This is a genomic window from Koromonas soli (genome assembly GCF_059726265.1).
Map to the genome: position 1 here is coordinate 3,865,001 of NZ_AP040872.1, position 57,671 is coordinate 3,922,671.

General features: G+C 58.1%; 48 protein-coding genes and 2 rRNA genes (1 of these 50 cut by a window edge). 34 read left to right on the forward strand and 16 right to left on the reverse strand.

Annotated features, from left to right (window positions below; genetic code table 11):
• Nucleotides 1-166: 166 nt before the first annotated feature.
• The 3 genes from AC6IY8_RS16855 (at nucleotide 167) to AC6IY8_RS16865 (ending at nucleotide 4,144) form a co-directional block, all read left to right on the forward strand.
• Nucleotides 167-3,115, forward strand: a 23S ribosomal RNA gene (locus tag AC6IY8_RS16855).
• Nucleotides 3,116-3,208: 93 nt separating this feature from the next.
• A 5S ribosomal RNA gene (rrf, locus tag AC6IY8_RS16860) occupies nucleotides 3,209-3,325 on the forward strand.
• 204 nt (nucleotides 3,326-3,529) lie between these two features.
• Complete coding sequence (locus tag AC6IY8_RS16865) at nucleotides 3,530-4,144, forward strand: outer membrane protein (protein ID WP_497775799.1); 615 nt, start codon at nucleotides 3,530-3,532, stop codon at nucleotides 4,142-4,144.
• A 73-nt stretch (nucleotides 4,145-4,217) separates the two neighbouring features.
• On the opposite strand, the gene AC6IY8_RS16870 is transcribed toward AC6IY8_RS16865, so the two are convergent.
• Both AC6IY8_RS16870 and hemL read right to left on the reverse strand, forming a co-directional pair.
• Complete coding sequence (locus AC6IY8_RS16870; RefSeq protein WP_497775801.1) at nucleotides 4,218-4,757, reverse strand: PH domain-containing protein; 540 nt, start codon at nucleotides 4,755-4,757, stop codon at nucleotides 4,218-4,220.
• 97 nt (nucleotides 4,758-4,854) lie between these two features.
• Nucleotides 4,855-6,156, reverse strand: coding sequence for a glutamate-1-semialdehyde 2,1-aminomutase (gene hemL, locus AC6IY8_RS16875; RefSeq protein WP_497775803.1), 1,302 nt, complete (start codon nucleotides 6,154-6,156; stop codon nucleotides 4,855-4,857).
• Between the two features lie 280 nt (nucleotides 6,157-6,436).
• Between hemL and AC6IY8_RS16880 the strand changes: the two genes are divergently transcribed.
• The 4 genes from AC6IY8_RS16880 (at nucleotide 6,437) to AC6IY8_RS16895 (ending at nucleotide 11,571) form a co-directional block, all read left to right on the forward strand.
• A complete protein-coding gene (locus tag AC6IY8_RS16880) occupies nucleotides 6,437-7,906 on the forward strand; it encodes a hypothetical protein (protein ID WP_497775804.1) in 1,470 nt (489 codons plus the stop codon).
• Nucleotides 7,907-8,065: 159 nt separating this feature from the next.
• Nucleotides 8,066-9,454, forward strand: coding sequence for a carbohydrate porin (locus tag AC6IY8_RS16885; protein ID WP_497775806.1), 1,389 nt, complete (start codon nucleotides 8,066-8,068; stop codon nucleotides 9,452-9,454).
• Between the two features lie 16 nt (nucleotides 9,455-9,470).
• The gene (locus AC6IY8_RS16890) at nucleotides 9,471-10,202 is read left to right on the forward strand and encodes a methyltransferase family protein (RefSeq protein ID WP_497775807.1); all 732 of its coding nucleotides are present in this window, start codon (nucleotides 9,471-9,473) and stop codon (nucleotides 10,200-10,202) included.
• Nucleotides 10,203-10,452: 250 nt separating this feature from the next.
• Nucleotides 10,453-11,571, forward strand: coding sequence for a HEAT repeat domain-containing protein (locus tag AC6IY8_RS16895; protein ID WP_497775808.1), 1,119 nt, complete (start codon nucleotides 10,453-10,455; stop codon nucleotides 11,569-11,571).
• 108 nt (nucleotides 11,572-11,679) lie between these two features.
• Here AC6IY8_RS16895 and AC6IY8_RS16900 read toward each other — a convergent pair whose 3' ends face one another.
• Entirely contained in the window at nucleotides 11,680-12,012 is a 333-nt protein-coding gene (locus AC6IY8_RS16900) for a hypothetical protein (RefSeq protein ID WP_497775809.1), read from the reverse strand.
• Nucleotides 12,013-12,155: 143 nt separating this feature from the next.
• Between AC6IY8_RS16900 and mfd the strand changes: the two genes are divergently transcribed.
• The 5 genes from mfd (at nucleotide 12,156) to AC6IY8_RS16925 (ending at nucleotide 20,832) form a co-directional block, all read left to right on the forward strand.
• Nucleotides 12,156-15,683: a transcription-repair coupling factor gene (gene mfd, locus AC6IY8_RS16905; protein WP_497775810.1), complete on the forward strand. Its 3,528-nt coding sequence runs from the start codon at nucleotides 12,156-12,158 to the stop codon at nucleotides 15,681-15,683.
• A gap of 195 nt (nucleotides 15,684-15,878) precedes the next feature.
• Nucleotides 15,879-17,603 (forward strand): DUF885 domain-containing protein, encoded by a 1,725-nt coding sequence (locus AC6IY8_RS16910; protein WP_497775811.1) that lies wholly within the window; start codon nucleotides 15,879-15,881, stop codon nucleotides 17,601-17,603.
• 8 nt (nucleotides 17,604-17,611) lie between these two features.
• Nucleotides 17,612-19,402 (forward strand): DUF885 domain-containing protein, encoded by a 1,791-nt coding sequence (locus AC6IY8_RS16915; RefSeq protein WP_497775813.1) that lies wholly within the window; start codon nucleotides 17,612-17,614, stop codon nucleotides 19,400-19,402.
• Nucleotides 19,403-19,534: 132 nt separating this feature from the next.
• Nucleotides 19,535-20,488 (forward strand): UTP--glucose-1-phosphate uridylyltransferase GalU, encoded by a 954-nt coding sequence (galU, locus tag AC6IY8_RS16920; protein WP_497778643.1) that lies wholly within the window; start codon nucleotides 19,535-19,537, stop codon nucleotides 20,486-20,488.
• Nucleotides 20,485-20,832 carry a phage holin family protein gene (locus tag AC6IY8_RS16925; protein ID WP_497775814.1) on the forward strand — a complete coding sequence of 116 codons (348 nt, stop codon included), beginning with the start codon at nucleotides 20,485-20,487 and terminating at the stop codon, nucleotides 20,830-20,832. The genes galU and AC6IY8_RS16925 overlap by 4 nt, the downstream gene beginning before the upstream one ends.
• 139 nt (nucleotides 20,833-20,971) lie before the next feature.
• Here the strand turns inward: AC6IY8_RS16925 and AC6IY8_RS16930 are convergent, their stop codons facing one another.
• The 4 genes from AC6IY8_RS16930 to AC6IY8_RS16945 all read right to left on the reverse strand — a co-directional run bounded on the left by AC6IY8_RS16930 (nucleotide 20,972) and on the right by AC6IY8_RS16945 (nucleotide 24,756).
• Entirely contained in the window at nucleotides 20,972-21,193 is a 222-nt protein-coding gene (locus tag AC6IY8_RS16930) for a hypothetical protein (protein ID WP_497775815.1), read from the reverse strand.
• 184 nt (nucleotides 21,194-21,377) lie between these two features.
• Nucleotides 21,378-22,034, reverse strand: coding sequence for a thiamine phosphate synthase (locus AC6IY8_RS16935; protein WP_497775817.1), 657 nt, complete (start codon nucleotides 22,032-22,034; stop codon nucleotides 21,378-21,380).
• Between the two features lie 172 nt (nucleotides 22,035-22,206).
• Nucleotides 22,207-22,836 (reverse strand): hypothetical protein, encoded by a 630-nt coding sequence (locus AC6IY8_RS16940; protein ID WP_497775818.1) that lies wholly within the window; start codon nucleotides 22,834-22,836, stop codon nucleotides 22,207-22,209.
• Nucleotides 22,837-22,872: 36 nt separating this feature from the next.
• On the reverse strand, nucleotides 22,873-24,756 hold the full coding sequence (locus AC6IY8_RS16945; protein ID WP_497775819.1) for a M2 family metallopeptidase: 1,884 nt from the start codon (nucleotides 24,754-24,756) through the stop codon (nucleotides 22,873-22,875).
• A 159-nt stretch (nucleotides 24,757-24,915) separates the two neighbouring features.
• Here AC6IY8_RS16945 and AC6IY8_RS16950 point away from each other — a divergent pair, with 159 nt between their 5' ends.
• Together AC6IY8_RS16950 and AC6IY8_RS16955 are read left to right on the forward strand one after the other, a co-directional pair.
• Entirely contained in the window at nucleotides 24,916-25,341 is a 426-nt protein-coding gene (locus AC6IY8_RS16950) for a hypothetical protein (protein WP_497775822.1), read from the forward strand.
• Between the two features lie 34 nt (nucleotides 25,342-25,375).
• Nucleotides 25,376-25,852: a hypothetical protein gene (locus tag AC6IY8_RS16955; RefSeq protein WP_497775825.1), complete on the forward strand. Its 477-nt coding sequence runs from the start codon at nucleotides 25,376-25,378 to the stop codon at nucleotides 25,850-25,852.
• Nucleotides 25,853-26,283: 431 nt separating this feature from the next.
• On the opposite strand, the gene AC6IY8_RS16960 is transcribed toward AC6IY8_RS16955, so the two are convergent.
• From AC6IY8_RS16960 to AC6IY8_RS16970, 3 genes are read right to left on the reverse strand one after another with little or no spacing between them, the layout of a single operon-like run.
• The gene (locus tag AC6IY8_RS16960) at nucleotides 26,284-26,943 is read right to left on the reverse strand and encodes a DUF2238 domain-containing protein (RefSeq protein ID WP_497775826.1); all 660 of its coding nucleotides are present in this window, start codon (nucleotides 26,941-26,943) and stop codon (nucleotides 26,284-26,286) included.
• A 7-nt stretch (nucleotides 26,944-26,950) separates the two neighbouring features.
• On the reverse strand, nucleotides 26,951-27,697 hold the full coding sequence (gene fabG / locus AC6IY8_RS16965; protein WP_497775828.1) for a 3-oxoacyl-[acyl-carrier-protein] reductase: 747 nt from the start codon (nucleotides 27,695-27,697) through the stop codon (nucleotides 26,951-26,953).
• A gap of 50 nt (nucleotides 27,698-27,747) precedes the next feature.
• The gene (locus AC6IY8_RS16970) at nucleotides 27,748-28,971 is read right to left on the reverse strand and encodes a cation:proton antiporter (RefSeq protein ID WP_497775830.1); all 1,224 of its coding nucleotides are present in this window, start codon (nucleotides 28,969-28,971) and stop codon (nucleotides 27,748-27,750) included.
• A gap of 300 nt (nucleotides 28,972-29,271) precedes the next feature.
• Here AC6IY8_RS16970 and AC6IY8_RS16975 point away from each other — a divergent pair, with 300 nt between their 5' ends.
• The gene (locus AC6IY8_RS16975; RefSeq protein WP_497775832.1) at nucleotides 29,272-29,619 is read left to right on the forward strand and encodes a hypothetical protein; all 348 of its coding nucleotides are present in this window, start codon (nucleotides 29,272-29,274) and stop codon (nucleotides 29,617-29,619) included.
• A gap of 58 nt (nucleotides 29,620-29,677) precedes the next feature.
• On the opposite strand, the gene AC6IY8_RS16980 is transcribed toward AC6IY8_RS16975, so the two are convergent.
• Nucleotides 29,678-30,565 (reverse strand): YqjF family protein, encoded by an 888-nt coding sequence (locus AC6IY8_RS16980; RefSeq protein WP_497775833.1) that lies wholly within the window; start codon nucleotides 30,563-30,565, stop codon nucleotides 29,678-29,680.
• Nucleotides 30,566-30,915: 350 nt separating this feature from the next.
• Here AC6IY8_RS16980 and AC6IY8_RS16985 point away from each other — a divergent pair, with 350 nt between their 5' ends.
• Together AC6IY8_RS16985 and recA are read left to right on the forward strand one after the other, a co-directional pair.
• On the forward strand, nucleotides 30,916-32,490 hold the full coding sequence (locus AC6IY8_RS16985) for an FAD-dependent thymidylate synthase (RefSeq protein ID WP_497775834.1): 1,575 nt from the start codon (nucleotides 30,916-30,918) through the stop codon (nucleotides 32,488-32,490).
• Nucleotides 32,491-32,736: 246 nt separating this feature from the next.
• Nucleotides 32,737-33,813 (forward strand): recombinase RecA, encoded by a 1,077-nt coding sequence (gene recA / locus AC6IY8_RS16990; RefSeq protein WP_497775835.1) that lies wholly within the window; start codon nucleotides 32,737-32,739, stop codon nucleotides 33,811-33,813.
• A gap of 122 nt (nucleotides 33,814-33,935) precedes the next feature.
• Here recA and AC6IY8_RS16995 read toward each other — a convergent pair.
• Both AC6IY8_RS16995 and AC6IY8_RS17000 read right to left on the reverse strand, forming a co-directional pair.
• Nucleotides 33,936-35,176 (reverse strand): IS3 family transposase gene (locus AC6IY8_RS16995; protein ID WP_497775837.1). Its coding sequence is split into 2 segments (ribosomal slippage): nucleotides 33,936-34,918 and nucleotides 34,918-35,176, totalling 1,242 coding nucleotides; the frame shifts between segments, so codons are not numbered across the junction.
• A gap of 179 nt (nucleotides 35,177-35,355) precedes the next feature.
• The gene (locus tag AC6IY8_RS17000; RefSeq protein WP_497775838.1) at nucleotides 35,356-36,420 is read right to left on the reverse strand and encodes an AI-2E family transporter; all 1,065 of its coding nucleotides are present in this window, start codon (nucleotides 36,418-36,420) and stop codon (nucleotides 35,356-35,358) included.
• A gap of 460 nt (nucleotides 36,421-36,880) precedes the next feature.
• Between AC6IY8_RS17000 and coaD the strand changes: the two genes are divergently transcribed.
• The 6 genes from coaD to AC6IY8_RS17030 all read left to right on the forward strand — a co-directional run bounded on the left by coaD (nucleotide 36,881) and on the right by AC6IY8_RS17030 (nucleotide 43,254).
• On the forward strand, nucleotides 36,881-37,384 hold the full coding sequence (gene coaD, locus AC6IY8_RS17005; RefSeq protein ID WP_497775839.1) for a pantetheine-phosphate adenylyltransferase: 504 nt from the start codon (nucleotides 36,881-36,883) through the stop codon (nucleotides 37,382-37,384).
• Between the two features lie 66 nt (nucleotides 37,385-37,450).
• Nucleotides 37,451-38,638: a pyridoxal phosphate-dependent aminotransferase gene (locus AC6IY8_RS17010; RefSeq protein ID WP_497775840.1), complete on the forward strand. Its 1,188-nt coding sequence runs from the start codon at nucleotides 37,451-37,453 to the stop codon at nucleotides 38,636-38,638.
• A gap of 480 nt (nucleotides 38,639-39,118) precedes the next feature.
• Entirely contained in the window at nucleotides 39,119-40,138 is a 1,020-nt protein-coding gene (locus tag AC6IY8_RS17015) for a type I phosphomannose isomerase catalytic subunit (protein ID WP_497775842.1), read from the forward strand.
• A 14-nt stretch (nucleotides 40,139-40,152) separates the two neighbouring features.
• Nucleotides 40,153-41,259: a mannose-1-phosphate guanylyltransferase gene (locus AC6IY8_RS17020; protein WP_497775844.1), complete on the forward strand. Its 1,107-nt coding sequence runs from the start codon at nucleotides 40,153-40,155 to the stop codon at nucleotides 41,257-41,259.
• 104 nt (nucleotides 41,260-41,363) lie between these two features.
• The gene (locus tag AC6IY8_RS17025; protein ID WP_497775845.1) at nucleotides 41,364-41,744 is read left to right on the forward strand and encodes a hypothetical protein; all 381 of its coding nucleotides are present in this window, start codon (nucleotides 41,364-41,366) and stop codon (nucleotides 41,742-41,744) included.
• A gap of 46 nt (nucleotides 41,745-41,790) precedes the next feature.
• On the forward strand, nucleotides 41,791-43,254 hold the full coding sequence (locus AC6IY8_RS17030) for a phosphoglucomutase/phosphomannomutase family protein (protein WP_497775846.1): 1,464 nt from the start codon (nucleotides 41,791-41,793) through the stop codon (nucleotides 43,252-43,254).
• A 301-nt stretch (nucleotides 43,255-43,555) separates the two neighbouring features.
• Here the strand turns inward: AC6IY8_RS17030 and AC6IY8_RS17035 are convergent, their stop codons facing one another.
• Nucleotides 43,556-43,810: a hypothetical protein gene (locus AC6IY8_RS17035; RefSeq protein WP_497775848.1), complete on the reverse strand. Its 255-nt coding sequence runs from the start codon at nucleotides 43,808-43,810 to the stop codon at nucleotides 43,556-43,558.
• Nucleotides 43,811-43,835: 25 nt separating this feature from the next.
• Between AC6IY8_RS17035 and AC6IY8_RS17040 the strand changes: the two genes are divergently transcribed.
• Complete coding sequence (locus AC6IY8_RS17040) at nucleotides 43,836-44,945, forward strand: ABC transporter permease (RefSeq protein ID WP_497775850.1); 1,110 nt, start codon at nucleotides 43,836-43,838, stop codon at nucleotides 44,943-44,945.
• Between the two features lie 179 nt (nucleotides 44,946-45,124).
• Here the strand turns inward: AC6IY8_RS17040 and AC6IY8_RS17045 are convergent, their stop codons facing one another.
• Nucleotides 45,125-45,709 (reverse strand): TMEM175 family protein, encoded by a 585-nt coding sequence (locus AC6IY8_RS17045; RefSeq protein WP_497775852.1) that lies wholly within the window; start codon nucleotides 45,707-45,709, stop codon nucleotides 45,125-45,127.
• Nucleotides 45,710-46,109: 400 nt separating this feature from the next.
• Here AC6IY8_RS17045 and AC6IY8_RS17050 point away from each other — a divergent pair, with 400 nt between their 5' ends.
• From AC6IY8_RS17050 to frr, 7 genes are all read left to right on the forward strand, one after another.
• A complete protein-coding gene (locus AC6IY8_RS17050) occupies nucleotides 46,110-46,460 on the forward strand; it encodes an STAS domain-containing protein (protein WP_497775853.1) in 351 nt (116 codons plus the stop codon).
• A gap of 416 nt (nucleotides 46,461-46,876) precedes the next feature.
• Nucleotides 46,877-47,308, forward strand: coding sequence for a 50S ribosomal protein L13 (gene rplM, locus AC6IY8_RS17055; RefSeq protein WP_497775854.1), 432 nt, complete (start codon nucleotides 46,877-46,879; stop codon nucleotides 47,306-47,308).
• A gap of 35 nt (nucleotides 47,309-47,343) precedes the next feature.
• Entirely contained in the window at nucleotides 47,344-47,739 is a 396-nt protein-coding gene (gene rpsI, locus AC6IY8_RS17060) for a 30S ribosomal protein S9 (protein ID WP_497775857.1), read from the forward strand.
• A 243-nt stretch (nucleotides 47,740-47,982) separates the two neighbouring features.
• Entirely contained in the window at nucleotides 47,983-48,852 is an 870-nt protein-coding gene (gene rpsB / locus AC6IY8_RS17065) for a 30S ribosomal protein S2 (protein WP_497775858.1), read from the forward strand.
• Nucleotides 48,853-49,056: 204 nt separating this feature from the next.
• Nucleotides 49,057-49,710: a translation elongation factor Ts gene (gene tsf / locus AC6IY8_RS17070; RefSeq protein ID WP_497775859.1), complete on the forward strand. Its 654-nt coding sequence runs from the start codon at nucleotides 49,057-49,059 to the stop codon at nucleotides 49,708-49,710.
• Between the two features lie 132 nt (nucleotides 49,711-49,842).
• Nucleotides 49,843-50,559 carry a UMP kinase gene (pyrH, locus tag AC6IY8_RS17075; RefSeq protein WP_497775860.1) on the forward strand — a complete coding sequence of 239 codons (717 nt, stop codon included), beginning with the start codon at nucleotides 49,843-49,845 and terminating at the stop codon, nucleotides 50,557-50,559.
• Nucleotides 50,560-50,691: 132 nt separating this feature from the next.
• Entirely contained in the window at nucleotides 50,692-51,279 is a 588-nt protein-coding gene (gene frr, locus AC6IY8_RS17080) for a ribosome recycling factor (protein WP_497775862.1), read from the forward strand.
• Nucleotides 51,280-51,336: 57 nt separating this feature from the next.
• On the opposite strand, the gene AC6IY8_RS17085 is transcribed toward frr, so the two are convergent.
• Nucleotides 51,337-52,275 carry an alpha/beta fold hydrolase gene (locus AC6IY8_RS17085; RefSeq protein ID WP_497775865.1) on the reverse strand — a complete coding sequence of 313 codons (939 nt, stop codon included), beginning with the start codon at nucleotides 52,273-52,275 and terminating at the stop codon, nucleotides 51,337-51,339.
• A 275-nt stretch (nucleotides 52,276-52,550) separates the two neighbouring features.
• On the opposite strand from AC6IY8_RS17085, the gene AC6IY8_RS17090 reads away from it, so the two are divergent.
• The 3 genes from AC6IY8_RS17090 to bamA all read left to right on the forward strand — a co-directional run.
• Nucleotides 52,551-53,414, forward strand: coding sequence for an MBL fold metallo-hydrolase (locus AC6IY8_RS17090; protein ID WP_497775866.1), 864 nt, complete (start codon nucleotides 52,551-52,553; stop codon nucleotides 53,412-53,414).
• 55 nt (nucleotides 53,415-53,469) lie between these two features.
• Nucleotides 53,470-55,560, forward strand: coding sequence for a molybdopterin-containing oxidoreductase family protein (locus tag AC6IY8_RS17095; protein ID WP_497775868.1), 2,091 nt, complete (start codon nucleotides 53,470-53,472; stop codon nucleotides 55,558-55,560).
• 197 nt (nucleotides 55,561-55,757) lie between these two features.
• Nucleotides 55,758-57,671, forward strand: the 5' portion of a protein-coding gene (gene bamA / locus AC6IY8_RS17100) for an outer membrane protein assembly factor BamA (protein ID WP_497775870.1). 882 nt of this gene lie beyond the right edge of the window; only the first 1,914 of its 2,796 coding nucleotides appear in the window; its start codon is at nucleotides 55,758-55,760; the stop codon falls past the right edge of the window.

The following is a 57,671-nucleotide window of genomic DNA, read 5'->3' on the forward strand; positions in this document are numbered from 1 at the left end:
ATGTTTGACAACTGAATAGCATTGGGATAATTACAAGGCTAAGTTTAAATTTTATGAGTGCCTTAGAAATCAAATGCCTGGCGTCGTGAGACGCCGCAGGTGATTGGAGAGGCTAATAAGATTTACGGCATCAGCGACGTGAGTCGATGTGCGGAGTAAATTTTATGGTCAAGCTACTAAGGGCGCACGGTGGATGCCTTGGCAGTAAGAGGCGATGAAGGACGTGGCAAGCTACGATAAGCCTCGGGGAGCCGCAAGCAGGCTTTGATCCGGGGATTTCCGAATGGGGAAACCCTGTACGGTGAACCCGTACAACGGCCCGATGAATACATAGTCGGGTACGAGCGAACCCAGGGAAGTGAACCATCTCAGTACCTGGAGGAAAAGAAAGAAACCTCGATTGCGAAAGTAGTGGCGAGCGAAATCGCATGAGCCTAAACCAGTCCTACCTTTGGGTAGTGCTGGGGTTGTAGGGCCGACAATAGTAGAGTTACCAATTCATTTGTTAGTCGAAGCCCTCTGGAAAGAGGGGCCATAGAGTGTGACAGCCACGTAGGCGAAAGCAAATGAACTCGAAGTCGGTACCTGAGTACCGCGGGGCACGTGAAACCCTGCGGGAATCTGCGGAGACCATTCCGTAAGGCTAAATACTACTTACTGACCGATAGTGAACCAGTACCGTGAGGGAAAGGTGAAAAGAACCCCTGCGAGGGGAGTGAAATAGTACCTGAAACCGTGTGCCTACAAGCAGTGGGAGGGCTATGCCCGTAAGGGAATGCCTGACCGCGTGCCTATTGCATAATGAGCCGGCTAGTTATTCTTGTCAGCAAGGTTAAGCGGAAGCGAGCCGTAGCGAAAGCGAGTCCTAATAGGGCGTTAAGTTGGCAGGAATAGACGCGAAGCGGGATGATCTACCCTTGGCCAGGTTGAAAGTGGGGTAACACCCACTGGAGGACCGAACCGGTGTTTGTTGAAAAAAGCTCGGATGAGCTGAGGGTAGGGGTGAAAGGCTAATCAAATTCCGTGATAGCTCGTTCTCTCCGAAATAGCTTTAGGGCTAGCCTCGTGCGATTTGCAGTGGTGGTAGAGATCTGGATGGACTAAGGGGCTTTCCAGCTTACTGAATCCAACCAAACTTCGAATGCCATGGACAACCAGCACGGGAGTCAGACGGCGGGGGCTAAGCTTCGTCGTCGAGAGGAAAACAGTCCAGATCGCCTGCTAAGGTCCCCAAGTTCTAGCTAAGTGGGAAAGGATGTCGGAACGCCCAGACAGCCAGGAGGTTGGCTTAGAAGCAGCCATCCTTTAAAGAAAGCGTAATAGCTCACTGGTCAAGCGGTCCGGTGCCGACAATTCAACGGGGCTCAAGCTAGACACCGAAGCAGCGGATGCGTCGTAAGACGCGTGGTAGGAGAGCATTCCCAGCGGTTTGAAGCGAGATCGTAAGAACTCGTGGACTGCTGCGGAAGAGACCCTGCCGGCATAAGTAGCGATAACGGAGGTGAGAACCCTCCGCGCCGAAAGTCTAAGGTTTCCTGAGGAAGGTTAATCCGCTCAGGGTTAGTCGGTCCCTAAGGCGAGGCCGAAAGGCGTAGCTGATGGACATCCGGTTAATATTCCGGAACTCCCATGATTTCGTTATCACGATGGGGTAACGCAGAAGGATAATCCCGGCCACATATGGCTATGTGGTTCGATACGTGTAAGCCTGATTTGGTAGGCAAATCCGCCAGATCTTAAGGGTGAGACGTAAAGCAGTCCCGTACGGGGCAAAGGGGATGAGTTCACGCTGCCAAGAAAAACCTCTAAGGAGAGATCAAGGGAACCGTACCTCAAACCGACACAGGTAGACGAGGAGAATATCCAAAGGCGCTCAAGAGAACACTCGTTCAGGAACTCGGCAAATTAACCCCGTAACTTCGGGAGAAGGGGTGCCTCACTAGGGTTCATAGCCCGAAGAGGCCGCAGCGAATCGCGCACGGCGACTGTTTAACAAAAACACAGGTCTCTGCAAAGTCTAAAACGACGTATAGGGGCTGACGCCTGCCCGGTGCCGGAAGGTTAAAGGGAGAGGTTAACCGCAAGGTGAAGCTTCGAACTGAAGCCCCGGTGAACGGCGGCCGTAACTATAACGGTCCTAAGGTAGCGAAATTCCTTGTCGGGTAAGTTCCGACCTGCACGAATGGCGTAACGATCGTGCGACTGTCTTAACGAGTGACTTGGCGAACTTGTAGTACCGGTGAAGATGCCGGTTTCCCGCATCTAGACGGAAAGACCCCGTGCACCTTTACTATACCTTCACTATGAATTATGGACTTTGCTGCGCAGGATAGGTGGGAGGCTTTGAACTCAGGCTTTTGGGCTTGGGGGAGCCAACGGTGAGATACCACCCTGTGAATTCTGTGATTCTAACCTACTCCCGTAATCCGGGAGAGGGACATAGTGAGGCGGGTAGTTTGACTGGGGCGGTCGCCTCCTAAATTGTAACGGAGGCGCACGAAGCTACGCTCAGGCTGTTTGGAAATCAGCCGTCGAGTGCAATGGCATAAGCGTGGTTTACTGCGAGACCTACAAGTCGAGCAGTTGCGAAAGCAGGTCATAGTGATCCGGTGGTTCTGTATGGAAGGGCCATCGCTCAACGGATAAAAGGTACGCCGGGGATAACAGGCTGATCGGAGCCAAGAGTTCATATCGACGCTCCGGTTTGGCACCTCGATGTCGGTTCATCGCATCCTGGAGCTGTAGAAGGTTCCAAGGGTTAGGCTGTTCGCCTATTAAAGCGGTACGTGAACTGGGTTCAGAACGTCGCGAGACAGTTCGGTCCCTATCTGGTGTGGGCGTAGGAGATTTGAGAGGGCCTGTCCTTAGTACGAGAGGACCGGGATGGACGAACCTCTTGTGTTCCAGCTGTCGTGCCAACGGCATGGCTGGGTAGCGAAGTTCGGTTGTGATAACCGCTGAATGCATATAAGCGGGAAGCACTCCTCAAGATTAGATCTCCCAATCCAAAAGGATCAAGAAGGGCACAGGAAGACCACCTGTTTGATAGGCTGGATGTGCAGGCGCGGTGACGCGTATAGCTTACCAGTACTAATCGCCCGTTCGGCTTGACCATAAAATTTACTCTGCGCATGGAGCGAACCTGCTCCTGCCTTGTATCCTAATGCTATTTAGTCGTGAGACATCGTTCTCGAGATCTTTACAAGTTTCCGGTGATCATACCGCAAGGGAAACACCCGTTCCCATCCCGAACACGGAAGTTAAGCCTTGCTGGGCCGATTGTACTGCACGCGAAAGTGTGTGGGAGAGTAGGACGTTGCCGGATTAAATAAAGGCCCCACGTTTAAAGCGTGGGGCCTTTTCCGTTTATGCGGAATTCACGCACACCCACCTCCGAAACCATCAATACCTTTCCACTCCGGCCAGAGGTGTTAAGGTAGATGAAGAAGAGCAGACGTTTTGCCCGGAGTGGCTTCGATCTGCTCAACCGGGTCTGACCCGATGGATTCATCAACATCTAGGAGATGGCATGAGACGCAGTGCAGTCCTGCTCACCGTACTCTTCGTGATTCTTGCTGGCGCCAGCGCCTTCGCTCAACAGACTGACTTCGCCTTGAGTGGGGTTGGCGTATACACCGACAACGTTAGCGGCAAAGGCGTCGCAGAGGCTACGACAAAATCGGCAGGCCTGCTGATCTCGTTCCGCCACTTTGCTTATAAGTACAACGGAGTCGAAGTCAACTATTCCTACACAAAGAACTCGCATCGGTACACCGATCTTGCCACCGGCGGTCGTGTCGGAGACGTTCAGGCTGGGATCCACGAAGCGACCGGTGCATATGTGTTTCATATCACCCGTGGAATCTTCCAGCCGTTTGCTCTTGCGGGCGGTGGTTTCCTGGTGTTCAATCCCACTGACTATTCCAACAGAGTTGCCGATCCCAGCATTGATAAGCGAAATCGCCCGGTGTTTCTATACGGAGCAGGTGCCGATGTCCGGGTGGCCAAAAACATTGCAGTTCGCGCACAGTACCGCGCTCTTCTCTTCAAGGCACCGGATTTCTTCGGCAACGCCGTCGCACTCCATACCAATGCCGCCATGCAGATGAAAGAGCCGACCGTCGGCCTCGTCTATCGTTTTTAGCTCACAATGTGAGACTGCAAAGAAGAAGGGGAGCTCGCGGCTCCCCTGCTTCTCATTTTGCTAAACCCCGACCTTACTGTGCCTGCGAAGGATTCATATGTTCCTCGATCTGGTGCTGCACCTGGCGTCGGAACTCCAGCGGGTTGGACACGTGACTGAACGGCTCGTTTGTTCCTCCGGTGCCGCGAACCGTGATGCTGCCGAATCCGAGCATTCTTCCCACCAGCGTCTGCTCCACTTCGACGCTCTCCACCTTGGCGAGAAATAGCTCGATGGTGCGTTTTGTCATGAATCCGATTTTTATGATCACTCGCTTGTTGGTAACGGCCATTTCGGTCGCATTTCGCCGCACGACGGCAATTGCCAGGATGACGTTGCCCAGCAGGATCAGCGCGAATCCAACGATGCCAGCCACCTGCGCCTCTCCGCGCTCGGTGTGAGTTCCGGCGCCAGCCCACAGCAGCAGAGCAATACCTGCTCCAGAAAATAACAAGTCCACGAAAATGGAGCGTAGCAACACGAGCCAGTGCAAGTGCGTTGTGTACAGAATACGTTCGCCCGGGTTCAAATTCTGCTCGACATATCCCAATGCGGTGCCCTCCTGAAAGTTCAAGGCTCATTTCGATGGTAACGCCGATTCAGAGTCGTTGGAGCAAAGAAGAAGGGCCGCCCTTGCTGACGGCCCCTTTAGTAGATCAATTTCTCAGCTCTTATGCCTTCAACCTGGCGAACACGTCCTCGGCGGCGGCGATTGTTTTATGGATATCCTGCTCCGAGTGCGCCGCACTCAGGAAAGCTGCTTCGAACTGCGAGGGAGGCAGCCAAATGCCGGCATCGAGCATTCCGCGATGGAATTTTCCGAACAGTTCCGTGTTGCACGGCGCTGCCGTGTCCCAATCCTGAACCGCATGACCGACGAAGAACCAGGTGAACATGCTTCCAACCTGGTTTGCGCTGATCGCGATCCCTGAATCCTGCGCTGCCTTGCAGACGCCAGCCACGAGTTGCGATGCAAGCTGATTGAGACGCGGATAGATCGTCGTTCGTCCGGCGCCCAGCGTCCTCAGCATCGCCACTCCTGCGGCCATCGCCAGTGGATTGCCGCTCAACGTTCCGGCCTGGTACACCGGACCAAGAGGCGAAATTTGATCCATCAGCGACGCCGGTCCACCATACGCTCCCACGGGAAGTCCGCCGCCAATCACCTTTCCCAGCGTCGTCAGGTCCGGCTTGATGTTGTACAGTTCCTGCGCTCCGCCATAGCTCACGCGGAAACCCGTCATCACCTCGTCGAAGATCAGCAACGTGCCTTCGCGCTTCGTCAGCGAGCGCACAGCTTCCAGATACCCTGGGTTCGGAGGCACGCAACCCATGTTGCCCACCACCGGCTCGATAATTACGCAGGCAATCTGGTCCTTGAATTTCGCAAAAGCCTCCTCCAGCGCCGCAACGTCGTTGTACGGCAGTGCCAGGGTGAACTTCACAAACTCTTCCGGCACGCCAGCCGATCCCGGAATACCAAACGTGGCCACTCCCGATCCGGCCTTCACCAGCAGGGCATCGCTGTGTCCGTGGTAGCAGCCTTCGAACTTTACGATGTACTTGCGATTGGTTGCTGCGCGAGCGAGTCGAATTGCCGACATCGTTGCCTCAGTGCCGCTTGAGACAAAGCGCATCTTTTCGATTGATGGGAAAGCCTTCTTGACCTCTTCCGCAAGGTCGGCTTCCAAGGGTGTTGAAGCTCCAAAGCTGGTTCCCTTGTGAGTGGCCTCGATCACGGCCGCCACCACCTCGGGAGCGCAGTGCCCGAGCATCAGCGGGCCCCATGAGAGCACATAGTCGATGTACTGATTGCCGTCCACGTCCGTCATCCGGGCGCCCTGGCCCGAAGCGATGATTGGCGGCTCGCCTCCCACTGCGCGAAAAGCGCGTACCGGAGAATTAACCCCGCCGGGGAAGTATTTTTCTGCGCGTTGTTGCAAAGAATGAGACAAATCGAGTTTTCTGGACACAGAACCAACCGGCGCGGAGCGAATACAATAAGAGCAGCTCCGCTTATGAGATTTTTGCGACTCTTCACCATAGCAAAAACGCGGAAATCGCGGTTGTGAGAAACATCACAGGTCGCGACTGGGTTTCAGCTACAGTGCCCCATGAGGAGAGTGCGAGACAGAAGCTGGATATTGCGGTGCATCAGACTACATTGCTGCATGATCGGGACCGAAATCCGCTTCTTCCTGCGTGCTTTGTTCGTAGCTGTCCCAAGTCACATTGAGAGTAGACGTTTAAGGAATGATGAAGCTGATTCAATCGCTAGGCCGTTTTGTTTTTTTTGCAGTGCTGCTGGCCGCGTTTAGCACTGCCATGCACGCTGAAGTCGGCCTCATGCTGAATGAAGCATTGGAAGTCGGCGCCTCGAAGTGGACCGGTGCAGGACACTCCGCCGTGTATCTTTCCGGCGTCTGCATCGTAAGTCCCGTCGAGTTGCGCCTGTGCGCGCCCGGCGAGAACGGCATTGTCATCTCCAATTACCAGGCATTCGGCGAAGATCACTCCTACGAGTGGAACGCGATCCCGCTCAACGTCTTTCTTTACGGCGTTGAAGACGAATCTGCCCGTCCTATCTTTGCCAGCGGTACCGTGCGCTGGCTCCTGCAGGAGCGCTACCGTCAGCGTTATCTGGAGAACATCTGCACCGGTGCCTGCGCCACCAATCCCAATGCGCAATGGCGTCAAATGATTGCCTCGCTCTTCCTGCGCGATATCTACATGTTTTCCGTCAAGACGACGCGCGAGCAGGACCAGTTGTTGGTTGACAAATTCAACCACGCCGCCAACATCGGCCACTACAACGGATTCCGCTACAACTGCGCCGACTTCGCCCGCGATGTGGTGAACACTCTTTATCCCGGAGCTGCCAAGGCTGACCACGTCAATGATTTCGGCATGACCAGCCCCAAGGCCATTGCAAAATCCTTTGCCCATTACGGAGCCGCGCACCCCGAATTAGATTTTCATGTCGTGCGCTTTTCTCAAATTCCAGGCGAGTTCGTTTCGAGTCATGACAATCGCAAAGGCACCGAGCAGCTTTATCGCGCCAATAAGTGGCGTCTGCCGTTGGCGGCCCTGCGCCCTTACGAACTCGTCCTTTTCACCAGCAGCTACATGATCAGCGGCAGGTTCAATCCTGAGCTGGAATTGCAGCGGCGTCCCAGCAGCGAAATCATTGGCCTTCAGCAGCAGCTTGAAGGCGCGCGCGATCTGGGCGATGCCGAACAGCAAAATCAGCTCAAGCAGAAGATTCGCCACGCCCGCGCCAACTCGCTTGGCACCTCAGAGGAATGGGCAGGCTACGACGCCACTGTGCGACAGTACAAAGCGGAAGCAGTCGAGATGGGATGGGCCCACGACGAGGCCGCGCTCAAGAGCCTCACCCGCCAAACCGTCCACGATAGCTGGATCACCATGGACAACGATGGCGGTCTCTGGCTCACTGCCCGCAACGGCCAGTCGCACGCGCTCGTCGGACTAAGCGCAAACACGTTGATCGCCAGCCGCTCCGATGCGCGCCTCGGATATCTCATGACGCTCTCACGCCTCGATGCCGAGCTGCATAAGAAAAAGAAAAATCGCGAGCTGCTCACCATCTTCCGTAAAGATTGGGAATTGATGGAGCATCTTCGCACCCGCGCCGTTCCGTCCCCACCCCCCTATCTTGCCGGCGCAGGACGTACCCGTTCTGGCAGTGGTGCCGCGCAATAGCTGAACTTCGCTAGGGGCAGGGTATCGCGCCATCGGGGATGGATGGAGTTCACGGGATAACGGTTCGCGCCGCCTGTGGCCATCACGTGGGTGACATCTTTCCCGCCCCACCTGTCGGCTCCCGAGAAGGTACTATCGTATTGAGGCGTCTTCTCAACTATGCCGAAATCCTTTTTGTCCCTTGCTTGGTTGTTCTTTCTCTTCTGCTCTCTCGCGCCGTTCTCTCTTGCGCAAGCGGAGCAGGCCATCACGCCCGAACAGCCGCATCCGGATCCGGCCACTCTGTTTCCCCATTCTGAAAATTCACGCTGGTGGATCAGCGGACAAATCAACGTTGTTTTTCAGGCTCATCCTGATTTCCATGCTGCCTACAGCGGTCCCAACAGCCTGCATTCGAAGTCAGAGCATGCGACCTCCAACGTCGAAACCCTCTATCTCGGATACCAGCTTGCGCGGGGCTCCGAAGTCTTGCTCGATATCGAGTCCGCCGGAGGACGCGGCGTCAGCGATGCTCTCGGCCTCGCTGGATTCACAAATCTCGATGTAGTCCGCAATCCCGCGCTCGGCCAGACGCCTTACGTTGCCCGCGTGCAGTTTCATCAGACCGTTCGCCTTTCGTCCCAGGATGTCGAAGTTGACCGCGGCCCGCTTTCTCTCGCCACCCTAGCCCCCGCACGCCGCCTCGAGCTTCGCTTCGGACGCATGAGCACCGTGGACTTCTTCGACGTCAACGGCGTCGGCAGCGACAGCCATTTGCAATTTCTCAACTGGGCTGTCGACTCCAACGGTGCCTATGACTACGCGGCCGACACTCGCGGTTACACTTACGGCCTGCTCGCCGAATATCAGAGCCCGCGCTGGGCCTTCCGCTTTGGCGAAATGCTCATGCCCAAAGTCGCCAACGGCAACGTTCTCGATTGGAACCTCCGACGCGCCCGCGCTGAAAACTACGAACTCGAACTCCGCCCCACGTTCATCCAAAATCAGCGCAGCACCCTTCGCCTGCTCGCCTACGAAAACCACGCCAACATGGGCACCTATAGCGATGCGGTCACGCGCTTTCTCTCCGGCGTCGATCCCGTTCCCACCATCGAAAACACGCGCCGTCAGGGCACGGTCAAGTACGGCTTCGGCTTCAATGCCGAGCAGACCCTGCCGCGCGATCTGCGCGCCTTCCTGCGTCTCGGGTGGAACGAAGGCAAGCACGAGTCCTTCGCCTACACCGAGGTCAACTCCACCGCCGCATTCGGAGCCGACCTTGCGGGCCCTCGCTGGCATCGCAGACTCGACAAACTCGGCGTCGCTGTCATCACCAACGGCATCAGTGCCGACCATCAGCGCTATTTGCAGCTTGGCGGCCGCGGATTCCTCCTTGGCGATGGCACCCTGCGCTATGGGCGTGAGAACATCCTTGAGGGCTACTACACACTGCACGCCTGGCGCGGTGTATTTCTCAGTGTCGATGTGCAGCGCATCTGGAATCCCGGGTACAATCGCGACCGCGGTCCTGTCGTCGTCCCCGGCCTGCGCCTGCACGTAGAGCTGTAATCGGAGGGAGCACGATTTGAATCTAGCAGCCAGCGCGTGGGAGTTTCGTTATCGTTTCTGGATCTTCGGAGCCTTGTTCTGGCTGTCGTTTTCGCTCTATCGCTTTGATCGCCACATCTTCGGCCAGTCCGTCGCCGAGTTCCTCTCCGGCCTCATCCATCGCGAAGCCACGCTGACTGGCGTTCGCCTCGTCTTCCTCGCCGGAGTCCTTCTCGCCCTTCTCGCCGCCTTCCTGCGCACTTGGGCCACCGCGTATATTCGCCCCGAGATCATGGTGGATGGCGACCTGCACACTCACACCGTCATCGCCCAAGGGCCCTACCGTTACGTGCGCAATCCGCTTTATCTCGGCACCAATCTGGTCGCCCTCGGCTACTCATTCATGGCCAGCCGCATCGGAGCACTCGTCCTCATCCTCGGCGTACTCCTGTTCAACTATCGCCTCATCTTCCGCGAAGAGCGAGAACTCTCCCGCGCCCAGGGCGACTCCTACGTGCACTATCTCGGACAGGTGCCACGCCTGTTTCCGTCTCTGCGCCCGCGCCTCGCCGTCTCCTCCGAGCGCACTCCCAACTGGCGATCCGGCCTGCTCGGCGAAGCCTTCTTCTGGGGACTCGCGCTCGCCCTGCTCGTCTTCGCCATCACGCTCGATCTCCGCGCCTACTTCTTCGCCCTCGGACTCTCCTTCAGCGTCTATTTCATGTGCCTTGCCATCATCGGATTTCGCCAGCGCCGCAAACACTCCTAAATACCTTCGGTTTCCGAAGGTGGCCCAGAGTTGGCGTTTTCCAACTCTGGGTTCTCTGCGAGCCCAGCTCAACTGACCTTTCGTTGATTGAGGGCCTTTCTCATCTTCATCCCAATTCGGGATTGTGAGTCATAAGGCGATGTATCGCTCGCTATGGCAATCTCTGCGTGTTTTGCATCAAAATGTACGTATGTACGTCTGCGGTATGTTTGCTTGTTTGCTGACGCTGTCGACTGTGTGTGCAGGACAGTTGACTGCCCGCTTTTATCTCCAAAAGCAGGTCTATGCGCCGGGTGAACCTATATTCCTTTACTTCGAGGTCACCAACAGCGGCCAAGTCAGCCAGAACGTCTCCAACGCCGATCCTTATTCGTTTTGTGCGGGATACCAGGTCAGCCTATCAAGTGACCCCTCATCGGACTCTTTCTGTGCGCCGAAGGGATTTGCGGCAAGCTGTCTTTCGTCGGAGATTCTGTTGCCATCACATAAAACGCGAACGGAACGACTCCTGCTGAACTACGAGCACAAGGTGAGCTCACCAGGAGACTACGAAGTAGTGGCAGAGCGTGACCTCTCGTACGCCGATGTTGGCAACCAATCCTTCAGTTCATCGAATGAGAAACTCCACGTCCGGGACGTGCTTCATTTTAGAGTAGATGAGAGCTCAATACCGGCCCCAGCGAGTATCGGGGAGCTAGTCGCCCAGCTAAATTCTAAGGACAGGAGCACGCGGATAGAAGCGGCTCGCGCACTCGCAGCGGTGGGACCGCGCAGTGCTGAGACTGTTCTGCTTGGGTTCGCGGCGAATGACGAGTTTCGATGGTTCGCGCCGCTTGCTTTTCACAACCTGAATACGCCTCGAAGCATTGCAGCGATGGCAGAGTTATTGGTGAAGAGCGAACCGGGTACGCATGAACATCTGGAATGTGCCGGCTACCTTGCAGATCTCGGAGATTCCCGCTGGTTCCCGCTACTGAGAGAGATCGCCTTGAAGCACGCGGCTATCTCGAATTACGTCAGCGATGCAGCTCGCAGCGGCGGGGACCAGGCAATTCCCCTGCTGCTTCAACTATTGCAAAGCCCAGACAAGGAGTTCACCGAAGTTAACGCGGTTTCGGCACTGGGCGATACTGGGGCGCGCAGCTCTATACCTATTTTGATTGAACTCCTGAAATCACCGGACGACGCAATTGCGCAACGAGCATTGATGGGGATCCAGCAGCTTACACATTCCCAAGTTGGAGATGAGCGCTACGTGCAGCATCCGCAAGGACAGTACGCAAAATGGGCTCTCTGGTGGGCTGGCGCACATAGCACCGCACGAATCTTTAGATCTGGCGAGTGCGGAACCTTCTCGCAACTTCCTTGAGCTCCAAGAGTCAATTGTCTCCCACGGCATTGTTGGAGACGGGGCTTCTGTCTCACCAACTCAGAAAGTGAGGAAGCGATTACTTAATGAAAGGCGATTTTGCGACAGCTACCGCTTTGACCACTTACGTCGAGGCGTATTGGCTGCTAACAAGGCGGTCAAAGCGGCCGCGATAATCAGGTCAAATATCATGAATCTGAAACCACGATACTGGTCAAAGAAAGGCAGTGTGATGAATCCGTTCGCGATCAGCAGAAATCCGCCGAGCATCCAGAAGACAGCAACGATGCGCAGTAGTCTTGAAGACCATTCTCGTTCAGGCAGTTGAGAGAACCAGTCCCGTCTAATACGTTCAGGTTCGCCGAACGTCGAACGCGCAAACACAAGTACGTAGACGCCTAGAGCAACAGACCCGACGAGTTGGGTAGCTGCATTTCGCATTGTTCAGATTATCCACAATTCCTTGTGACGCACCAAAACTGTCGATAACGGGGCAAGTACCTCACTATCCCCTTCTGGGACGGAGCCCTCTGCCAAGCCGCTCGACGCGCTATTCCCCCCCACGCTGTTAGAATGTTTTTGCAATGATTCTGCCGTTCGTCCGTGAGCTGCTCGCGGACGCCGAGAAGTCTTCCAGCTATCAACGTGTATCTACCCACATAAAGGGAGGCGCGGGGCGCATTCGTGTCTCCGGGCTCACCCCCACTGCGCGTGCGCTTCATTACGCGCTGCTGCACCGCGCCACCTCGCGTCCTTTGCTGCTCGTCGTCAGCGACAACCGCACTGCCGAAGAGTTGCTGCCTATCCTGCAGAGCGTCTGCGAACTCACCGGCGCAGCCAGCCCGGATTCGGTCGCCTACCTCCCCGCGCGCGACGTACTGCCGTTCGAGAATCTGTCCCCTCACCCCGAGATCCAGGAAGTCCGCGCCCGTGCTCTCTGGCGCATGGCCTCCGGCACTGCATCTCTCGTGCTCGCGCCCTTTGCGGCCACCACCATCCGCCTGCACGACGCCGACTACTACCGCAACCTCGCCCGCACCGTTCGCAAAGGCGACTGGCTCGACGTCGAACAACTCGTACAGCACCTCAACATCGTCGGCTACCGCCAGACCGACGTAGTCGAGCAGCAGGGCGAATACGCCCAGCGCGGCGGCATTCTCGACGTCTATTCGCCTGAGATGGAGCGCCCCATTCGCATCGAGCTTTTCGGCGATGAGGTAGAGTCCCTCCGCCGCTTCGATCCCGTCACCCAGCGCTCCTCCACCGGCGTCGAAGAAGTAACCTTGCTTCCTCTCACCGAAACTCCGGTCACCGAGGAACTGCTCGCGACCATCAACGCCCGTCTCAGCGGCAAGCGCGTTTCCGGCTCGGAAGAAGCCATCGAAGACGCTGTCCGTTCCGGCGGCGTCACCGTCTTTCCTGGATGGGAATTCTTCGCCCCTGTCGCCGGAGCCGAGAACACCGTTTTCGATCTTCTCCCCAACGCCGCCGTCATTCTCGATGAGCCCGAGCGCCTTGCCGAAGATCACGATGCCTGGTGGCAGCGCCTTGCCGACGCACACGAGCGCAGCGGAATCGGCAATCTCGTTCGTCCCGAGGAGCTCTACATCACTCCCGACGACTGGCGCGCCCGTGTCTCCCAGACCTGCGGCCTCGACGTCGAGCAACTCGGCATGGCCTCCAGCGAAGGCCCCGAGCTCGTCGAATTCAGCTCCCGTCCCGCACCCCGCTTCCACGGTGCTGTCCCCAAGCTGCTCGACGAAGTCAAAAAGCTCACGGCCTCTGCCGAGCGCGTCCTTCTCGTCGCCGGATCCATGGGCGAACTCGAGCGTCTTGCCGACATCTTCAACGAGTACCAGGTCGCCTACCGTCTCGGCACGCGCGCCAAGCCCGCCGCCGTCAGCGAAGAGGCCACTTACTTCAACGACGAAAGTGCCGCGACCACTCTCGTTTACGGATACGTCCCCGACGGCGTCCTTCTGCCCGAATCGAAGCTCGTCGTCTTCGGCGCCAACGATATCTTCGACGAGTCCGAAGCCGGAGTGGCGCGTCAGCCGCGCCAGCGATCCAAGACCTCTGCCTTCCTCTCCGACTTCCGCGACCTCGCCGTCGGAGACTACGTCGTCCACGTCGAGCACGGCATCGGCCAGTACCAGGGCTTGCGCGAAATCCTCCAGGCCGACGGTTCCAAAGCCGAATTCATGGTGCTCGAGTACGCCGAGGGCGCACGTCTTTACGTTCCTCTCACCCGCCTCGATCTCGTGCAGAAGTACCGTTCCGCCGAAGGCGGACACGTTGTCCTCAACCGACTTGGCACCCAGCAGTGGGTCAAGACCAAGGCGCGTGTCAAGAAGGCCATGCAGGACATGGCCGACGAGCTTCTCAAGCTCTACGCTCAGCGCAAGACCGCGCAAGGCTTCCAGTATTCCGGCGACAGCCAGTTCATGCACGAGTTTGAGGACGCCTTCGAGTACAACCCCACCGACGATCAGGTTGCAGCCGTCGAAGACATCAAGCGCGACATGGAAAGCGTTCAGCCCATGGATCGCCTGCTCTGCGGCGACGTCGGCTATGGCAAAACCGAGGTCGCCATGCGTGCCGCCTACAAGGCCGTCAATGACAGCCGCCAGGTCGCCGTCCTCGCGCCCACAACGGTGCTAGCCTTCCAGCATTACGAGACCTTCAAGCGCCGCTTTGCCGCCTTCCCCGTCAATATCGAGATGATCTCCGGCTTCCGCACCGCCAAGCAGCAAAAGGAGATCGTCGAGAAAGTTGAGAACGGCAAAGTCGATATCCTCGTCGGCACCCATCGCGTGCTTTCCAAGGACATCAAGTTCCCCGACCTCGGCCTCGTCATCATCGATGAAGAGCAGCGTTTCGGCGTGCGCCACAAGGAGCGCCTCAAGCAGCTCCGCAAAGAGGTGGACGTCCTGACCATGTCGGCCACGCCCATTCCCCGCACCCTGCACATGTCCATGCTCGGCCTGCGCGATATGAGCGTTATTGAAACGCCTCCGCGCGACCGCCTCGCCATCCAGACCGTCGTTGCCACCTGGGACGAAAAGCTCATCCGCTCCGCCATCCAGCAGGAGCTCGAACGCGGCGGCCAGGTCTATTTCGTGCACAATCGCGTCGAGTCCATCTACGAAATCTCCGCCAAGCTCCGCGAACTCGTCCCGCAGGCACGCGTACTCGTTGGCCACGGACAGATGCGTGAAGGCGAGCTCGAAAAAATCATGCTGGCCTTCATGCGCCACGAAGCCGACATTCTCGTCGCCACCACCATCATCGAGAACGGACTCGACATTCCGCTCTGCAACACCATTCTCATCAACCGTGCCGACCGCCACGGCCTCAGCGAGCTCTACCAGCTCCGCGGACGCGTCGGACGCTCTAACCGCCGGTCCTACGCCTACCTGCTCGTTCCGCCCGACCGCGAATTGAACGATCTCGCGCGTCGCCGCCTTGCCGCCCTCAAGGGGTTCAGCGACCTCGGTGCCGGATTCAAAATCGCCGCTCTCGATCTCGAGCTGCGCGGTGCCGGCAATCTTCTCGGCGGCCAGCAAAGCGGACACATCGAGGCCGTTGGCTTCGAGATGTACACCACCATGCTTGAGCAGACTATCCGTCAGCTCAAGGGCGAGTCCGTGCAGGAAGCGCTCGACACCACGCTCAACCTCGGCCTCAACATCCGCATTCCCAACGACTACATCCAGGAAGAGAACCAGCGCCTGCGCATCTACAAGCGCGTCGCCGCGGTTGAAAACGAAAAGCAGTTAAGCGACGTCGCCAGCGAGTTGCGCGACCGTTACGGCGAGCCGCCCGCTGCTGTCCAACACCTCTTGCTCTACGCCCATCTCAGGCTCGAGTGTCAGCGTCTCGGCGTCGCCAGTATCGAGCGCAAGCGCGATCAGGTCAGCATCAAGTTCTCGCAGAATGCCGAAGCCGATCCGCAGAAAATCATGCAACTTGTTGCCCGCCATAAGGGTGTCGTCTTCACGCCGCAAGGCATGTTGAAGTTCTCGCTCAAAGCCGTTCGCCCCGACGAAGTCCTGAACGGCCTCCGCAAAATCCTCGAGGGCCTCGAAGCCGAACCCGCCCCCGTGCGATGACGTCGAATTCTCCTACACCGCCGTTTTTGTAGTTGTTGCTTTTGGGCTTGCTGTTGTTGTTGCTTTTGTCTTTGCTGTTGCTTTTGTCGTTGTTTCTACGGTGTCATCCTGAGCGTAGCGAAGGACCCCTACACCGCCACCACCATCGCCCGGAAGGCTTCCCAGCCCCGGGCCCCTATGCACAAGAGGGTAGGAATGATTCGACTTTCCGCCGTGGTTCTTCTTTTCAGCTCCATCGCCTTTGCCCAGTCCTTCGACGCCTTTGTTGACCACGTCTTCGACCGTCATCTCAAGGACAACCCCACCCAGGGCACACAGCTCGGCTTTCACCAATACGACTCCCAGCTTGAGGACTATTCTCAAAAGTCCGTCGCCGAGCAGACGAAATGGTGCCACGCCACCCTCACCCAGCTCGCCAAATACGACCGCGCCAAGCTCACCGCCGGTCAAGCTATCGACGCCCAGATGATCGAAAACTGGCTGCGTGCGCAGTTGCTCGAGTTCGAAGAGATCCGCATGTGGCAGCGCAATCCAGACGTGTATTCCAGCGGCGTCACCGGCTCTGCCTATGTCATCATGAGCCGCAACTACGCTTCGCAGGATGACCGTCTCCGCTCGCTCATCGCCCGCGAGCGCCAGATGTCTGCCGTCTTCGTCGCCGCCCGCGCCAATCTCCAGAACCCTCCGCGCATCTACACCGAAGTCGCCATCGAGCAGCTTCCCGGCATCCAGAGCTTCTTCGAGAGCGACGTTCCCGCCGCCTTCAAAGACGTAAAAGACCCCAAGCTCCTCGCTCAGTTCCGCGAATCCAACTCTCGCGTCATCGCCGAGCTTAAAAGCTACGCCGACTTCCTGAAGAAAGACGTTCTCCCCCGCTCCAACGGAGACTTCCGGATCGGAGCCGACAAGTACGCTCGCAAGCTCCAGTACGACGAGATGATCGACACTCCTCTCGACCGCCTTCTCGCCATCGGACGCGAAGACCTCGCGCGCAATCAGCAGGAATTCCTTCGCATCGCCAAGCTGATCGATCCCGCCCGCACCCCCGAGCAGATCCTCGAAGACGCCGAGAAAGACCATCCCTCCGCCGACCAGCTCTTGCAGTCCTTCCGCGACACTCTCGATGGCGAGCGCACCTTCATCACCTCGCACAAGCTGCTCACCATTCCTTCGCCCGTGCTTCCCATCGTCGAAGAAACGCCGCCCTTCATGCGCGCCCTCACCTCGGCCTCCATGGACACCCCTGGCCCCTGGGAACGCGTCGCCAAGGAAGCCTATTTCAACGTCACCTTGCCTGAAAAAGATTGGGCGCCCGAGCGCACCCGTAGCTGGCTCGAAGGCTTCAATCGCGGCACCATCGCCAGCACTTCCATTCACGAGGCCTACCCCGGCCACTACGTTCAGTTCCTCGTCCTGCAGGTCGCGCCTGTCACCAAGACCCGCAAGATCCTTGCCTGCGGCTCCAACGCCGAGGGCTGGGCTCACTACACCGAGCAGATGATGCTCGACCAAGGTTTCGGACGCACTCCCGGCGTCGATGAATCACACGACGCTGCGTTCCTCAAGCTCCGTCTCGGCCAGATACAGGACGCCCTCCTGCGCGATGCCCGCTTCATCGTCGGCGTCCAGATGCACACCGGCAAGATGACCTTTGATGAAGGCGTGAAGTTCTTCGAAACCGAAGGCCGCCAGACCCACGAAGTCGCCTATCGCGAAACCAAGCGCGGCACCAGCGATCCCACGTACCTCGTGTACACCGTCGGCAAGCTTGAGATTCTTAAGCTCCGCGAAGACTACCGCCGCAAAATGGGCGCCAACTTCACCATGCAGGACTTCCACGACCGCTTTCTTCAGCAGGGCGCGCCGCCCGTGAAGATCGTGCGCAAAGTGCTCTTGGGCGACGACTCACCCGCACTCTAGGAACCGCAATGACCAGACGAATCACCGAACTACTCATCGCCGCACTTACATTGCTCGGAGCCGCCATGGCACAGCCCAAATCCCCCGCCGCCTATCCCGCTGCGCTCGAAAAGCTCAATGACGAGTTCATGGCCAGCTTCTTCCAGTTCCAGCCCAGCGCCGGAACTCGCGCCGGCTTCCACCAGTACGACACGCAGCTTGAGAGCTTCGATCCCCAGCGCGTCTCTAAACAGATTGCGATCTACGAAACGTACATCCAGCGCCTCCAGTCCCTCGATACCAAGGGCTGGTCGCGTTGGGCGCTCGATGATCGCGAGATGCTCGTCTCCTTCGTCCACTCGCGCATTTTCGAGCTCCAGACGCAGCAGGTCTGGCGACAGAATCCCGACTACTACTCCTCCGTCCTCAGCGACTCTACCTTCCTCCTCATGGGACGCAACTTCGCCTCGCCTGCCGAGCGCCTCGCCTCGCTCATCGCCCGCGAACGCCAGATGCCAACGCTTCTCCGCCAGGCGCGCACCAATCTCCAGAACCCGCCACGCATCTTCACCGAAATCGCACTCGAGCAGCTCCCCGGCATCATTGACTTCTTCCATCGCGACGTCCCCTCTGCATTCGCCGCCGTCAAAGATCCCAAGCTCCAGTCCGACTTCGCTCAGTCCAACGCCGCCGTCATCGCCGCGCTCACCGAATACGAATCCTGGCTCAAGGCTGACCTTCTACCGCGCTCTCGCGGAGACTTCCGCCTCGGAGCCAAGAATCTCCAGCAGAAGCTTGCCTACGAAGAGATGGTCGATGTTCCTCTCGATCACCTTCTCGAGGTCGGCATGGCCAACCTGCGCCGCAATCAAAGCGAGTTCCAGCGAGTCGCCAAGCTCATCGATCCCTCGAAAACGCCCGCCCAACTTCTCGCCGCCGTCGAAACCGAGCATCCACCTGCCGACAAGCTCCTCGATGCCTTTCGCGGCAAGCTGACCGGCATTCGCGAATTCACCGACACGCATTTCATCATCACCACCCCTTCGCGCCAGCTTCCCATCCTCGAAGAAACGCCGCCCTTCATGCGCGCCACCACATTCGCCTCCATGGACGCCCCCGGCCCCTTCGAGACCCGTGCCACCGAAGCTTATTTCAATGTCACGCTTCCCGAGCCAGGCTGGACGCCCGCGCAGGTTGAGGAATACATGGCCGCCTACAACTGGGGAGTCGTCACCAGCACCGCCATCCACGAGGTCATCCCCGGCCACTACGAGCAATACCTCTGGAATGAGCACGTGCCCTCGCGCATCCGCCAGTTCCTCTCGCTCGACCTCAGCAACACCGGCAGCCACTTCTCCGGAACCAACGTCGAGGGCTGGGCTCACTACACCGAGCAGATGATGATCGACGAGGGTTACGGCCGCGACAATTCCGTCCCCGAAGACAAGGACATCCCTTATCTCAAGCTGCGCCTCGGCCAGCTACAGGATGCTCTCCTGCGCAACGCCCGCTACGTCGTCGCCATCCGCATGCACACCGGCACCATGAACATGGACGAGGCCGTTGCGTTCTTCGAAAAAGAGGGCTACCAGACCCACTCCAACGCCACTCGCGAAATGAAGCGCGGCACCGGCGACCCGACCTACCTTATGTACACCCTCGGCAAGCTTCAGATTATGAAACTGCGCACCGACTGGCAGCACCGCCAGAAAACCGTGCCTCCGCCCAGCGCTTTCCACGACCTGTTCATGCGCCAGGGAGTTGCCCCCGTCAAGGTCATCCGCCGCGCCCTGCTCGAGGACGACTCGCCCACCCTGTAATCGCCTTGTCCGGCCCGTGCACATACGGGCCGGACGGCATACAATACTTTGTTTGCAACATGATCGAAATTCCATTCCGAACCCACAGCACACGTCACGGTTTTGGAATCTAATCTCATCGAGTACATGACGATGGATATGAAAGTTCGCAAAGCCGTTTTTCCTGCCGCAGGCATGGGCACCCGCTTCCTTCCGGCCACCAAGGTCATGCCCAAAGAGATGTTGCCGGTCGTCGATAAACCCATCATCCAGTACGGTGTCGAGGAGGCCATCGCCTCCGGATGCGATGAAATCATCCTCGTCACCGGTCGCGGCAAGGTCCTCATGGAGGACCATTTCGACGTCAGCTTCGAGCTCGAACATTCGCTCGCCCTGCGGCACAAGTCCTCGCTTCTCGAGACCGCCAAGCAGATCGCGCGCATGGCCCACGTCAGCACCGTACGTCAGAAGGAGCCTCTCGGCCTCGGTCACGCCGTCCTCATGGCCAAGCGCCTCGTCGGCAACGAGCCCTTTGGCGTCATCCTCCCCGACGATCTCGTGGACTCCCCCGAGAACCCTTGTCTCAAGCAGCTCATCGACGTCTTTGAAGAGAAGCACGCCTCCGTCATTGCCACCCAGATCGTCGATGGCCAGGCCATCTCAGCCTATGGTGTGCTCGACGCCAAGCCCGTCGATGGTTTCGACGGACGCCTCTTTGAAATCTCCGACATGGTCGAGAAGCCCAGCTTCGACGATGCGCCCTCGAACCTCGCCATCATCGGACGCTACGTCCTCACTCCGCGCATCTTCGAGATGATCGAAACCATCACTCCCGGCGCCGGAGGCGAGCTCCAGCTCACCGACGCTATGAAGAAACTCCTGCGCCACGAAAAAATCTACGGCTTCGTCTTCGAAGGCAAGCGCCACGATGCCGGAGACAAACTCGGATTCCTCAAGGCCACCGTCGAGTACGCATTGCAACGCGAAGACCTCGGCCCCGCGTTCAAGCAGTACCTGCTCTCGCTCGACATCGAGCAGGCCTCGCACGGCCCCCTGCTTCCCGAAATCAAAACCACTGTTCGAGAGAAAGCCCCGAAGACCTTATGATCCAGTTGCTTGTTCGTTGGATTATTAGCGCCGTACTGCTGCTCGTCGTCTCCCGCCTCGTGCCCGGCTTTGAGGTCGATGGCCTCCGCTCGGCACTCATCGCCGCCGTCGTCATCGGCCTCGTCAACGCCACCCTCGGAGCCTTCCTCAAGATCGTCACCCTGCCTCTCAGCATCCTGAGCCTTGGCATCTTCCTGCTGGTCATCAACGCCCTCATGCTGATGTTCGCCTCCACCTTCGTCCGAGGCTTCGTCGTCCACGGCTTCGCCCCTGCCTTCTGGGGAGCCCTGCTTCTCTCCCTCCTCAGCATGCTGACCCGCTGGCTCACCCCCTCCGGCAACTAGCACTAAAAATCGAGCGAGGCCCAAACTGGAGAAGCATGCCCCTCCTGCTCTGGTGCGCTTGCCTTCGCTCTTACTTTTGCCTTCGCCCCTTGTCTTTGCTCTTGCCTTTGCCTTGCTCTTGCTCTTGCCTTTTGGGGTGTCATCCTGAGCGCAGCGAAGGACCTCGGGGTTGCAATTGCAATTGCAGTTGCAGTTGCAGTTGCTGTTGCTGTTGCAGTTGCAGTTGCTGTTGCAGTTGTCCTTGTTCTTGCCTTTGTTTTGGGGTGTCATCCTGAGCGCAGCGAAAATCTCGAGGTTGCAGTTGCAGTTGTTGTTGCTCTTGCAGTTGTCCTTGTTCTTGCGTTTGTTTTTGAGGCGTCATCCAGAGTGAAGCGAAGGATCCCAGCCTCCGCCGCGGTCTCCACCTCCGCCCCAGGTCACCAACCACCCCTCTTCAGGGTGCCCCATCCTAAAACTCGCGCCTTTTGCGAGTTTAGGGTGGGGTAGTTGACATTGCCTTTGCTCTTGCCCTGCTAATAAGCCCTGAGGCGAAGCCGAAGGACCACTTACAATCCCCTCAGCCTCATCACCGTTTCCCCCACATCCCCCTGCTGAAAAATCCTGATCCCCGCCACACCCTTCGCCCCTGCCTGCGCGCACAGAGCGGCCCTCTCCACATCCACTCCTCCCAGCGCAAACACCGCAAACTCCCGTGCACTATCTCCGGCCTCTACTCTCCGATCAACGGTGCGCCCCACACCCGCCGCCGTAATTAACTCCTCCAACCCAATGCCCACTTCCGTCACACCCACCTTCTCAAACACTGGCGCCAGCACGGCAAAATCCGCTCCCTGCGACTCCGCCATCCTCACCTCCTCCGCCGAATGACACGAGCACGCCACAATCATCGAACGCCCCGCTACCGCTCTCACTTCGGAAGCCGCCACATCGTTTCCCGTCAGATGCACTCCATCCGCTCCCACCGCCAGCGCCACATCCGTTCGATGATTCACCAGAAGCCGCGTCTCGCCCTCCCCACGCACAACCCGCAGCGCCTCCGCCGCCAGCCTTTCCAACTCGCGCCCCGAGAAATCCTTCTCGCGAAGCTGAATGTAGTCCACCCCCGCCGCGGCAGCCCGCGCAATCACCCTCAGCAATTCCGCCCGCTGCTCGCCGTCGCTTCCTGCCAACTGCTTCCGATCCGTAATGTAGTAAGTCAGCACAAGGGAACTCTAACGCTTGCCAGTTTGTGTAGGGAAGGAATTAAGAACAACTCGGGGGGGGCAGAGTTCTCGGTCATCGCTCGTGGCCCACTCAACGCTCTTTTTCGTTGAGTGGAGAAGTTCATCGTCGTTCCAAATTGAGGTAGTAAGTGCTAAAGCAATTTATCGCCAACTATTTCGGATTAGCACGAAAAACTGCCCACAAGTCGCAGTTCGCGTGAGGTTCTTCGGGATGAAGGGAGCGCAAATTCGCGTTTACGTCCTTGGCGCGCCTGAAATCCGTCAGCAAACCGTAAACGGAAAGCTCGGTATTGGCAAATGCATCGGGGAACCCGCCGCAATTAGTCAGTGCGCTAATGCCAGTTTGTGCTTCTACTAAGTCGTAGCCCACGAACTCGAACCCGTCCACGGGCGAGTGCTCTAAGTGGCAAGTGGGGTTCCGAACAACACAGAGCAGGTTCATTTTTTCGAATCCCGCGATTTGCTGCCGCAAGAACTCCAAATCCCGGAAGTAGAAAAGCATGTAGTCCTCATTGACGATATGCGGCCAGTAGTCGTCACGAATGCCTTTCAGAATTGGTGGACACAGCACCGAATCAAGGCTGACGATTTCAGTCAGTTGTGTGAGTCCCGACCATTCGATGTACTTGAGCCATCCCTCCCCTTCGGCGGGGCTGAACGGTACTGTTGCGATAAACCATGGAGTCATCGCTTGAAATTTACCATTGCGCCGGAGAGTTGGCCACAACAAGCCTTTCTCCTCGCTGCATCGGATTGACCTCCCATAAACAAAAAAGGCCACCTCCTCGGAGGCAGCCTTTCCACCACTCAGACAACTCTACTTCGCCGGAACTGTCCACCCTACCTTGGTTCCTGCCTTAGCATTCTGCTCATCGAGCCACTTTTTCAGCGGAGCAAAGTATTCCATCATCGCACCTGCATCCATGCGATCTTCGCCGGTCAGTGTCTTTAGAGCCTCAGGCCAAGGCTTGCTCATGCCGAGTTCCAGCATCGCGTTCAGCTTCGCGCCTGCTTCCTTGTTGCCATAGAACGAGCAGCGATGTAGCGGCCCTGTCTGTCCTGCCTCGTGGCACATCGCGCGATAGAACTGGAACTGCAATATCCGCGCCAGGAAATACCTCGTGTACGGCACATTAGCCGGTACGTGATACTTCGCGCCCGGATCGAAATCCGCTTCTGTCCTTGCCGCCGGAGGAACCACGCCCTGATACTTCGCCCTTAAATTCCACCACGCCGTGTTGTAGTCCGCCGGCTTAATCTCGCCATCGAACACCTTCCAGCGCCACTGGTCGATCAGCAATCCAAAAGGCAAAAACGCGACCTTGTCCATCGCCTGCCTCAGCAGTAGCGCCGTGTCATCGCTCTCCGGAACCTTCTCGATCAGCCCAACCTGCTTCAAATACTCCGGCGTAATCGAAAGCGCGATCGTGTCGCCAATCGCCTCGTGGAATCCGTCATTCGCGCCGCTCATAAACAGGAACGGCTGATGCTTATACGCCCGCTGGTAGAAGTTGTGCCCGAGCTCATGATGCACTGTCACAAAATCTTCATCGCGAATCTGGATGCACATCTTCAACCGCAGATCGTCCTGGTTATCGAGGTCCCACGCACTCGCATGGCACACTACGTCGCGATCCCTCGGCTTGATGAACTGCGAGCGCTCCCAGAAGGTTTCCGGCAGCGGCGCAAAGCCCAGCGACTTGAAGAAGTTTTCGCCGTAATGCACCATCCCGAGCTCATCGACTTTCTTCTGCTTCAGCAGCTCGGTCAGGTCATACCCTGCGCCCTTGCTGTTCGCCGGAGCCACAAGCGGATAAATATTCCCCCACTCCTGCGCCCACGGATTCCCCAGCAGATCGGCCCGAATCATCCCATTTGCGTCCGCTGCCTGCGGCCCATACTTCTTCACCAACTGGTTGCGAACATAAGTGTGCAGCGACTCATACAGCGGCTTCACCTGGTTCCACAGCCGCTCCGTCTCCGCCGAAAACTGCTCGGGCGTCATGTCGTAATTGCTGCGCCACTGCGCGCCCATGTCTTTGAATCCCAACTCGCGCGCGCCCTTGTTCTGCAACTCCACATAGCGCGCATATCGCTTGCGCATCGGAGCCCCAATCGCGTGCCATCCCGTCCACAGATCCTTCAACTCCTCCGGATCGCGCGATGTCGCGAGAATCTTCTCGATTTCGCCAATCGCCAGACACTTTCCCGCATTCGGTCCCGCCTTCGCACAATACTTGCCCTTGCCGTAATCGCCTTCCAGACCGCTTGCAAGCTGCGTGTATTCCTCGCGCTCCTTGGCATCCGAAAGGGAGAACAACTGCAACTTCAGCAACAGAAATTTCCTTGCCAGCACCGGAGGCAGATCCAGTCCGTCGAATCGCTTCACGTCCGTCCCCAGCCGCGTCATCTCGGCAATCAGCCGCTCGTTGTAGTCGGCTGCAATCGACTCTGTATCATCGGTAATGAACGTGGCCTGCACCCACTGCGCCCGCGCGAGCTTCACGTTCAACTCGTTGAGCTTCGCCTCGGTTTCGGCCATAAATTTCTCAGCATCAGCCACCGTGGGCTTTGCCGCCGTTTGCTGCATCTTTGACTCCTGCGGAGTGGCCGCCTTTTGTGCGGATTGCGCCGCGACCAGTGTGCTCGCGCCTGCCGTCAGCGCTGCAATAGCGATAAGTGATTTGATGGCACCAACCATGGTTCCTCCCCAAAGGTGCCCATTGTAAACGTTCTCCGTCCTGAATTCAGTCCTCTTCCTTCTAGGACTGGATGTACGCCCCATTTCCTCGTAAACTTTGGTCGTCCCCTCGCGTCCCTCTAGCGGCTCGCATGTGGGATTCACGACAGAGGCGTGCTTATGAACGACATTACCTTTAACCCTTCGGTAGTTCGCCTCCTCGTCATCGTGGGCCTCCTCATGCTTTCGCAGTTCCTGAACTTCAAGCGCAAGCCCACGCCGCCCGGCCCCGTTAGCCAACCCACTCCGCCCAAGGACTCACCTCTCGAGCTCATGCGTCAGGCCATGCTCGAAGCACGCCAGCAGGCCCAATCCCGCCAGCGCCGCCCTGGCTCTCGCCCCACCTTCGGCGGCGAAAACCCGAGCCAGACCAGCACCCCTGTCCTCCAGGAATTCCCCATGCAGGTGCCGCCACCCTTCTCCTCGGGAGAGCAACTCCAGATGCCGCCTGCCATCCAACCCGAGTCGTCCTTCTTTCCGACTCTGCTGCTGATCGCCCTCGCCGTATGCCTCGTCGCCATGGCCTACATGCGTTGGGCAAGCTAAGGACATCGCACCCGCCGACCGCATCCAAATCTAGGTGAGCCTTGGAACTCAGGTCGTCTATCTATTGCTGATCGCCTTACCCATTGCGTGTGTCTCCTGGACGGTGACTCATGAGGAAGTCTTCCGCGAGCTGCGTGAATACGCCACCCGCCGCAGCAACGAGGATCCCACTCTCCTCGGACGCAAGTTCTTCTACCTGCTCACCTGCGAATACTGCTTCAGCCACTACGTAACGATCTTTTTTCTCATCATCACGCGCTTCCACCTAATCTTCTCCGACTGGCGCGGATACCTGATCGCCTTCTTCTCCTTGCCCTACGTCGCCAATCTCTACATGGGCCTCTTCGCGCAAACCAAGCTCGAAGCCAAGAAAGATCGCGTCTCCGCCAAAGTCATTCAGGAAGAATTGGAGATCAAACAGATCGAGAAAGAATGCAAGAAACTCGACCACGTCCAGCGCGAAGCCGACCTCCGCGAACCCGAGCAGCCCCGCATCACCCCCGCCGCCTAACAGGCAGACACCTCGGCCGGTGTCATCCCGAGCGCCGCGAGTTTGCACGGGTGCCCGATCTTAACTCGCGCCTCCCGGATCTCGGGCGGGTGTAGTTGAGTTTAGGGTGGCGTAGTTGCTTTTGCCTTTGCTCTTGTTTTGCATTTGAACTCGGACTTGGATTTTTCAGTGTCATCCTGAGCGCAGCGAAGGACCTCGGAGTTGCTCTTGCCTTTGCCGTTGCTCTTGTTCTTGCCTTTGCCGTTGCTCTTGTTCTTGCCTTTGCTGTTGCTCTTGTTTCTGAGGTGTCATCCTGAGCGCAGCGAAGGACCTCGGGGTTGCTCTTGCCCTTGCCTTTGTTCTTGCTGTTGCCTTTGCTTCGTTCTTGCTCTTGCCTTTGCTCTGTTTTTGACGTTGATTTACGTTGTCATCCTGAGCGCAGCGAAGGACCCCTACCGCCTAGCACCTTGCTCTTCCAACACACCATCCGAGCGCACTTCCATCCCTGCCATCGCCCGATCCTGCCACCCTCGCATCACAAGCATCGCCACCGAACTCCCCACCAGACACATCAGCATGTCATTCTGCGTGTCCCACGGATCTCCCTGCCCACCCAGGAACGCATCCGCCGCCGTGCCTGTCGCGACTGCCGTCACATACTCAAACAGTTCATAGCACGCGCTGATGCACATACACACGGCGATGGCCAGAACCGCCGCCCACCCTCGCTTCACGATTCCACGCCTGATAAACACCTCGCGCGCAATCATCGCCGGCACAAACCCTTGCGCAAAGTGTCCCAGCCTGTCGTAGTGATTTCGTCCCAGATGAAACGCCTGGCTCACCCACTCACCCAAAGGCACGCGTGCATACGTGTAATGTCCACCCACCATCAGAATGATCGAGTGAATCAGGATCAGCGTGTAAACCAGCGGAGTAAACCGAAAACGAAAACGGGTGGCCGCGAGCACGGCCACTCCGATCAAAGCAGGCAGAACTTCCAGAAACCACGTGAACGGATCATACGTATGAATTGCCGACGCAATCAGCGCCACCGCAAACACAACGCACAGCCCCAACTCATACCGCCAACCGTTTCCGTTCTCGCTCATGATGCCCTCAGCGCATCAGCATACCGCCATTCACATCCAGCACGTGACCTGTAATGTAGCCCGCTTCTTCGCTTGCCAGGAACGCCACTGCGTTCGCCACATCCATATCCGTGCCCTGGCGTCCCAGCGGAATCTGCGCCGCAATGCCAGCCTTCTGCTCATCGGTTAGAGCCTCCGTCATCGCCGTCGCAATATATCCCGGAGCCACCGCATTCACCGTGATGTTTCGCGAAGCCACTTCGCGCGCCACCGACATCGTCAGTCCGATCAGCCCTGCCTTCGATGAAGCGTAGTTTGCCTGTCCCGGCGCGCCCATCTCGCCCACAATCGAGGTGATGTTGATAATGCGTCCCCAGTGCTGTTTCAGCATTCCGCCGATCACAGCCTGTATCAGCAGAAACGGCGCACTCAGATTCGTGGCCAGCACGTCGTCCCAGTCCGGGCGCTTCATCCGCATCAGCAGCCCATCGCGCGTGATTCCAGCGTTGTTTACCAGGATGTCGATTTTCCCAAGCTGTCCGGTGATCTCTTTCACCGCCGCCTTGATCGCGTCGCCCGAAGCCACGTCCAGTTTGAATGCCGCAGCCTTCCCGCCCGCGCCTTCAATCTGCGCTTGTACTTCCTTCAGCTTGTCTTCATTGCGAGCTGCCAGTGCGACAGTTGCTCCGGCTTTGGCGAGTGTCACGGCGCAGGCGCGCCCAATTCCCTGCGACGCTCCGGTGACGAGCGCCACGTGTCCCTGCAAGGACTCCATAGATCACCTCAGATATGCAATTGGAACTTAGCGGATTATAGCTGACCAGCCTACCCGAGTTGACCGGAGATCTGCACTTCTGCTGCTTCTTCGCCGCTCGCCACGCCGCCGCCGCGCCCTTTGTTGTCCGGTGCAAAGAGTGTTCGCAGGAAGGGAACTGGCAGTACGGTTGTCACTGCCGTCATCACGATCACGATTGCATAGGCACGCTGCGAAATCATGTTCATCTGCAGACCGATGAGTGCCACGATCAGCGCAACTTCTCCGCGCGGCGTCATGCCCACTCCCACCTGCAACATGCTTCGCCATCCTTCGCGATACATCGGCAGCCCGCAGCCAACGATTTTCGAGACCACTGCCAGCCCCGATATCGCAAAGGCCAACACCACCACTGAACGCGAAAACACCGACAGGTCCAGCCGTGATCCCATCGTGAAGAAGAAGAAAGGAGAGAGGAATTGATTGATCGCCTGCGACCGTGGCTCCAGGTTCCATCGCGGAGAGTAATCAGCGAACGCTAGGCCCGCAAAGAACGCGCCGATAATCGCCGCCATACCGATCCGCGTTGCTGCCACCGAGAGACCAAGACACAGCGCCAGTGCCAGCACCAGCGGAGCATCCTGCGTCTGCATCTGCTGAATGCCCGGCCGCAGCCGGTCCACCACCTGCGGAGCCACATAGATCATGAACAGCGCAAAGCCCACGGCCTCCACCGTCACCAACCCAAGATGCAAATACTGAATTCCGCCCGTGCTCACCGTGCTTACCAGCACGCCCAGCAACAGCATTCCCAGGATGTCATCGAAGACCGCGGCTCCCAGAATCACTTGTGCTCCGCGCGACTTATGCACGTTCATGTCGCGCAGCACGCGAGCCGTGATTCCCACGCTCGTCGCCACCATCGCCGCCGCTACAAACACTGCTTCGTGCGTTGGTTCGTGATTCATCTTCAGGAAGAAGAATCCCATCGCAAATGGCAGCACAATTCCCGCCACTGCCACTCTCAGGCTTAGCCTTCCCACGCGGATCAGGTCTCGAGGCGAGGTCTCCAGCCCAACCGTGAACAGCAGGAACACTGCTCCCACTTCGGCGATCGAATTGATTGTGTCTCCCGGAATTACGAAGCGCGTCGCGTAGGGCCCAAGAACTACTCCCGCCAGAATCTCACCCAGCACTGCGGGCAGGTGAAGTCGTTCAAACAGCTCACCAAAAACCTTCGCCCAAACGAAGATCGTGAAAAGCTGCAGCAGAAGTGAGTCGGTCCCATGAGGCATCTGTCAGTCCAGGGTGCGGCGCATGCGCTTCCGGCGCGGAAGGCTTACGTTATTTATTGTGCGGTAATTGAAGGCTATCCAGCGAGCAAAATCGAAGGCTGCAGTACGTTTATGGGCCAAAGCTGTGCTGCTCTATCGGTGTGAATTGCCGCTTCAGGGATGATCTACTCTGGAATCCCGAGTGGCGCATTCTGGCATATTCTTTCGTGTGCTTCTACTCTCGAATTCCTTAACACTCTGCTCTGGATTCATGCAATGTTAGCGACGTCCGATAAATCATCCTCCCCCTTGCATACGACCATGAAGACAAGATTCTTGTACACTTTGCAATCCACCTTAGGCATAGCTGTCAGCGCCGTCTGCGCCATCGCTCTCGCCTTAGTCTTCTCTCGCACTCCATGGAAAATGATTGTTCCGTTCGTGTTCACCGCCGTTCTGGTGCTACTCGCCAGCCGTTTCGGTGCCATGGTGAGTGTAGTCGGCTCCTTGCTCGCTGCCATCATCTTTTCGCAGCTTCTGTTCTCCCCGCTACACTCCGTGCGTGTCGATAACGATGCCGAACGAGGCACCCTCGCTTGGATGATCCTGCTCTCCGTCTCGGCCTCTTACCTTCTGTTTCCCTCGCGCACCGACGGACGCCACTTGTAGTTGTTGTTCTTGTGAATGTGCCGGACTCATGCGGGACGATTATGTCTGCGTGATCTTTTTAGCGTCCCAGTTGAATTCTCTCCGGCGCCCAAACCAGCGTCTTCAACGAACGCGAAAAGTGGCATAACTCCGGTGTCGTTTCAACATTCAGTCCCGCTGCGACCGCGATCGTATTAGCACCCACCGCAATGCTGGCTTGCTGCATCATCCACGGTTGATGGTGCACCTCGATGCGATACATCTTTCGCCTGTTCCACGAATACACGCAGTAACGCTCGGTAAGAAATTCATCCAGACTTCCTCGCGCCGCCCGCTTCGCTTCACCTTCGGGACAATATCGCACGTCGAGTTCAGCCCGGCCTTCCTGCGGCTGTGGACCATGCAGACGCCGCGAGTGGAATCGAATTTCACCGCCCGCCGCTTTTCTCGCCTCCACCGTTGCTCCGCTCACATTCATCGATGCATGCCAATATGGCAGCCTGAAGAACATTCGCGCCATCCACACCGCCGACAGGTTTGCTGCATCCACGCTGAAGTAGTACAGGCCCGGCTTCCCCTGCAATGTCACATACGTGCGCAGCGTCACCTGCGGAAAAAACGATAACCCCGGCAGCGGAGGAATCCCGCTCGGCCGCACATGGCTCGTCGAGAACGCCGCCAGCGAAACCCACGCCACCCCGTCATACAGATCGAGCGTCAACTCATGCGGCACCATCTCCCGCACCATCGCAGGATCGGCAGGGAAGTGCGCCAGCAACAGATCGTTCCAGTTCTGCGACAGCAGCCACGGCGCATCCGGAGGCATCCACGGCCGATGCTCAATCTCATACAGCAAACTTCCCGCCGTAATAAATCGTGTCTCTACTTCCGGTTCCACCATCACTCCCCATTGCCCAGGGATAGCTCCCCGCGAGAGTTCATCATATCCGCACTTTAGGGCACACATCCTAAAACTCGTGCTTTTGCGTTCTCGATCAAAATGGAAAACATCTACCGATCACAGGTGAACAGGCGTCCTCTCCTTACGGGTGCACGGTGCCCCACCTCTGCCTTCCTTTGGCAGAGGTGGGTGTTTTGCTTTTGCTCTTGCCTTTGCCTTCGCTCTTGCCTTTGCCTTTGCTCTTGCTTTTGCCTTTGCTCTTGCCTTTGCCTTTGCTCTTGCTGTTGTTCTTAAGGTGTCATCCTGAGGCGAAGCCGAAGGACCCCAGCCGCCCTCCCAATCTCCACTGCCGCTCCAGGTCACCTACCACCAACCCGCTCTTGTCCTTGCCCTCCCTTTGCTGCACAATCGAACCCATGACCGAACCGGCCTCCGCTACTCCTTCCGCTGCCCAGCCCTCTTCTGCCGAAACGCAGGTGTACTGCATTCACGGCGCTGCCCCGGAAGTCCAGGCCTACGCCATGGCCAAGTACTCGCGCTCCTCGCTTTCCATCAAGCAGTCCCTCACCGAGCTCAACGACGAGAAAGCGGAGAAGTTCCTCGGAACCTTCTATTTCCAGTACGGTCATCGCTCCATTGCCGACCTTGCTCACATCGCCATGGCCATCGAGCGCCTCTCCATCCTCGCCGCGACGCTTGTCGTCGATGAAACCCGCTGGGACGGACAGGAGCGCTCCACCCGCTATCAGGATTTCAAGAAGAGCGGCCACTACACCCCGCGCTTCGCCGACCCCGCCGACACTCGCCTCTACGAAGACACCATCGAGTTCCTCTTCTCCGAATACCGCAAGTTCAGCGAACTCAACTTCGAGTACCTCAAGTCAAAAACCCCCAAGCCCGCCGACCTGCCGCAGGAATCCTACGATCGCACCCTGCGTGCCCGAGCCTTCGACATTTCGCGCTACCTGCTTCCGCTCGCTACGAATACCTCACTCGGACAAATCGTCAACGCCCGCACACTCGAAACCCAGGTCTCGCGCCTTCTCGGCAGCGAGTACGAAGAGGTCCGCACCCTCGCCGATCGCATGAAGCAGGCCGCCCGCGGCTCCGCCTGGGACGTCAATACCGAAAAGCGCCGCGCCCTCGTCGATCAGGTCGCTGCCAAAGATCCGGCCCTCGCCGAGCAGCTTCGTGTCGAACTCCTGCGCGAAACAAGGGTCTGCCCCACGCTCGTCAAGTACGCCCAACCCTGCGGCTACGAACTCTCCACCCGCACCGAGCTCGCCCACGCCGCCGCCGAGCTGATGCACGGAGCGCCCATCTCTCCCGCTCCCGAGGTCGATCTGCTCGACGACGATCCGCTCGAAATCGAGCTGGCCACCACGCTTCTCTACGAACACTCCGACTACTCATACCGCCAGCTTCGCGAAGCCGTTTCCGCCCTCTCCGCCGCCCGCCGCGATGAAATCATCGACCTGGGCCTGCGCCATCGCGGGGCTCACGACGAAATCCTCCGCCCCTACAGCGCCGGGCAGAAATTCCGCTTCGACATCCTCATGGATATCGGCGCCTACCGCGACCTCCATCGCCATCGCCGCTGCGTGCAGATTCACCAGCCTTACGGCTTTGCCCACGGCTTCGAGACCCCTCGCGAGATTCAGGATGCCGGCCACTCCGCGCTCTACTCCTCGGCCATGCAGCGCGTCGCCTCCGCCGGAGCCCAACTCGCAGCCTCGCTTTTCGCTCGCGGCGAAGCCACCCAGCCCACGCACTACCTCGTCCCGCTCGCCTACCGCAAGCGCACTCTGTTCAAAATGGATTTTGCCGAGGTCGTCTACATCAGCGAGCTCCGCACCGGCCCGGGCGGCCACTGGAGCTACCGCAAAGTTGCCTATGAGATGTACGAAAAGGTCGCCGAGCGCCACCCTTCGCTCGCCCGCTACTTCCGCGTGACCGACATCCACCAGCCCATCGATCTGCTGCAAAGATAAGGCTCGCAATATGCCCGGAAATAGCAGCAATATTTCCGGGCATATTTTGCCCAACCTTTCACCTTTCATTCCCCTTGGCCTTCGCCCGTGCTATTCTCACCCTCAGCCGCCATTTCTGCCGTGATGATTGCAAATGCAATGCGCAATCCGCATCGTGATTCGAGCAAAGGTGGCTCCGGGCGGTAGCTTCCGCACCCACAATTTTTCAGCCACGCGCCCGCCAGGCGCTTTGGCAAGGAGTGCTTCATGGCCGACGATCGGTCCCGCGCAATTGATCTTGCGCTCTCTCAGATTGAAAAGCAGTTTGGCAAGGGCTCCATCATGCGCCTGGGAAACAAGGGCCCCATCACTCCCATGTCGGTGATCTCCACCGGTTCCATCTCCTTCGACTCCGCTCTCGGCGTCGGCGGAGTTCCCCGTGGCCGCGTCGTTGAGGTCTTTGGCCCTGAGTCTTCGGGCAAAACCACCATCACCCTCCAGATCATCGCCGAAGCCCAGAAAGCTGGCGGCATGGCGGCCTTTGTCGATGCCGAACACGCTCTCGACCCCGCTTATGCCAAGAAACTCGGCGTCGATGTCGATAATCTCCTCGTCTCGCAGCCCGACTACGGCGAGCAGGCCCTCGAAATCACCGAGGCCCTTGTCCGTTCCGGCGCCATCGATGTTCTGGTCGTTGACTCCGTCGCTGCCCTTGTCCCCAAGGCCGAACTCGACGGCGAAATGGGCGACAGCCACGTCGGCCTGCAGGCGCGCCTCATGTCTCAGGCTCTCCGCAAACTCACCGGCACGGTTTCGAAGTCGCGCACCTGCCTCATCTTCATCAACCAGATCCGCGAAAAGATCGGTGTCATGTTCGGTAATCCCGAAACCACCACCGGCGGACGCGCCCTCAAGTTCTATTCCTCGGTTCGCATCGACATCCGCCGCATCGCCGCCATCAAGGACGGAGACCAGGTCGTCGGCTCACGCACCAAGGTCAAGATCGTCAAGAACAAGACCGCCGCGCCCTTCCGCGAAGCCGAGTTCGACATCATGTACGGCGAAGGCATCAGCCGTGAAGGCGACATGCTCGACCTCGCGGTCGATCGCAACATCGTCGAGAAATCCGGAGCCTGGTACAGCTTCGATGGCGAACGCATCGGCCAGGGCCGCGAGAACGCCAAGAACTTCCTCAAAGAGAACAAGGACGTCGCCGCCAAGATCGAGCAAGCCGTGCGCAAAGCTCTCGGCCTCGACCGCGCCGCCTCCGAAGCTCCGGCCGACCCCCAACCCGCCGCCCCCAAGGAAGTCGCTGCCGCCAAGGCCGCCATGCCCAAAAAGTAACCATATCCTCAACCAAAAAGGGACGGATCAAATCCGTCCCTTTCTTTCGCTCTTGCCTAGCCTTCGCCTCTTGCCTTTGCTCTTGTTTTGCCTTTGCTTTTGCCTCTGTTCTGACCTTGCCCTCAGAATGCGTACCCCGTAGTCGTCGTGGCTGTGGGAAAGTTGGAAAGCGTTTTTTGCTTTCCTGCTTTTCCATAGCCTGCTTTGGTTCGTGTTTGTTCGAACTGAATCGGGCTGAGGTAGTTCAGAGCTGAGTGCAACCGGGTTTGGTTATACCACCGTAGCCAGTTCAGGATTTCATCTTTCGCTTGGCGATGGGTGGCGAAGCGTTTGCCGTGCAGCCGCTCTACTTTGAGCGAGGCAAACAGGGTTTCGCTCACGGCGTTGTCCCAGCAGTTGCCCTTGCGACTCATGGACGCTTGGATTCCATGCTCTTTCAGTCGCTGACTGAACTCATCGCTGGCATACTGGCAGCCCCGATCGCTATGAAAGATCAGCCCGCTGTGTTTGCCCGGACAGCGCTCGAACCAAGCCATTTCGAGAGCGTCGATCACCAGTTCGCTCCGCATATGATCGCGCAGAGACCAACCCACAACACGGCGGCTGAACAGGTCGATCACCACCGCCAGGTACAGCCATCCTTCGTCGGTTGGAATGTAGGTGATGTCTCCAACCCAGACTTTGTTCGGAGCGGCGGCCGCGAAGTTACGATCCAGAAGGTTCGGCGCAATCGGCAGGTTGTGCCGGCTGTTCGTAGTCATCACTCGGAAGCGCCGTTTGCCGCGGGCTCGAATGCCGTGCTGCTGCATCAGTCGTTGGATCCGCTGTTTGCCGACGCGCACGCCCTGCTCGCGCAGTTGCCGCCAGATGCGCGGCCACCCGTAGGCTCCGCGATGCTCGGCATACACCGCGCGGATGTGCACCAGCAGTGCTTCGTCGCTCAGGTGGCGGAGAGCGTTGCGTCGACGGGCAAAGTGTTCATGGTAGCCGGCCACGCTCACCCGCAGTACCCGGCACTGCACACGGATCGGCCAGACACGCCGGTGGCGTTGGATGAAGGCGTATTTCATTTCTGGCCTTTCGCGAAGTACGCCGTCGCTTTTTCCAGGATGTCGCGCTCCATCTTGACCCGCGCCAGTTCGGCCCGCAGACGGCTAATCTCCATCTGCTCGGCGCTGACCGCCTTGCCATGGTCGGCGCCCTTGAGTTTGCCCTCCCGGTGCGCTTTTACCCAGTTGGACAGTGTTTGCTCAATCAGACCCAGACTTCGCGCCGCCGAAGCGATACTCTGGCCAGACTCAACCAGTCGCACCGCCTCCTGCTTGTACTCCAGCGTGTACCGCGCCCGTCTCCCCTTCCCCATCTCCGCTCTCCCTACTGCGATTGGATGATCGCTCAGCATGGGGTACGTTTGGCAGGGGCAAGATCATTCTTGCTTCTGCTTTTGGTTTTCTTTGTTTTTAAGGGTGTCATCCTGAGCGCAACGAAGGACCCCAGCCGACGTTGGCATCTGCTCCTCCGCCCCAGGTCACCTACCACCACCTACACCACCTCGTGCTCCGTCTCTACCACCACCCCTGCCCGATGCCTCCGGTAGCTCTGCCACAAAATCCTCGCCGCTGCCATGATCGGCACCGCAAAGTAGACTCCTGCCACCCCTGCAATCTCGCCTCCTGCCAGCACGCCAAAAATCGCCGCCAACGGATGCACTTCGACCCTTCCTCCCAGCACCCTTGGTGAGATCAGGTAGTCCTGCAATCCGCGCCACACCAGCAGAAAAGCCAGCACCGCCAGCAAATGCCCATAGTTCAGCCCAAAGCTCACCGCCAGAATCAGCGCCCCTGCCACCAGCGGCCCCACGAATGGAATGAACTCCAGCAACCCGCCCAACGCACCCAGCGCCCACGAATACGGCACCCTCATGATCGTCAGCACCGTCATATAGACCACGCCCGAAATCGCGGCGAGGTACAACTGCGCCCTCACAAAATGCGAAAGCATGTCATCCAGGCTGCTCAGAATGTCGCGCAGTATCTCCCTACTTCGCGGATCTTCCACCAGCCCCTCGATATTCCTTCCAAACTCGCTTTTGTCCTTCAGAAAGAAGATCGCCAGAATCGGAATCAGTACGATCCACAGCGCATTCCCCGCCACTTCCGTCACTTTCTTGCTTTGCGCGCTGATTGCCGAAAGCACATCTTCGCGATGCCCCACAATCAGCTCTTGAGCCCGTGCCTGTGTCTCCTGGCTCCAGCCCCGCGCCCTTCCCACCTGGAAAGCGATACTGCCGTTGGCGACTTTAGTGTAGAGATCCGGTGCCGCTGCCGTCAGGTGCCGTCCTTCCTCCATTACCCGTGGACCAACGACCACGCCCACAATCGTCAGTGCCGCAAAAATCGCGACATAGGTTATCGCGATTGCCACGCCTCGCCCGCGCCGTGTCCAGCGCTGCACCAGCGCGATCAGCGGCTCCAGCAGATAGGCAAACAGCATGGCAAATAGGAAGGCCAGCACCGGCTTGCGCGCCATCCACGTCAACCCCAGCAGCGCAACCATTGCCAGCACCGTGAACAGAATCCGTAGAGTATGTTTGTCGAAAAAGCTCATAAATTGTTTGGCCCTGTAAGTCGCCCAATTGTAGAGCCATGGGCCAAACTCTGCATTGCACGCGCCGCCGCGACGACCTGTCTCCGTTCTGATGCGCTTTTCCTCATTCCCAGCGGCTACGCCTCGCTCCCCACCTTTTCTAATCTCAACCTCTGGTGCCCAAACTTTTCAAATCTCCACCTTCGATACCCGAATTTCAAATCTCCACCTTTGGTGCCCTACCTCTGCCTTCTTTTGGCAGAGGTGGGTGTCTTGCTCTTGCCTTTGCTCTTGCTCTTGCATTTGCTCTTGCCTTTGACCTTCGCTCTTTCGCTGTCATCCTGAGCGCAGCGAAGGACCGCTACCGCACCACCCCTCTCCCGGGATCCCCCGGAGCAAACGAAAGCGAGGCCCCCAGTTGCCTCCTCTCTCTCCTGCGGCATAAAATCAGAGCATATTTTTGGCGCTGCCCCGAGGCACATTGAAGCGAGTCATTGCCATCTACCCTGGATCGTTCGACCCACCGACCAACGGCCACCTCGACCTGATCCAGCGTGGAGCAAAGATTTTCGACGAACTCGTAGTAGCCCTTTTGCGGAACTCCGAAAAGTCTCCACTCTTCACCATTGATGAGCGCCTGGAAATGTTGCGCGAGTGCACCGGGAGTCTCTCAAATGTCCGCATCGAATCGTTCGAAGGTCTGCTCGTCGATTACGCACGTCAGCGCGATGCCCAGGCGGTTCTCCGTGGCATTCGCGCCGTCAGCGACTACGAGTACGAACTCCAGATGGCTTGGATGAATCGCAAACTCGATCCCACTCTGGAGACAGTGTTCATGATGCCCGCCGAGGCTTACTCCTACCTGAGCTCGCGGCTGGTACGCGAAATTGCCTCGCTGGGCGGCACGCTCGCAGGCCTTGTTCCTCCCTCCGTGGAGGCGCGCTTGCGCGAGCGCTACAAGCCTCCCGTGCAGGCGTCCAAGTAACTTTCCGCTGCTCCGGAGAACACGCCCGAAGCGCAATCCAAATCCGTAACGCGAAAGGAATTCTTAGTGTCCACTACCGCAGCTACCGCATTTACGGCACGCATTGGCCGCATCGAAATCTCGGCCACCATGGCCATCAACAACGACGCGACCACTCTACGCGCGCAGGGTGTGGATCTTGTTGACTTCGGTGCCGGCGAACCTCACTTCGCCACCCCTGAGCACATCAAGCTCGCGGCCATCGAGGCCATCCAGAACAACTTCACCAAGTACACCGCGGTCGCCGGCATCAAGGATCTTCGCGCAGCCATCGCCTCACGCCATCAGCAGGACTTCGGCTCCGCCTACGCGTGGGACGAAACCATCGTCACCACCGGCGGCAAGAATGCGCTGTTCAACACCTTCCAGGTCCTCGTCGATCACGGCGATGAAGTCATCATCCCCGTGCCGTACTGGGTTTCCTTCAAGGACATGGTCGAGTACTGCGGAGGCAAGTGCGTTTTCGTTCCGACCGTCGCTTCCGAAGACTTCCGGCTCACCGCCGCCATGGTCGAGAAGGCCATCACGCCGCGCACCCGCATCATCCTGCTCAACTCGCCCAACAATCCTTCCGGCGCCGTCGTTTCGCCCGAGGATCTGGCCGCCATCGTCAAGCTCGCAGCCTCGCGCGGCATTTATGTCATGAGCGACGAGTGCTACGTCTATCTCGACTACACCGGCCACCCGTTCTCTCTCGGCTCGCTCAAGGAATACAAGGACTCGCTCCTGCTCATGGGCTCGTTGTCCAAGACCTACTCCATGACCGGATGGCGTCTCGGCTACGCCCTGGCTCCCAAGCCCGTCATCAACCAGCTTCAGAAACTCCAGAGCCAGTCCACGTCCAACCCGACCTCCATCGTGCAGAAGGCCGGACTCGCCGCCCTGACCGCCTCTCAGCAGTGCGTGGCCGACATGCGCGCCGAATATATCCAGCTTCGCGAGCGCATCGTCACCGGACTCCGCGCCATCCCCGGCGTCAAGTGCAATATGCCTGAGGGCGCGTTCTACGCCTTCCCGGATGTTTCTGAAATCGCCACGCGCGCTGGCATCACCACCACCGAACTCACTTCGCGCCTGCTGCGCGAAGGACACGTCGTTGGCGTCCCCGGTGAGGCATTCGGCTTGCCAGGACACATCCGTTTCTCCTACGCCACTTCCGCCAAGGAGATTGACCGTGGCCTCGAACGCGTAAAGACCTTCTTCGCCTCGCTCTAATCGGTTGTCGGTGGCCCAGAGTTGGCCTCCAAATCGGTGCGAGAGTAATCGGTGGCCCAGAGTTGGCGTTTTTCCAACTCTGGGCCTGCTTCCTCCAACAGAAACGCATTGTCGCTTGCAGTCATCAATAGTCAAGGTGCCCCATTCATCGTTGAGTGGGGCCTTTGCTTTTGCCGTTGCTCTTGCTGTTGCTTACGGGTGCCCCATTCAACGCTCTTTTCGTTGAGTGGGGCTGTTGCTGTTGTTCTTGCTGTTGTTCTACTCTTTCCCCGCCCTCTTGCTTTTCCGTTGCTCTTGTCCCCTCCGAAGTGTCATCCTGAGCACAGCGAAGGACCTCGGGGTTGCTTGCCGCAATTCTTAATTCCCCTTTGTTGAATCCCGTCTTTCGGGATGCGGCAAACGGCATCTTCACCCCCGCCAAAGCTCATCCAACCGAATGTGCGCGATTGTTTTTCGCGCCCGGTCTAAGCAAACACGATCATGCCGTCACTGTATCCGCTTCTTATTCTTCCGGAGTTTCACGAACGAGTCTGGGGAACCCGCGATTTGCGCCCCTATTTCACCCGTCCAGTCGAAGGCGAGCCCATCGGCGAAGTCTGGCTCACGGGTGAAGATTGCAAGGTAGCCAACGGCCCGCTCGCAGGACAATCCTTGCGCGATCTGTCTTCCCAGTTCGCAGCCGAATTCACTGGCAACGCCTCACCCGAACCCGCTCGATTCCCGCTCCTCGTCAAGTTCTTGTTTCCGCGTCAAAAGCTCAGTGTCCAGGTTCATCCCGATGACGCTCGCGCCCAGCAGAGCGGCCATCCTTGCGGCAAGACCGAGTGCTGGTATGTCGCCCGTTCCATCGAAGGCGCAAAAGTCGGACTCGGCCTCCGCCCCGGCATCAATCGCGATATGTTCCGCCGCGCCATCGAGGAGCGCCAGGCCGAACACATGCTCAACTGGCTCGACGTTCACGCCGGAGACATGGTTTACGTCGATGCCGGAACCGTGCACGCCATCGGCCCCAACGCCATTTTCCTCGAAACCCAGCAGAACTGCGACCTCACCTATCGCCTCTACGATTACGGACGTCCCCGCGAACTCCATCTCGAGCAGGGCCTCTCCGCCATTGAAGAGAAGACCCACGCCGGACTCGTTCCTCCGCAGCCCATCCCCGGATTCAGCGGCCGCGACGGACACGACCTCCTTGTGGCCTCACCCTGCTTCGTCGTCGAGAAACACAAAATCGACCGCCCCCTCACGCTCCACTCCGATCCCGGCCAGACCTCCGTCGAGGTCCTCGTCTCCGTCGAGGGCGGAGCCGTCGTCGAGTGTGCCGATGCGCAGACCGTCCCCTTCATGCGTGGCGAAACCGTCGTCATCCCCGCGTCCATTCGCGAATACACCATCCGTCCGCAGTGGTCGGCTGAGATTCTCCGCATGCGCCTGCCATCGGAAAAGCTGGCACAGCCCCTCACAAATCTGCATACTGGAAGTGCAATCACGCATATTTAGTCAGAGGGATTATCTTGGCGAAGACTCGCAAGCCTGAGTTTTACCCCATCATTCTGGCCGGAGGACGCGGCACGCGCTTCTGGCCTCTCAGCCGCAAGGCTTTTGCAAAGCAGCTTCTGCCGCTCAACTCCGAGCAGTCCATGATTCAGGAAACCGTGGCTCGCCTGCTTCCCATGGCGCCTGCCGAAAACTTCTGGATCATCACCAACGGCGACCTTCGCGACAACATTGCGCGCCAGCTCCGCTCGCTGTCCAAGAAGCAAATCGTTGCCGAGCCCACCGGACGCAACACCGCCCCCGCCATCGGACTAGCCGCCTTCATTCTTCATCGCCGCAATCCCGACGCCGTCCTTGGCCTGTTTCCGTCCGATCAGGTCATCGCCAAGGAAAAGCAGTTCCGCCGCGATCTCCAGACCGGCATCGCCCTTGCCGCGGCTTCTGAAAACATCATCGTCATGGGCGTCAAGCCCACGCGTCCCGAAACCGGCTACGGCTACATCGAGGCCGGAGCGGCCTACAAAGGCGCCGTCACCCACGTCACCCGCTTCCGCGAAAAGCCCGACCGCGCCACCGCCGAACAGTTCCTCGCCGCCGGAAACTTCTATTGGAACAGCGGCATGTTCCTCTGGTCCGCGCGCACCCTGGTCAACGCGCTTCGCCAGTACCTGCCCGCCACCGCCGCCATACTTGAGAAAATCGCTGCCACCTGGGGCACCCGCAAGTTCGACGAAACTCTGCGCAAGCTCTACCCCAAGTGCGAAGACAAAAGCGTCGACTACGGAATCCTCGAGCCCCGTTCCGCCGAGCGCGAGTCCAACATCTTCTGCATCCCTGCCGACTGGGGTTGGAACGATCTTGGCTCCTGGGCCGCGCATTTCGAGCACCGCATCGCGCAAGGCAAGCACAAGGACAACGTCATCGCCGCCGCCGAGCACTTCACTCTCGACGCCCACGACAACTACCTCCACGCCCCTGGCAAATTCATCGCCGCCGTCGGTGTCGAGGGCTTAGTGGTTGTCGATTCCGGAGACGCCCTCTTGATCACGACCATCAAGCGCTCGCAGGATGTCGGCAAGATCGTAAAATATCTCGACCAGCAGAAGCGGTCGAAGCTCGTATAGCTTTCTGCTATTTGAAAAGTTTGTTCGAGGGTGGCCCAGAGTTGGCGCATTTCCAACTCTGGGACCGCTTCCTCACACAGTGTGGCTGCGACATTAAAAGCAGAGTGGCCCACTCAACGCTCATTTCGTTGAGTGGGGCTGTTGTTCTTGCTCTTGTTCTTGCTTTTCCTCTTGTTCTTGCTTTTGTTCTTGCTCTTGCTCTTGCTCTTGCTCTTGCTCTTGTTTTTGTTTTTGTTTTTGTTTTTGTTTTTGTTTTTGTTTTTGTTTTAGGTGTCATCCTGAGCGCAGCGAAGGACCTCGGGGTTGCCCTTGTTCCTGCCCTTGCTCTTGCTTTTGCTCTTATTCTTAGCTGTCATCCTGAGCGCAGCGAAGGATCCCAGCGCAGTCCAAATATTCACCGCTGCCCGAAAGGCTTTTCGGCCACGAATTTTCACCGCGCACTCTCCGCAACCAGTCGGTTGCCCCAGACTCGCGCCCATCTTTAGGCACTAACCTGGGTTTAAGCAACAACGCATCAAAGGACTCATTCCCATGACTCAGCAAATCAAGTTCGGCACCGACGGTTGGCGCGGAGTAATCGCCGACGACTTCACCTTCGAAAACGTCCGTCGTGCCGCCCACGCCATCGCCAACTACGTCCATAAATACGAAGACCCGTCCAAGGGCATCCTCGTCGCCTATGACACCCGCTTTGGTTCGCGCCGCTTCGCCGAAATCACCGCCGAAGCCATCGCCTCCAGCGGCATCCAGGTCAAGCTCGCCCGCGAAATCACGCCCACGCCTGCCCTCAGCTACATGGTCAAAAAGCTCGGCTCCGCCGGCGGCGTCATGATCACCTCCAGCCACAATCCGTGGAATTGGAACGGCGTAAAGTTTAAGGCCAGTTACGGCGGCTCGGCTTCTCCCGACATCATCAAGAAAATCGAGTCTTTCCTCGACGCACCGCATGTCGAGGGCCCCGGTGGCTCCGTCACCGAAGCCGATTTCAAGACCGACTACATCGCCGCCGTCAAAGCCTTCGTTGATCTCAAGCTCATCGCGCAGGCCAAGCAGAAGTTCGCCGTCGATGTCATGTACGGCGCCGGACGCGGCATCATCTCCGACATCTTCACCGAACTCGGCGTCCCTCACATCCAGATCCACGGCGACATCAATCCGCTATTCCCCGGCATGAACCCCGAGCCCATCCTGCCGCACCTGCGCGGCCTTCAGGAAGCGGTCGTAGCCAATCACTGCGACGCCGGACTCGCCACCGACGGTGATGCCGACCGCATCGGAGCCGTTTCCGAAGACGGTGCCCTCGTCGATGCGCACAAGTGCTACGCCGTCCTCCTCGAGTGGCTTCTCAAGCGCAAGCAGTGGCCCGGAGCCATCACCCGCGCCTTCAACACCACCAAGATGCTCGACCGCATCGCCCACGCCTACAATCGCGAACTCATCGAGCATGGCATCGGCTTCAAATACGTTGCCGACATCGTCCTCAAGGGCAAGCAGGTCCTCATCGGCGGCGAAGAATCCGGAGGCATCGGCATCCCCAGCTTCCTGCCCGAGCGCGACGGCACCCTCAACGCTCTCCTTCTCGCCAACGTCATGGCCGAAGAAGGCAAGTCCCTCGGCCAGCTCGTCGAAGATCTCCAGCAGAAATACGGACGCCACTACTACGGACGCCGCGACCTGCACCTCACCGAAGAGATCAAGCAGTCCGCCCTTCGCCGTGCCGCCGCCCGCCCCGCCACCATTGGAAAGTTCCGTGTCGAACACATGGAAGACCTCGACGGCTTCAAATTCTTCTTTGACATTCCTGCGGCCGCCCTCAGCGCTTCATCCGTGAAACAGGCCCCCGGAGTTGAACCTGCCGAAGCCTGGGTCCTCGTTCGCGGCTCCGGCACCGAACCTCTGCTGCGCGTTTACAGCGAAGCTCCCACTCCCGAGCTGGTTGACGAAATCCTCGCTGCCACCCTCGAGTTCGTGCACGAGCGCGCCACCAACGCCTAATGCGAACCAAGCACCGCGGGCGAGCACTCCGTGTACGCTAGCGAAGCACCAAGCACCGCGGGTGCCCCACATACGCTTGCCTCTTTTGGCAAGCGTATGTGGGATCTAACAAAGACGCGCGAAGCGCCTTCATAGATTGTTTTTGCCTTTGCAGTTGTTCTTGTCTTTGTCGTTGATCTTGGTTTGTCGTTGATCGTGGTTTTGTTTTTGCGCTTGCCTCTGCCTTTAAGGGTGTCATCCTGAGCGCAGCGAAGGACCTCGGGGTTGCCCTTGCCCTCATCCTTCGCGCAGCGAAGGCTCCTCACTTCTCCCTCACCACCAACCTCCCCACCACCAACTCCTCGATCTCCAACCTCTTCACCTTCGCTCTACCCACGGCAAGCTTTCCCACCGCCACCGCTCCCACCGCGAGAGCTCCGACAGCGAACGCCCCTACTGCGGTCGCTCCCAGTGCCACCGCTCCCGCCGCAACCCTGCTCATCTTCTTCCCACGGCGCATACTCTCCTCCTCGCGAAACCTCGCGAAACCTCGCCCACCTCGCGAAACCTCTTCCATTTGTTATCCTCAAAGAGTGAATAAGATGGTTTTCTCCAACCTGGTGCACCGTCCTCTGCGCACCCTGATCAGTGTCTTTGCCATTGCGATCGAGGTCACGCTGATCCTGCTCATCGTGGGACTCTGCATGAGCATGCTCAACGACAACGCCGACCGCCAAAAGGGAATCGGCTTCGACGTTATGGTCTCGCCTCCCGGTTCCAGCTTCCTTTCCGGAATCACGGGTGCACCAGTATCCATTAAAGTTGCCGACAAACTCCGCACCGTTCCGCACGTCACCGCCGTCGCGCCCATCGTGACCCACCTTGTGACGTCGAAGCGTGTCGAGGTCATCGCCGGAATCGATCTCGATCCCAACTCGCTGAACAACTTCGACAAGATGGGACACCCCTTCCACTATCTTGCCGGAGGCCCTTTCCAAGGCCCCAATGACATGATCGTCGATGACCTCTTTGCCGAGCAGAATCACACCAAGGTCGGCGATCACTACGAGATGCTCAATACCGACTTCCGCATCTCCGGCATCGTCGAGCACGGCAAGGGCGCGCGCCGATACGTTCCCATGAAGACGCTTCAGGACCTGCTCGGTTCCGAAGGCAAAGCCAGCATGTTCTACGTCAAGGCCGACACGCCCGACAACGCCGACGCCGTCGTAGCAGAAATCAAGCAGGTTCCCGGCATGGATCAATACGTCGCCCGCTCGCTTGCCGAATACACCTCGCTCATGACGGTCTCCAACATGCCCGGCCTCGGCTCATTCATCAATGTCGTGATCGGCATCTCCATCATCATCGGCTTCATCGTCATCTTCCAGTCGATGTACACGGCTGTCATGGAGCGCACGCGCGAAATCGGCATTCTCAAATCGCTCGGTGCCACGCGCCTCTACATCGTCAACGCCGTTCTCCGTGAGTCGCTCGTCCTCGCCATCTTCGGAGTGCTGCTTGGACTGCTTCTCACCGCCCTCGGTTCCGTGGCCATCAATTACAAGTTCCCGCTGAACAAAGTCATGTGGGACAACCACTGGGTGCTTCGCGCCGCCATCATCGCCATCATCGGCGCGCTCCTTGGAGCTCTCTACCCGGCCCTCAAAGCCGCGCAGAAAGATCCCATCGAAGCCCTCGCCTACGAGTAGCTTGTTTCCCCACATCCGTCTCCGTTGACGGATGTATGAATCGGTGCCCCACTCAACGCTCTTTTCGTTGAGTGGGGTCTTTGACCTTGTTCTTGCCTTTGCCTATACGGTGTCATCCTGAGGCGAAGCCGAAGGATCTCTACCCTCACCACCGCCCTCCCGTTCGTGGAATTGGCACTTCACGCCTCCTTCCCCTGCAACACATGCTCAATTCTTCGATCCGGCACCAGCCACATCAGCGCCACCACGACGTAAATCAATTGCGCCACCCACGTTGACCGCGCGCTCACGATGATCGCCAGCAGGTACAGTGTCGGCGAAACCTTGCCTTTCCAATCGCTGCCCACTGCTCGCTTCAGTACCGAACCCGGACCCTGAGAAGCGATGATGAGCTGCTGCAAAATCCAGTACGCCACCGCCGCCATCAGCAGCACTACTCCATACAGCGCACACGGCGCTGCTGCTCTTGCGTTCTCTCCCATCCATCCCGTCGCAAAAGGGAACAGCGACAGCCAGAACAGCAGATGCAGATTCGCCCACAGCATTGCGCCTTTCACCGGACCTGTCGCGTGCAGCATGTGATGGTGGTTATTCCAGTAAATCCCAACGTAGAGGAAGCTCAGTACATAGCTGCAAAAGACCGGCAGCAGCGGAACCAGCGCGTGCAAATCCTGTCCATGAGGAACCTTCATCTCCAGGACCATGATTGTGATGATGATTGCGATCACTCCATCGCTGAACGCCTCCAGCCGACCCTTGTTCATCTCGCCTCCCCGCTTGAATAACTCCGTTTGAAAGCTTCACGAAAAGCCAGGCTCAATCATTCGATTCAGAGAACCCCAGGAGCGCAACAGTCCTCTTTCGCAACCCGGTATCCCCTCACCCTTCGGAATATTCTTCTGTGGATTTCCCGATTCGGCGCGTCTCAGTTCGCGACCCCCCTCATCACCATTGATTGACCCCTCACCCCTACGCGCTCCCTGTTTGCGACTTCTGCACTCCTTTCACTCCCAGCTATCCTGTTTACGACTGGATCAATCCCCGAACAACGCTATTCACCTTTTTGTCTCCTCCAGAGCTCCGCAAAAAATCCATGAGCAGCCCTGTATTCGGGCTACACTCTCCGACTGCGATTCGCGATTCCGAGCAGCAGGAGACCCCTTGATGGCCGCTGACCCCGTAATTCCGCTTCCGACCCTGAACATCGAATCCGAAACCTCAGGCGACACCATCACCATGCGCTGCCATGGCCGCATCGTGAACGACACCGTGCCCGCCATGCAGTCCAAAGTCCGCGATGCCATTGCCTCGCCGCAACCGCGTCAAATCGTGCTCGATCTCACCGATGTTTCCTATATGGATAGCTCCGGCCTCGGTGCTCTCGTCGGCCTCTTCGTCTCCGCCAAGCGATCCGGCAAGCAACTCAAGCTCATCAATCTGAGCGCGCGCGTGCAGGAGTTGCTGCGCCTCTCCAAGCTGCTCAGTGTTTTTGAAGGGTACGGCGAACACCTGTAAAGATGCGGCTGATATCGCATGTTCGCGGGCCGTCCTATTCTGTTGTGCTATACTGCGAGAGATCGGGAATGGGGCTGAAGGCGTGAGAACGCCGTCGGCTGCCTGCGCCTGTCGGCGTTGACACTGAACTCTGGCATGCGCTACCGTATAGTCTTTCGGTCGTCCTGCGGTTGCCCGCCTGACGGTATTCCGTCGCCGCAGATTTCACCGGCTCCACGAGCCTCGAATCTGCAAGCGGTTCTGCTGACGGTTTTGCCCCGCACGAACGTGCAGAAGTTCCCAGACTAAAGTCTTGGGTCTTCAACTCCTCATCGAGAAATCGGCTGAGGGGCGTAGTGGTGCCTGTCGTATTCAGGCAGAGTGAGACTGGGACGGTCTTCTCGTTAGTCGGTTTTTACATCTGGGAGAGTTTGGAAATGTCAACCTATTTCCCCAAGGGGGAGATTGCGCGCAAGTGGTACGTCGTGGATGCCGATGGGCAGACCCTCGGACGCCTGGCTTCGCGCGTCGCGCGCATCCTTAGCGGCAAGGACAACCCCCGCTATACGCCGTTTCTCGATACCGGCGACCATGTCGTAGTCATCAACGCCAGCAAGGTGAAGCTCACCGGCCTGAAGGCTAATGCCAAGGTTTATCGCCACTACACCGGATTCCCTGGCGGATTGCGGGAAGAAGAATTCACCAAGCGCATGGTGCGCAAGCCCGAGTTGGTCGTGCAGGAAGCCATTGAAGGCATGCTGCCGAAGAACAAGCTGGGCCGCTCCATGGCCACTAAACTCAAGGTTTATCGCGACGATAAGCATCCGCACCAGGCGCAGCAGCCTGTGGCGATTGCTGCGGTCGTGTAACCGCGTCGCTCATAAGAAGCAAGGATTGACAACGAATGGCTGAACTGGTTCAATACTATGGAACGGGCCGCCGCAAGTCGAGCGTAGCCCGCGTCTTCCTCCGCCCCGGCACTGGCGTGATCAAGGTCAACGGCAAGGGCTTCGAGGAATATTTCGTGACCGACGTGCAGCGCATCATCGCTCGTCAGGCACTGATTCTTACCGAGACTGCCGCCAACTTTGACGTGATTGCAAACTGCTCCGGTGGTGGCGTTACGGCTCAGGCTGGTGCGGTCCGCATGGGTGTTGCCCGCGCGCTGCAGGAGTTCAATCCTGAGCTGCGTGCCAAGATGAAGGCCGAAGGCTTTATGACGCGCGATGCGCGCCAGAAAGAGCGCAAGAAGTACGGCCAGAAGGGCGCCCGCAAGCGCTTCCAGTTCAGCAAGCGTTAATCGAGTTGTGTTCCCACATTCGTCGGCAACGGCGAATGTGGGCTCCTCGTTTGCTGTAACGGATGTGGCTAGCGATCTTCAGTGTTTTTGCCCTGCGCTGCAGGTTTCGGCGGCGTGAGACATGTTGTCGTGTACGGAACCAAAAAATCTTCCCGCTCCCGCTAATTCCGGGGCGGGCAACGGGAATTGAATTGTCTGCGCAAGGCGTATAGCGGGCAATGCAAATCCATCCAAGGAGGTACAGTGGCCAATATCACCATGAAAGAGCTGCTCGAAGCTGGTGTTCACTTCGGGCATCAGACAAAGCGCTGGAATCCGAAGATGAAGGAATACATCTTTGGCGAGCGCAACGGAATTTACATCATCGACCTGCAGAAGACGCTGAAGATGTTCAAGGAAGCGTCCCGCTTTGTGCAGGACAACGCCGCCGAAGGCCGCACGATCATGTTCGTGGGCACCAAGCGCCAGGCACAGGAAGCCATTGCCGAAGAGGCTACGCGCTGCGGAATGTTCTACATCAACCAGCGCTGGTTGGGCGGACTGCTCACCAACTGGGTGACCGTTCAGAAGTCGGTGAAGCGCCTGAAAGAACTGGACGAAATGGCGACCGACGGCCGCTACGAGTTGCTGCCGAAGAAGGAAGTTGTAAAGCTCGAGCGTGAGCGCAAGCACCTTCAGGCCAACCTCGCCGGCATCAAGAATCTTAATCGCCTTCCTGATGCGATCTTCGTGATCGACTCCAACAAGGAGCAGATCGCGGTGAAGGAAGCGCGCAAGCTTGGAATTCCGGTTGTCGCCGTGGTGGACACCAACTGCGATCCGACCGAAGTCGATTACGTCATTCCGGGCAACGATGACGCGCTGCGCGCCATTCGCCTGTTTGCCTCCAAGGTTGCCGACTCCGTTGTCGAAGGTTCGCAGGCCGCAACCGACAAGCAGAGCTCTGAAATTGCGGCCGGAATCTCGGCGAGCGAAGAGGCTCAGCCCAGCGAAGCAGCCAGCACCGAAGCTACATCGACGGAAGACGTCAACATGGAAGATGTTCTTGGCAAGGGTGTTCGCAAGGTCGAGGCCGCAGTTGCTGAGAGCGACGTAGAGGTGGAATCGCGGTAAGCCCGCAGCCTACTGGTCAGGCATTCGGTTGGCAAAAGTCGCCGCTCCGAACGCCAGTGCCAAGGCATTCGCGATAGTCTCGTGAAAGCGACCCGCGCTGCAAACTTCGGCGCGGGTCGTTTTGTGAGAAGAAGAATTCAGTCAGGAAATAACGTTCAGGAGCCTGGCCTCTCCCGGGCCGCACTCATCAAGAAAGGTTTTGCAATGGCAGAGATTACCGCAACAATGGTTAAAGAGCTCCGTGAAAAGTCCGGCGCGCCCATGATGGACTGCAAGAAAGCCCTCACCGAGGCCAATGGCGACCTGGAGCAAGCCATCGTCGTACTGCGCAAGCGCGGCATGGCAACAGCAGCAAAGAAGGCGACTCGCACCACCAGCGAAGGCGTGGTGACCAGCTACATTCACGCTGGCGGCAAGATCGGCGTGCTGCTCGAAGTGAACTGCGAGAGCGATTTCGTTGCTCGCACCGCTGAGTTCCAGACCCTGGTGCACGACATTGCGATGCACATCGCCGCGGTCGATCCGCGCTACATCCGCAAGGAAGATGTAACGCCAGCCGACCTCGAGCGCGAGAAGGACATCTTCATGGCGCAGGCGATGGCCAGCGGCAAGCCCGCCAACATTGCTGAAAAGATGGTTGCCGGCAAGATGGGCAAGTTCTACGAAGAAGTTTGCCTGCTCGAGCAGCCGTTCATCAAGGAGCAGAGCGTCACGATCTCGCAGTTGATTGCAACCGTTATCGGCAAGCTTGGCGAGAACATCTCGGTTCGCCGCTTCGCTCGCTTCAAGGTTGGCGAAGCCACCGAAACAATTGCAGTGACCAAGCCGCAGGCGGCGGAAGAGAAAGCTGCTGAGTAGTTCGCGACATCTACTCACATATGTGAATCTATGGGACGGAGCGATCCGTCCCATTTTTGTGCTCGCGCGCGATCCTTCTTTCTCGGTTGCCGGGCAAAGCCGCCGGGCTATCGTTTACACTGTTAAACAATCATGGCAGACCCAATTTATAAACGCATTCTATTGAAACTCTCGGGAGAGGCACTGGCAGCGGGCCAGGGCTTTGGAGTCGATAACACCCGCGTGCATGAAATCGCAGCTGAAGTTGCCGAAGTGCATCGGCTTGGAGTGCAGATTGGACTCGTGGTTGGCGGCGGAAACTTTTTCCGCGGCGTAGCAGATCAAGCGAAGGACATGGATCGTGTCTCGGCCGATCACATGGGTATGCTCGCTACGATGATCAACTCGCTTGCTCTGCAGGATGCGCTTGAAAAGCAGGACGTGCACACGCGCGTGATGAGCGCGATCGAAATGAACCAGGTTGCTGAGCCGTTCATTCGTCGCCGCGCTATTCGCCATCTCGAAAAGGGCCGTGTCGTGATTTTCGGCGCCGGAACCGGCAATCCTTATTTCTCTACCGATACGGCGGCTTCGCTGCGCGCGATGGAGATCAAGGCCGAAGTGATCATGAAGGCCACGAAGGTCGAAGGCATCTACGATTCCGATCCTTTCAAGAACAAAGAAGCAAAGATGTACGACGCCATCAGCTTTACTGACGTGTTGAAGCACGGTCTTCGCGTGATGGATGCGACTGCAATCAGCCTGTGCCGCGAGAACAATCTGCCAATCCTTATCTTCAACCTGAACACGCATGGCAACATTCGTCGCGTGTGCCTGGGAGAGAAGGTTGGCTCGATCGTAACCGCCTGATCTGGTATTTTGGCAATCTGCGGGCCGCTGCGGCGGCTCGCTCTTGATGTTTCACGAAGCTGTTAGACGTTGTGATAGTACACAGCAAGAACTCACCGGGTTATAATCGGCAGGCTTGTACGGAGTACACCTATGGCTCAGATCAGCATGGCGGCACTGCCCGCCCTCAAAGATACTTTCGCTCAGCTCAAGGCGCGCATGGACAAGGCTGTGGAGGCGTTCCGCAAGGAACTCGCAACGCAGCGCACCGGCCGTGCGAGTGTGCATTTGCTCGACGGCATTCATGTGGATGCCTATGGCTCCCCGATGCCGCTGAATCAGGTCGGAAACATCAGCGCGCCCGAGCCGCAACTCATCACCATCCAGCCTTGGGATATGTCCCTGGTTGGTGCGATTGAAAAGGCCATTCGCAGCTCGGATCTCGGCTTGAATCCGCAGAACGATGGCAAGGTGATTCGTATTCCCATTCCTGCGCTTACCGAAGAGCGCCGCAAAGACATGGTGAAGCACCTGAACAAGGTTCTCGAAGAGCATCGCACCGCGATCCGCAATATTCGCCGCGACGGAAACGACGCGATCAAAAAGGCGATGAAGGACAAGAAGATCTCCGAGGACGAAGAGCGCGGCTCACTTGAGCAGATGCAGAAGATCACCGACGACGAGATCAAGAAGATGGAAGAGATGTTCAAGGTGAAGGAAAAGGAAGTTATGCAGGTCTGATCTTCGCTTGCAATTTACCACTAAGCCCTCCGGCGAACCGGAGGGCTTTCCTTTGCGTCAATGCTGGTGTGCGGCGTACCTAGAAGATTCCGCGAGTGCGTCGATGGCATCCATTACCTGCTGCGGTGCGGTGTGGTGCACCATGTGTCCCGCTCCCTTGATCACGCGTAGTTGCGTTTGAGGAACTTCGTTGTGCAGGCGGACCGACTCCTTCACTGTGTCCACTACTTTGTCGCCGTCTCCGGCGATGATCATCGTAGGGACGGCGAGGCTTTGCAGACGATTGCGAAACGCGAAAGCGCTGGGCACCATCATCGTTCCTTCTTCGGCTACGGCGCGCAACTGCGAGGGACGTAACGCAACCCACACAGGAAACTCGTCGTACCAGTTCGGAACCGGTGCCGGCTCAAATAGCACACGCATCATCGAGGGCCACAACGCCCGTGAAATAAGTGGCGAAACCGTGTTGCCCAGCAGGCTGCCGAGTCCGGGGATCGAAAGAATTGCGGGTGGAATCGTGTCGAGGCGCACACCTGGATAGTAGTATCCCGACGCAAGGATCACTCCGGCGAGAGAGTCCGGATGGCGCAACGCTAATTCGAGCGCAACGAAAGCTCCCCACGAGTGCCCGAGCACATAAGGCTGCTCGATTCCCATCTGCTGCAACGCATGGAAAAACAACTCCGCCTGTTCCGCCGGAGTCCACACGCGCGCTTCAGGGCGATCGCTGTAGCCAAAGCCTGGGCGATCGAAGGCGATGACGCGGTACCGTCTCGCAGCGAGCTCGACCAGCGGGCTTAACATGAAATCCTGCGCCATAACGACGTTTCCATGAAGTAGCACGAGCGCGGGCCCTGTGCCGCGCTCCATATAGTGCAGTGTGACACCATCGACTTTGATAAATTTTCCCTCAGGTGGAGATTGGCGTACTGCCTCCGAGGTCTTGCCGCGCACAACCGCTGCTGCTCCACCCAGCAAGGCAGCGGTTGACAACATTACCCCTCCTGCCCGATTCAACTTATTGTTTGCTTTTCTCAAGGCGGTACTGCGAATCATCTGTTTACTCCCCGTTAGACCATGGGTTCCGCAACAGCCACCGCGGCTGCCGCGTTATTTACTGCGTTGCAGCATGGTCCTGTTTAGTCTGATGCGCCGGAGCGCGAGCGCGATTTAGCTGCATGTACGTTTCTGACGCATAGCGGCGCGTGATGCGTCACAACACCCTTGTTATGCGCAGCATCGTAAACCTCTAAAGAAAAAGAGGTGACACTATGGAGACTCTTCCTATACAGGAAAACGAAGTTCTCCCTCTGGACGGCGTGGCTCCTGGAGTGGTTGGGTTGCAGATACTTTTCGTGAATCTCTTTGGCATTGCTGCATCCGACGGCGGCTGGGTAATGGTGGACTGCGGGTTGCCCCACTCAGCAATATACATACGCAATTGGGTGAAGCAAAAATTCTCAGGACAGCCGCCTCGCGCCATCGTGCTCACGCATGGTCACTTCGATCACGTAGGAGCCTGCGAAGATCTGGCAGGCGAGTGGCGCATTCCCGTGTATGCGCATACGTTGGAACATCCGTTCCTTACTGGCCGCGAGCAATATCCTTCACCGGACCCGAAAGTTGGCGGAGGATTGATGTCCCGCTTGTCACCTCTTTATCCGCGCGGACCCATCGATGTTTCCAAGCATCTTCGTCCGCTGCCGGAGGATAACTCCGTACCGCTGCTGCCGGGATGGCGGTGGATTCACACGCCCGGGCATACCGTGGGGCACATCTCAATGTTCCGCGAAGAAGATCGATTGTTGCTGGTCGGCGATGCATTCTGCACGGCAAACCAGATGTCACTGATTTCAGTTGCGCGGCAGAAGCCAGAGTTGACGGGGCCTCCCGCGTACTACACGCCCGACTGGGTTGCGGCCAAAGCGTCGGTCGAGGAACTGGCGGCATTGCATCCTCACACGCTCGCTCCGGGACACGGTCATCCCATGGCGGGCGCCGATATTCCTCAAAAACTCGATGAGCTGGCACGAAACTTCGAACGTATCGCCATGCCCGAGCACGGAAAGTATGTAGATGAAGCGCGGCAGGAGATGCAAATAGAAGAAGAGAAGAAGGGTAAGCCCGCAGCTTAAGGAGGCGCGCCCAGCAGCTTTGGAGTGAAGCCCGCGTTGCGCCTATAATTTCCATATGAGCCGCGTAGTACATGCTGCCTGCCCACACGACTGTCCCGATGCCTGCTCTGTTCTCGTTACGGTTGAGGATGGACGCGCCACAAAGATCGAGGGAAATCCCGATCATCCTGTCACGCGCGGGTTCCTCTGCGGCAAAGTAGCGAAGTATCTTGAGCGTGTCTATTCGCCCGATCGTCTGCTGTATCCCATGAAGCGAGTTGCCCCCAAGGGCACGGCGGGCACGCAGGCTTTCGAACGCATCACGTGGGACGAGGCTCTCGATACGATTGCGGCGAAGCTGAAGGCTGCTGCAGAGGAGTTCGGGCCGGAGTCGGTGTTGCCGTTCTCCTATGGCGGCACGCTCGGAGTGGTACAGGGTAGCGGCATGGACCGTCGTTTCTTCCACGCCATCGGCGCGTCGCAGCTTGAACGCACGATCTGTTCGGAGGCGGGAGGCGTGGCGCTCGCCGGATTGCTGGGCGCGAAGTACGGCCCGCCGCTCGAAGATTTCCGCTACGCTCGCTACATCATCGCCTGGGGAGCCAACGTCCACGGAGCCAATATCCACCTGTGGCCGTTTATCGAAGAAGCGCGCCGCAATGGCGCAAAGCTGGTGGTCATCGATCCGTTCCGCACGCGTACGGCAAAGGCTGCGGACTGGCATCTCGCAATTCGTCCCGGCACCGACGTAGCACTCGCGTTGGGCTTGATGAATTACATCATCAGCAACAATCTGCATGATCAGGCGTTCATCGACGCGCACACGACTGGCTTTGAAGAACTGAAGACTCGCGCTGCCGAATACACCACCGCACGCGTTTCCGAAATCACCGGCCTCGCCGTAGAAGACATTGAGCGGTTGGCGCACGAGTATGCCACGACCACCCCGGCAATCATTCGCCTGAACTACGGCGTGCAGCGCAGCGAAAACGGCGGCATGGCCGTCCGGGCCGTAGCGATGCTGCCGACCATCATCGGCGCGTGGAAGAAGCTTGGCGGAGGCCTAACGCTTTCAACCTCCGGCACATTTGCCATCAACAAGCAGGCGGTTCGCCGCGAAGACCTGATGATCAAGGCTCTTGGCCGCACCGCGCGCACGCTAAACATGAATCAACTCGGCATGGTGCTCACCGATGCGAAGCTCGATCCGCCGGTGAAGGCGATGATCGTCTATGCGTGCAATCCTGCCGCTGTGTGTCCGAATCACAATCTGGTGATCGAGGGCCTGAAGCGTACTGATTTGTTCACGGTTGTGCACGAGCAGTTCTTTACCGATACCACCGACTACGCAGACATCGTGCTTCCGGCGACGACCTTCCTCGAGCACAAGGATCTGGTCACCTCCTACGGACACATCAACCTCCAGCTCTCCGATCAGGCAATTGCGCCGCTTGGCGAGGCTTGCAGTAACTCGGAACTCTTCCGGCGATTGGCAGCCCGCATGGGAGTCGAAGGCGAATGCCTCCGCGCATCCGATGAGGAGATGATCGACGACGCGCTAGCAGTCGAGGCCGGCTTGCCGGGATCGAAGTTTGTCGAGGGCATCACGCGCGAGCGACTGGAGCGCGAGCACTCCATCCCTCTGAATGTTCCGAGGACCGAAGGCGCTTATCTCCCCTTTGCCAATGGATTTCCGACGGCCAATGGCAGGGTCGCATTATGTAGCACCGAACTTGAGAGGGAAGGATTGGATCCTGTCGCCACATTCACTGCTCCCACCGAGTCGCGTCATACCGATAAGGCGCAGCGCTATCCGTTGGAACTGCTGGCGCGCAAGCACGACAACTTCCTCAACTCGACCTTCTGTAATCTGCCGGGGCATCAGAAGATGGAGCGGCAATTCGAGTTGCAGATGAATACCGTCGATGCCGCCGCCCGGAGCATTGCCGATGGCGACACCCTCCGCGTTCACAATGACCGCGGGGAGGTGCAGTTGCGCGCGCGAGTGGATGACAGCGTGCCTCCCGGCGTTGTGGCCAGCTACCTCGATTGGGCTCGTACGTCACCCGGCGGCAAGAACATCAATGTGTTGACAAGTGATCGGCTCACCGATATCGGACGGTCTGCGACCTTTTACTCGGCGCTTGTCGAGGTGGAAAAGGTTTAAGCCGCGTCGCCGATTTGCCAAGGCAGGATAGAGAAGTCGCAAGAGTACGCCTTCTCTGGATAGCTTTGTGAGCACCCGAACCTGTATAATTGGACCTTCCGCGCCCAAGATTTACGCATGAGGGTCTCGCCATTCTTCGCACTGATTATTGCGCCACGCCTCGCCTGAACCGCACAGTTGCTTGCGGGCTATTCCAATTGCTTCGCATCTGCCTGGTGCTCATGCTGCTTGGTGGTATGGCATTGGCACAGCAGGGCATCATCGAAGACATCCGTGTCCACGGCAATCGCCGCATCCCAGCCGAAACCATCAAGTCCCGCATGTTTACCCGCCCCGGAGATGTCTATGACGCGGCTGGCATGGAGCGTGACTTCAACTCACTGTGGAATGCCGGATACTTTGATGACCTTCGCATCGAACGTGAAGAGAGTCCCAAGGGCTGGATCATTCACGTCTATGTGAAGGAAAAACCGACAATCCGCGAGATCAAGTACATCGGTCTCAACGCGGTTTCGCAGAGCGACGTACTCGACAAGTTCAAGGAACGAAAAGTCGGACTCAGCCAGGAAAGCCAGTTCGACCCGACCCGCGTGAAAAAGGCGGAGGTCGTACTGAAGGAACTGCTTGCTGCGCACGGTCGCCAGTTCGCCACCATTACCACCGAAGTCCGCCAGATTCCCCCCGCCGCCGTCGGCATCACCTTCAATATCAAAGAAGGTCCTAAGGTAAAGGTAGGCAACATCAAGTTCGAGGGGAACAAGAAGGTTCCCACGCGCTACCTGCGCGCCGCCATGCGGAACTCGCGACCTGTCGGCATTCCTCACAGCCTTATTCTCGAAAACCTGTTCGCCCGCACCTTCGACGCCACCAAGTTGAGCGAAGACGCCGAACGCGTGCGCTTCGCCTATCAGGACAAGGGCTACTTCAAGGCCATCGTCGAAGATCCCAAAACAAAGGTTCGTGACGTGAACGGCATCGCGTGGTACTTCCCGTTCAAGTCGCGCCATGGCAAGGCTGTCGATATCACAATTCCGGTGGAAGAGGGCGAGCGCTACAAGCTGAAGGAAATCACTTTCAGCGGAAACAAGTCGATCACCAACACCGTTGCGCTCCGCCGCCTGTTCAAGATCAAGGATGGCGACTGGTTCAACCGTACCCAGGTTGGCAAGGGACTCGAAGAATTGCGCAAGGCCTACGGATCTCTTGGCTATATCAACGAGACCAATGTGCCTACTCCCGAAATCGACGAAGAACACAAAACGATCACATTGAAGATCGACGTCGATGAAGGCAAGCAGTTCTTTGTTCGCCGCATCGAATTCACCGGAAACACCACGACCCGCGACAAGGTTATTCGCCGCGAACTCGCACTCGAAGAGGGACAGGTCTATAACTCGCGTCTGTGGGAAGTCAGCCTGCTGCGCTTGAACCAGTTGAACTACTTCGAAACGCTGAAGCCGGAGCAGGATTCCGAAGTTCACCAGGATGTTGCCGAGAGCACGGTGGACATCAATCTGAAGGTGAAGGAAAAAGGCAAGAACTCCATCGGCTTGAATGGCGGCGTCAGCGGCCTCTCGGGTTCGTTCGTTGGTCTCAATTACGAGACGAACAACTTTCTCGGCCTTGGCGAGACGCTCTCGGTTTCGGCATCGCTCGGAACCTATCAGCGCGACGTTATGTTCGGCTTCACCGAACCCTACCTGTTCGACAAGCCAATTCAGTTGGGCTTCACGGTGTTCACGCGCAACTTCAAGTATGACCAGGCGCGACAGGCCAGCATTCTTACTGGCCAGAAGGCGACCCTGCCGGATATCTATTTGAACTCGCTGCAGAACTATTCGCAGTCGAGCACCGGCTTCACGGTTTCGGCCAGCTATCCGCTGCACCGCTCGTTCAAGCGCGTGGGCCTGACCTACTCATTTGACAGCTCGAGCATCACGACCTTTACCGACGCCTCGCGACTCTACTTCGAGTTCCTCGCCTACCGCAGTGTGGGCGGCGCGAACGCCTTGCAGGGTATTCGGACCAGCAAGCTGGTGCCGAGCTTTAGCAGCAGCACCATCGACAACCCGATGCGCCCGCATAGTGGCCGCAGCTACTTCATTGGTATG

Coding starts and splice junctions, on each gene's coding strand:
- AC6IY8_RS17035 (WP_497775848.1), bottom strand. CDS start 43,810: ATGGAAGAGGTTTCGCGAGGTGGGCGAGGTTTCGCGAGGTTTCGCGAG.
- galU (WP_497778643.1), top strand. CDS start 19,535: ATGGATATGAAAGTTCGCAAAGCCGTTTTTCCTGCCGCAGGCATGGGC.
- rpsI (WP_497775857.1), top strand. CDS start 47,344: ATGGCTGAACTGGTTCAATACTATGGAACGGGCCGCCGCAAGTCGAGC.
- AC6IY8_RS16950 (WP_497775822.1), top strand. CDS start 24,916: ATGAACGACATTACCTTTAACCCTTCGGTAGTTCGCCTCCTCGTCATC.
- AC6IY8_RS17030 (WP_497775846.1), top strand. CDS start 41,791: ATGACTCAGCAAATCAAGTTCGGCACCGACGGTTGGCGCGGAGTAATC.
- recA (WP_497775835.1), top strand. CDS start 32,737: ATGGCCGACGATCGGTCCCGCGCAATTGATCTTGCGCTCTCTCAGATT.
- AC6IY8_RS17090 (WP_497775866.1), top strand. CDS start 52,551: ATGGAGACTCTTCCTATACAGGAAAACGAAGTTCTCCCTCTGGACGGC.
- AC6IY8_RS16960 (WP_497775826.1), bottom strand. CDS start 26,943: ATGAGCGAGAACGGAAACGGTTGGCGGTATGAGTTGGGGCTGTGCGTT.
- mfd (WP_497775810.1), top strand. CDS start 12,156: ATGATTCTGCCGTTCGTCCGTGAGCTGCTCGCGGACGCCGAGAAGTCT.
- AC6IY8_RS17050 (WP_497775853.1), top strand. CDS start 46,110: ATGGCCGCTGACCCCGTAATTCCGCTTCCGACCCTGAACATCGAATCC.
- AC6IY8_RS16865 (WP_497775799.1), top strand. CDS start 3,530: ATGAGACGCAGTGCAGTCCTGCTCACCGTACTCTTCGTGATTCTTGCT.
- AC6IY8_RS16985 (WP_497775834.1), top strand. CDS start 30,916: ATGACCGAACCGGCCTCCGCTACTCCTTCCGCTGCCCAGCCCTCTTCT.
- AC6IY8_RS16925 (WP_497775814.1), top strand. CDS start 20,485: ATGATCCAGTTGCTTGTTCGTTGGATTATTAGCGCCGTACTGCTGCTC.
- tsf (WP_497775859.1), top strand. CDS start 49,057: ATGGCAGAGATTACCGCAACAATGGTTAAAGAGCTCCGTGAAAAGTCC.
- AC6IY8_RS17095 (WP_497775868.1), top strand. CDS start 53,470: ATGAGCCGCGTAGTACATGCTGCCTGCCCACACGACTGTCCCGATGCC.
- AC6IY8_RS17015 (WP_497775842.1), top strand. CDS start 39,119: ATGCCGTCACTGTATCCGCTTCTTATTCTTCCGGAGTTTCACGAACGA.
- AC6IY8_RS16970 (WP_497775830.1), bottom strand. CDS start 28,971: ATGCCTCATGGGACCGACTCACTTCTGCTGCAGCTTTTCACGATCTTC.
- pyrH (WP_497775860.1), top strand. CDS start 49,843: ATGGCAGACCCAATTTATAAACGCATTCTATTGAAACTCTCGGGAGAG.
- AC6IY8_RS16980 (WP_497775833.1), bottom strand. CDS start 30,565: ATGTGTGCCCTAAAGTGCGGATATGATGAACTCTCGCGGGGAGCTATC.
- AC6IY8_RS16880 (WP_497775804.1), top strand. CDS start 6,437: ATGATGAAGCTGATTCAATCGCTAGGCCGTTTTGTTTTTTTTGCAGTG.
- AC6IY8_RS16915 (WP_497775813.1), top strand. CDS start 17,612: ATGACCAGACGAATCACCGAACTACTCATCGCCGCACTTACATTGCTC.
- AC6IY8_RS16930 (WP_497775815.1), bottom strand. CDS start 21,193: ATGACGCCTCAAAAACAAACGCAAGAACAAGGACAACTGCAAGAGCAA.
- AC6IY8_RS17000 (WP_497775838.1), bottom strand. CDS start 36,420: ATGAGCTTTTTCGACAAACATACTCTACGGATTCTGTTCACGGTGCTG.
- AC6IY8_RS16910 (WP_497775811.1), top strand. CDS start 15,879: ATGATTCGACTTTCCGCCGTGGTTCTTCTTTTCAGCTCCATCGCCTTT.
- AC6IY8_RS16975 (WP_497775832.1), top strand. CDS start 29,272: ATGAAGACAAGATTCTTGTACACTTTGCAATCCACCTTAGGCATAGCT.
- rplM (WP_497775854.1), top strand. CDS start 46,877: ATGTCAACCTATTTCCCCAAGGGGGAGATTGCGCGCAAGTGGTACGTC.
- fabG (WP_497775828.1), bottom strand. CDS start 27,697: ATGGAGTCCTTGCAGGGACACGTGGCGCTCGTCACCGGAGCGTCGCAG.
- AC6IY8_RS17040 (WP_497775850.1), top strand. CDS start 43,836: ATGGTTTTCTCCAACCTGGTGCACCGTCCTCTGCGCACCCTGATCAGT.
- frr (WP_497775862.1), top strand. CDS start 50,692: ATGGCTCAGATCAGCATGGCGGCACTGCCCGCCCTCAAAGATACTTTC.
- AC6IY8_RS16900 (WP_497775809.1), bottom strand. CDS start 12,012: ATGCGAAATGCAGCTACCCAACTCGTCGGGTCTGTTGCTCTAGGCGTC.
- AC6IY8_RS16945 (WP_497775819.1), bottom strand. CDS start 24,756: ATGGTTGGTGCCATCAAATCACTTATCGCTATTGCAGCGCTGACGGCA.
- AC6IY8_RS16885 (WP_497775806.1), top strand. CDS start 8,066: ATGCCGAAATCCTTTTTGTCCCTTGCTTGGTTGTTCTTTCTCTTCTGC.
- AC6IY8_RS17045 (WP_497775852.1), bottom strand. CDS start 45,709: ATGAACAAGGGTCGGCTGGAGGCGTTCAGCGATGGAGTGATCGCAATC.
- AC6IY8_RS17085 (WP_497775865.1), bottom strand. CDS start 52,275: ATGTTGTCAACCGCTGCCTTGCTGGGTGGAGCAGCAGCGGTTGTGCGC.